Origin of the sequence: Bacillus sp. Marseille-Q3570, assembly GCF_946151055.1 — a bacterium.
Taxonomy (GTDB): domain Bacteria; phylum Bacillota; class Bacilli; order Bacillales; family Fictibacillaceae; genus Pseudalkalibacillus.
In genome coordinates this window covers 57,672-115,342 of sequence record NZ_CAMGYZ010000010.1, presented here as the reverse complement: position 1 = coordinate 115,342, position 57,671 = coordinate 57,672, and the positions used below count along the sequence as shown (strand labels likewise).

Annotated in this window: 55 protein-coding genes, 1 pseudogene and 1 riboswitch (2 of these 57 cut by a window edge); of the genes and pseudogenes, 5 read left to right on the top strand and 51 right to left on the bottom strand. The window is 43.7% G+C overall.

Going from position 1 to position 57,671, the window contains the following annotated elements; genetic code table 11:
- From N8M93_RS16020 to larE, 25 genes are all read right to left on the bottom strand, one after another.
- Positions 1–296, bottom strand: partial view of an aldehyde dehydrogenase family protein gene (locus N8M93_RS16020; protein ID WP_261133511.1) — the start only. 1,135 nt of this gene lie to the left of the window's left edge; the window shows 296 of its 1,431 coding nt (coding positions 1–296); it begins with the start codon at positions 294–296; its stop codon lies beyond the left edge, outside the window.
- 59 nt (positions 297–355) lie between these two features.
- A complete protein-coding gene (locus N8M93_RS16015) occupies positions 356–1,354 on the bottom strand; it encodes a LacI family DNA-binding transcriptional regulator (protein ID WP_261133510.1) in 999 nt (332 codons plus the stop codon).
- A gap of 765 nt (positions 1,355–2,119) precedes the next feature.
- Entirely contained in the window at positions 2,120–5,176 is a 3,057-nt protein-coding gene (locus N8M93_RS16010; RefSeq protein ID WP_261133508.1) for an efflux RND transporter permease subunit, read from the bottom strand.
- 227 nt (positions 5,177–5,403) lie between these two features.
- Entirely contained in the window at positions 5,404–6,006 is a 603-nt protein-coding gene (locus N8M93_RS16005; RefSeq protein ID WP_261133506.1) for a bifunctional 4-hydroxy-2-oxoglutarate aldolase/2-dehydro-3-deoxy-phosphogluconate aldolase, read from the bottom strand.
- Positions 6,007–6,015: 9 nt separating this feature from the next.
- A complete protein-coding gene (locus N8M93_RS16000; RefSeq protein ID WP_314728296.1) occupies positions 6,016–6,999 on the bottom strand; it encodes a sugar kinase in 984 nt (327 codons plus the stop codon).
- Positions 6,993–8,141 carry a galactonate dehydratase gene (gene dgoD, locus N8M93_RS15995; RefSeq protein WP_261133504.1) on the bottom strand — a complete coding sequence of 383 codons (1,149 nt, stop codon included), beginning with the start codon at positions 8,139–8,141 and terminating at the stop codon, positions 6,993–6,995. The genes N8M93_RS16000 and dgoD overlap by 7 nt, the downstream gene beginning before the upstream one ends.
- Positions 8,142–8,189: 48 nt before the next feature.
- Positions 8,190–9,098 (bottom strand): dihydrodipicolinate synthase family protein, encoded by a 909-nt coding sequence (locus N8M93_RS15990; protein WP_261133503.1) that lies wholly within the window; start codon positions 9,096–9,098, stop codon positions 8,190–8,192.
- A gap of 42 nt (positions 9,099–9,140) precedes the next feature.
- Positions 9,141–10,073 (bottom strand): fumarylacetoacetate hydrolase family protein, encoded by a 933-nt coding sequence (locus N8M93_RS15985; RefSeq protein ID WP_261133501.1) that lies wholly within the window; start codon positions 10,071–10,073, stop codon positions 9,141–9,143.
- A gap of 64 nt (positions 10,074–10,137) precedes the next feature.
- A complete protein-coding gene (gene gucD, locus N8M93_RS15980; RefSeq protein WP_261133499.1) occupies positions 10,138–11,598 on the bottom strand; it encodes an alpha-ketoglutaric semialdehyde dehydrogenase GucD in 1,461 nt (486 codons plus the stop codon).
- 106 nt (positions 11,599–11,704) lie between these two features.
- Complete coding sequence (locus tag N8M93_RS15975) at positions 11,705–12,853, bottom strand: UxaA family hydrolase (RefSeq protein ID WP_261133578.1); 1,149 nt, start codon at positions 12,851–12,853, stop codon at positions 11,705–11,707.
- Positions 12,843–13,160, bottom strand: coding sequence for a UxaA family hydrolase (locus N8M93_RS15970; protein ID WP_261133497.1), 318 nt, complete (start codon positions 13,158–13,160; stop codon positions 12,843–12,845). Before N8M93_RS15970 ends, N8M93_RS15975 begins: the two co-directional genes overlap by 11 nt.
- A gap of 24 nt (positions 13,161–13,184) precedes the next feature.
- A complete protein-coding gene (locus N8M93_RS15965; RefSeq protein ID WP_261133495.1) occupies positions 13,185–14,087 on the bottom strand; it encodes a fumarylacetoacetate hydrolase family protein in 903 nt (300 codons plus the stop codon).
- A gap of 80 nt (positions 14,088–14,167) precedes the next feature.
- Complete coding sequence (locus N8M93_RS15960; RefSeq protein WP_261133494.1) at positions 14,168–14,932, bottom strand: IclR family transcriptional regulator; 765 nt, start codon at positions 14,930–14,932, stop codon at positions 14,168–14,170.
- 56 nt (positions 14,933–14,988) lie between these two features.
- Entirely contained in the window at positions 14,989–15,939 is a 951-nt protein-coding gene (locus tag N8M93_RS15955) for a U32 family peptidase (RefSeq protein WP_261133492.1), read from the bottom strand.
- 4 nt (positions 15,940–15,943) lie between these two features.
- Positions 15,944–18,142, bottom strand: coding sequence for a dihydroxy-acid dehydratase (locus N8M93_RS15950; protein WP_261133491.1), 2,199 nt, complete (start codon positions 18,140–18,142; stop codon positions 15,944–15,946).
- 38 nt (positions 18,143–18,180) lie between these two features.
- Positions 18,181–19,428, bottom strand: coding sequence for a nickel-dependent lactate racemase (locus tag N8M93_RS15945; protein WP_261133489.1), 1,248 nt, complete (start codon positions 19,426–19,428; stop codon positions 18,181–18,183).
- A gap of 19 nt (positions 19,429–19,447) precedes the next feature.
- Positions 19,448–20,482 carry a TRAP transporter substrate-binding protein gene (locus N8M93_RS15940; RefSeq protein ID WP_261133487.1) on the bottom strand — a complete coding sequence of 345 codons (1,035 nt, stop codon included), beginning with the start codon at positions 20,480–20,482 and terminating at the stop codon, positions 19,448–19,450.
- A gap of 20 nt (positions 20,483–20,502) precedes the next feature.
- A complete protein-coding gene (locus N8M93_RS15935) occupies positions 20,503–21,531 on the bottom strand; it encodes a C-terminal binding protein (protein ID WP_261133485.1) in 1,029 nt (342 codons plus the stop codon).
- Between the two features lie 39 nt (positions 21,532–21,570).
- Entirely contained in the window at positions 21,571–22,848 is a 1,278-nt protein-coding gene (locus N8M93_RS15930; protein WP_261133482.1) for a TRAP transporter large permease, read from the bottom strand.
- Between the two features lie 15 nt (positions 22,849–22,863).
- On the bottom strand, positions 22,864–23,403 hold the full coding sequence (locus N8M93_RS15925; protein WP_261133576.1) for a TRAP transporter small permease: 540 nt from the start codon (positions 23,401–23,403) through the stop codon (positions 22,864–22,866).
- Between the two features lie 21 nt (positions 23,404–23,424).
- Positions 23,425–24,447, bottom strand: a complete 1,023-nt coding sequence (locus N8M93_RS15920; RefSeq protein WP_261133480.1) for a TRAP transporter substrate-binding protein — start codon at positions 24,445–24,447, stop codon at positions 23,425–23,427.
- A 291-nt stretch (positions 24,448–24,738) separates the two neighbouring features.
- Positions 24,739–25,986, bottom strand: coding sequence for a nickel pincer cofactor biosynthesis protein LarC (gene larC, locus N8M93_RS15915; protein WP_261133478.1), 1,248 nt, complete (start codon positions 25,984–25,986; stop codon positions 24,739–24,741).
- Entirely contained in the window at positions 25,967–26,665 is a 699-nt protein-coding gene (larB, locus tag N8M93_RS15910) for a nickel pincer cofactor biosynthesis protein LarB (RefSeq protein ID WP_261133477.1), read from the bottom strand. The genes larC and larB overlap by 20 nt, the downstream gene beginning before the upstream one ends.
- A gap of 41 nt (positions 26,666–26,706) precedes the next feature.
- Positions 26,707–27,324 carry an urease accessory protein UreH gene (locus N8M93_RS15905; RefSeq protein ID WP_261133475.1) on the bottom strand — a complete coding sequence of 206 codons (618 nt, stop codon included), beginning with the start codon at positions 27,322–27,324 and terminating at the stop codon, positions 26,707–26,709.
- Positions 27,324–28,139 carry an ATP-dependent sacrificial sulfur transferase LarE gene (gene larE / locus N8M93_RS15900; RefSeq protein ID WP_261133473.1) on the bottom strand — a complete coding sequence of 272 codons (816 nt, stop codon included), beginning with the start codon at positions 28,137–28,139 and terminating at the stop codon, positions 27,324–27,326. The genes N8M93_RS15905 and larE overlap by 1 nt, the downstream gene beginning before the upstream one ends.
- A gap of 325 nt (positions 28,140–28,464) precedes the next feature.
- A riboswitch (purine riboswitch) is annotated at positions 28,465–28,566 on the top strand.
- An 82-nt stretch (positions 28,567–28,648) separates the two neighbouring features.
- Between larE and ade the strand changes: the two genes are divergently transcribed.
- The gene (ade, locus tag N8M93_RS15895) at positions 28,649–30,388 is read left to right on the top strand and encodes an adenine deaminase (RefSeq protein ID WP_261133472.1); all 1,740 of its coding nucleotides are present in this window, start codon (positions 28,649–28,651) and stop codon (positions 30,386–30,388) included.
- 164 nt (positions 30,389–30,552) lie between these two features.
- Here the strand turns inward: ade and N8M93_RS15890 are convergent, their stop codons facing one another.
- The 15 genes and pseudogenes from N8M93_RS15890 to N8M93_RS15820 form a co-directional block, all read right to left on the bottom strand.
- Entirely contained in the window at positions 30,553–30,714 is a 162-nt protein-coding gene (locus N8M93_RS15890) for a hypothetical protein (protein WP_261133470.1), read from the bottom strand.
- Positions 30,711–32,528, bottom strand: coding sequence for a DUF4185 domain-containing protein (locus tag N8M93_RS15885; protein WP_261133468.1), 1,818 nt, complete (start codon positions 32,526–32,528; stop codon positions 30,711–30,713). The genes N8M93_RS15890 and N8M93_RS15885 overlap by 4 nt, the downstream gene beginning before the upstream one ends.
- Before the next feature lie 167 nt (positions 32,529–32,695).
- On the bottom strand, positions 32,696–33,952 hold the full coding sequence (locus N8M93_RS15880) for an ABC transporter substrate-binding protein (protein ID WP_261133466.1): 1,257 nt from the start codon (positions 33,950–33,952) through the stop codon (positions 32,696–32,698).
- A gap of 65 nt (positions 33,953–34,017) precedes the next feature.
- A complete protein-coding gene (locus N8M93_RS15875; RefSeq protein WP_261133465.1) occupies positions 34,018–35,118 on the bottom strand; it encodes a glycoside hydrolase family 172 protein in 1,101 nt (366 codons plus the stop codon).
- Positions 35,119–35,164: 46 nt separating this feature from the next.
- Positions 35,165–35,971 (bottom strand): carbohydrate ABC transporter permease, encoded by an 807-nt coding sequence (locus N8M93_RS15870; RefSeq protein WP_261133464.1) that lies wholly within the window; start codon positions 35,969–35,971, stop codon positions 35,165–35,167.
- A 15-nt stretch (positions 35,972–35,986) separates the two neighbouring features.
- Entirely contained in the window at positions 35,987–36,874 is an 888-nt protein-coding gene (locus tag N8M93_RS15865; protein ID WP_261133463.1) for a carbohydrate ABC transporter permease, read from the bottom strand.
- A gap of 34 nt (positions 36,875–36,908) precedes the next feature.
- On the bottom strand, positions 36,909–37,844 hold the full coding sequence (rbsK, locus tag N8M93_RS15860) for a ribokinase (RefSeq protein ID WP_261133461.1): 936 nt from the start codon (positions 37,842–37,844) through the stop codon (positions 36,909–36,911).
- A gap of 16 nt (positions 37,845–37,860) precedes the next feature.
- Positions 37,861–38,460, bottom strand: coding sequence for an SIS domain-containing protein (locus N8M93_RS15855; RefSeq protein ID WP_261133460.1), 600 nt, complete (start codon positions 38,458–38,460; stop codon positions 37,861–37,863).
- Between the two features lie 14 nt (positions 38,461–38,474).
- Positions 38,475–39,485, bottom strand: a complete 1,011-nt coding sequence (locus N8M93_RS15850) for a LacI family DNA-binding transcriptional regulator (protein ID WP_261133458.1) — start codon at positions 39,483–39,485, stop codon at positions 38,475–38,477.
- A gap of 379 nt (positions 39,486–39,864) precedes the next feature.
- Positions 39,865–40,437, bottom strand: coding sequence for a PepSY domain-containing protein (locus N8M93_RS15845; RefSeq protein WP_261133456.1), 573 nt, complete (start codon positions 40,435–40,437; stop codon positions 39,865–39,867).
- Positions 40,438–40,781: 344 nt separating this feature from the next.
- Positions 40,782–41,582, bottom strand: coding sequence for a peptidoglycan-binding protein (locus N8M93_RS15840; protein ID WP_261133453.1), 801 nt, complete (start codon positions 41,580–41,582; stop codon positions 40,782–40,784).
- Positions 41,583–41,873: 291 nt separating this feature from the next.
- Positions 41,874–42,560, bottom strand: coding sequence for a PepSY domain-containing protein (locus tag N8M93_RS15835; RefSeq protein WP_261133452.1), 687 nt, complete (start codon positions 42,558–42,560; stop codon positions 41,874–41,876).
- Between the two features lie 26 nt (positions 42,561–42,586).
- On the bottom strand, positions 42,587–43,930 hold the full coding sequence (locus tag N8M93_RS15830) for a HAMP domain-containing histidine kinase (RefSeq protein ID WP_261133449.1): 1,344 nt from the start codon (positions 43,928–43,930) through the stop codon (positions 42,587–42,589).
- A 1-nt stretch (position 43,931) separates the two neighbouring features.
- Positions 43,932–44,624 (bottom strand): response regulator transcription factor, encoded by a 693-nt coding sequence (locus tag N8M93_RS15825; RefSeq protein WP_261133447.1) that lies wholly within the window; start codon positions 44,622–44,624, stop codon positions 43,932–43,934.
- Between the two features lie 533 nt (positions 44,625–45,157).
- Positions 45,158–46,209 (bottom strand): annotated as a pseudogene (locus tag N8M93_RS15820) (NAD(P)/FAD-dependent oxidoreductase).
- 197 nt (positions 46,210–46,406) lie between these two features.
- Here N8M93_RS15820 and N8M93_RS15815 point away from each other — a divergent pair.
- From N8M93_RS15815 to N8M93_RS15800, 4 genes are all read left to right on the top strand, one after another.
- Positions 46,407–47,252, top strand: a complete 846-nt coding sequence (locus tag N8M93_RS15815) for an ABC transporter ATP-binding protein (RefSeq protein WP_261133445.1) — start codon at positions 46,407–46,409, stop codon at positions 47,250–47,252.
- Positions 47,203–48,132: an iron-hydroxamate ABC transporter substrate-binding protein gene (locus tag N8M93_RS15810; RefSeq protein WP_261133444.1), complete on the top strand. Its 930-nt coding sequence runs from the start codon at positions 47,203–47,205 to the stop codon at positions 48,130–48,132. Before N8M93_RS15815 ends, N8M93_RS15810 begins: the two co-directional genes overlap by 50 nt.
- A 96-nt stretch (positions 48,133–48,228) precedes the next feature.
- Positions 48,229–49,236 (top strand): iron ABC transporter permease, encoded by a 1,008-nt coding sequence (locus tag N8M93_RS15805; RefSeq protein WP_261133443.1) that lies wholly within the window; start codon positions 48,229–48,231, stop codon positions 49,234–49,236.
- On the top strand, positions 49,233–50,240 hold the full coding sequence (locus tag N8M93_RS15800; RefSeq protein ID WP_261133442.1) for an iron ABC transporter permease: 1,008 nt from the start codon (positions 49,233–49,235) through the stop codon (positions 50,238–50,240). The genes N8M93_RS15805 and N8M93_RS15800 overlap by 4 nt, the downstream gene beginning before the upstream one ends.
- Before the next feature lie 32 nt (positions 50,241–50,272).
- On the opposite strand, the gene N8M93_RS15795 is transcribed toward N8M93_RS15800, so the two are convergent.
- From N8M93_RS15795 to N8M93_RS15745, 11 genes are all read right to left on the bottom strand, one after another.
- Positions 50,273–50,548, bottom strand: coding sequence for a hypothetical protein (locus tag N8M93_RS15795; RefSeq protein ID WP_261133441.1), 276 nt, complete (start codon positions 50,546–50,548; stop codon positions 50,273–50,275).
- Between the two features lie 13 nt (positions 50,549–50,561).
- Positions 50,562–50,951 carry a hypothetical protein gene (locus tag N8M93_RS15790; RefSeq protein ID WP_261133437.1) on the bottom strand — a complete coding sequence of 130 codons (390 nt, stop codon included), beginning with the start codon at positions 50,949–50,951 and terminating at the stop codon, positions 50,562–50,564.
- A gap of 10 nt (positions 50,952–50,961) precedes the next feature.
- Positions 50,962–51,465 carry a shikimate kinase gene (locus N8M93_RS15785; protein WP_314728295.1) on the bottom strand — a complete coding sequence of 168 codons (504 nt, stop codon included), beginning with the start codon at positions 51,463–51,465 and terminating at the stop codon, positions 50,962–50,964.
- A gap of 14 nt (positions 51,466–51,479) precedes the next feature.
- Entirely contained in the window at positions 51,480–51,614 is a 135-nt protein-coding gene (locus N8M93_RS15780) for a hypothetical protein (RefSeq protein WP_261133436.1), read from the bottom strand.
- 313 nt (positions 51,615–51,927) lie between these two features.
- Positions 51,928–52,701 (bottom strand): 2-keto-4-pentenoate hydratase, encoded by a 774-nt coding sequence (locus N8M93_RS15775; protein WP_261133435.1) that lies wholly within the window; start codon positions 52,699–52,701, stop codon positions 51,928–51,930.
- Positions 52,702–52,812: 111 nt separating this feature from the next.
- Positions 52,813–54,087 carry a TRAP transporter large permease gene (locus tag N8M93_RS15770; RefSeq protein WP_261133434.1) on the bottom strand — a complete coding sequence of 425 codons (1,275 nt, stop codon included), beginning with the start codon at positions 54,085–54,087 and terminating at the stop codon, positions 52,813–52,815.
- On the bottom strand, positions 54,084–54,542 hold the full coding sequence (locus N8M93_RS15765) for a TRAP transporter small permease (protein WP_261133432.1): 459 nt from the start codon (positions 54,540–54,542) through the stop codon (positions 54,084–54,086). The genes N8M93_RS15770 and N8M93_RS15765 overlap by 4 nt, the downstream gene beginning before the upstream one ends.
- A 94-nt stretch (positions 54,543–54,636) precedes the next feature.
- The gene (locus N8M93_RS15760; RefSeq protein WP_261133431.1) at positions 54,637–55,626 is read right to left on the bottom strand and encodes a TRAP transporter substrate-binding protein; all 990 of its coding nucleotides are present in this window, start codon (positions 55,624–55,626) and stop codon (positions 54,637–54,639) included.
- A 16-nt stretch (positions 55,627–55,642) separates the two neighbouring features.
- Entirely contained in the window at positions 55,643–56,440 is a 798-nt protein-coding gene (locus tag N8M93_RS15755; protein ID WP_261133429.1) for a carbon-nitrogen family hydrolase, read from the bottom strand.
- An 11-nt stretch (positions 56,441–56,451) separates the two neighbouring features.
- Positions 56,452–57,153, bottom strand: a complete 702-nt coding sequence (locus N8M93_RS15750) for a DUF2848 domain-containing protein (protein ID WP_261133427.1) — start codon at positions 57,151–57,153, stop codon at positions 56,452–56,454.
- 43 nt (positions 57,154–57,196) lie between these two features.
- On the bottom strand, positions 57,197–57,671 hold the 3' portion of the coding sequence (locus N8M93_RS15745; protein ID WP_261133425.1) for a GntR family transcriptional regulator. It continues 194 nt past the right edge of the window; the window shows 475 of its 669 coding nt (coding positions 195–669); its start codon lies off the right edge, out of view; its stop codon occupies positions 57,197–57,199.

Genomic DNA, 57,671 nt, shown 5'->3' with positions numbered 1-57,671 from the left:
ATTTCTCCTCTTGCGGCAGTAATCGGCTTACAGGCTTCTAACGCAATAACTCTGGAAAAATCTTCTTTATTCTCCTCCAGTAAATCAGCAGCTTTATAAAGTATTTCAGCACGTTCATTCGCTGTTAGCGCTTTCATTTCTTCGAAAGCTTCATACGCATGATCGATAGCTTTCTGCATTTCCTGCTCTGTTGCATCTGCCACCCGGGCGATTTCATCTTCTGTATGCGGCTGTATGACTGCATACGTATTCGTAGATACAACTTCTTTACCATCAATAAATAAGCCTTTTTTCATAAATTTCCCCTCCACTCTTTTATGAATACGTATTCAAAATATCTGAAAAAAGAGAGAGACTAGGTAAGTTCCTTTGTTGTCTCTCTGATATACAATTCTGGTTGAATCGTAATATTGATTTCTTCCTCAATCTTTTCTAATTCCATTAAATCTAATAAGTTTTCAATCGCCAATTGGCCAAGGTTTTCTGAACTTCCAGGTCCAACTGTTGTCAAATTGAAACTTTTATGGGAGCTCCATTCGATATTATCCATTCCGATCATGCTGATATCTTCCGGGACGGAATACCCTTTTTCATGAAGGTAGTCGAGAATGAAAATAGCAATCGAATCCGTAGCAGCAAAAATGGCAGTTGGACGACGTTTTCTAGCTAGCATTGATTCCAATGCCCGTTGGATTTCTCCAGCTGTTGTGTCTGTCACTTGGATAAAATGATCGGGCACTTCAATTCCTCGTACAGCAAGAGCATCATGATACCCTTTGTTCCTACCGTGGAAAGTCGACGTTTTCAAACCTCCTCCAATCCAGGCGATATCTCTATGTCCAAGTTCCAATAGGTGTTCAGTCGCCATCTTTCCGGCAGCGATGTTATCAATCTCGACAAAATGCCCGCCTTTACGATGTTTACGATTGAACATCATAGATGGGATTTCAAGCTTCTGCAATTCTTCGAAAATCGGATCGTCGTAGAAAATCGAAGAAAGGATGATCCCGTCAACCTGGTGGCTGAGCACATCTTTATAAACAGACATGTTATCTCCATAATTCTCGAAGTGAACATTCGTATGATAACCATGTCGCTTAGCATAGTTGACGATTGAAGTAGTCGTTTCCACGAAAAATGGGTTGTGTAATGGACCAGAAATCAATGCGATCGACTTTGTCTTCTTATTAACGAGGGAGCGAGCAATGGAATTCGGACGATAGTTCAATTCCTCCATAGCTTTAATAACGCTCTCACGTGCCACCTTGCTGACTTTCGATGGATCATTCATAACTCTTGATACTGTAGACTGGGAAACTCCAGCGTGTTTTGCAACATCTTTTGATGAGACCATAGCCTTTTCTCCTATGAATACGTATTCACAACTTCTTGTCTAACACCTTAATAAAAAAATAACTTCATGTCAACAATTTTCTGAAAATTAGTTTTGGTAGTCCATGTTAGAAAACTTGCAAAGCCAAGCCTCTGGCGCAGGCTGAGCCTTAGTTGGGCTTATACAGAAGAGTCTGTGACAAATGAACTTTGTTCAATAGAAAACCAGAACAATTGGTTAACCTGTTCCGTTACCTATCACAAACATTAATAACGCAGACTAAAATGTGCCCCGAATTGCATAGCAATTTGCGGCACTATTTTTGTTGATAAATAAGGATTATTGCTCAAATAGAACGTTAAATTATATGACAGCATTGTTGAAGAAGGAATACAGATGGGGCTTAACGGACAGGAGAGCCGTTATTTGTGACAAAAAAGCCAATTTCAGTTTGCTAACGGACACCAGAGACGTTATTCGTAAAAAAGTCTATTGTTTTTGATGATTTTGGAGCCAATAAGGTCTCCTATGTCCGTTAGATTATATAAACACATGTATTTCATAAAAATAAGGCCCCCTGTGTCCGTTAGGTTTTAAAATAAGTCATTCTTTCTCAATCGGGGGACTTTAGTTTAATAAGCCGGGAATAAAATATAGACGCACATCGATCCGTTGAGGGGTGAAGGTACGGCTTATTTAAATCAAATACTATACGAAACCTAGTACGTTTATTAACAAAAAACCACACCGGCCATTCCGACCGATGTGGTTCCACTTTTAACAACCTCAGCTTGCTTGTTCTACAGCTTCTTCCTTTTTCTTATGCTTCTTTTTCCTTCTGAAGATTCGTTTGAACCCTCTGCCGATGTCGCTGTATAACATATAAACAGCTGGAATCAAGACGAGCGTAATCATCGTCGCAAACAACAAGCCAGAAATGACGACGATTGCAAGCGGCGCCTGATAATTACCAGAGGCCCCGGTAGCAAAAGCTAACGGCATCATTGCCCCAGCTGTCGTCAAGGTCGTCATGAAGATTGGACGCATACGATTTTTACCAGCCTCAATAAGTGCTTCAGCCGCATTATAGCCTGCATTCCGCAACTGTTTCGTACGATCGATCAGCAAAATCGCATTGTTCAACACAATTCCAATGAGCATGATGATTCCCATGCCCGACATCGTACTCAGCTCGCTTTGTGTAATGAACAAGCCGAGGATGACACCTACTACGGTCATTGGAATCACTGACATGACGACAAGCGGATGCGAAAGATTGTTGAACTGGATCGCCATGACCACATACACTAGGAAAATCGCAATAGCCAGGATCATAAGCATCTCTTGAATCAATTCCTGCTGCTGCTCTAAATCTCCCGCAGTGGCTACTGTATAACCTGATGAGGAATCATAAGAGTCGATCACTTTTTGCACGTCTCGGTTGATGGCACCAAGGTCACGCCCTTCAATATCCGCCTGGATCGTTACGAAGCGTTCGCCATCCAGATGTGAAATCTGATTAGGAACCTCTGCTGATTCAAGCTCCACATAGTTAGATAGTTTCTTCATTCCTGCAGCCGTAGGGATCTCCAAATCAAGAAGATCTGCCTGGGTAGTCAGCTTCTCATTGATTCCTAATTTGATCGGCACAATTTCGCCTTCAGTATTCATTTCGCCGATTGGCATTACCATCGATAATTGCTCGATGGATTGTTTGATCTGTTGTGAGGTCAAACCATCGTCTTCAATGACATCCTGCTTCAACACGATTCTTTGTTCCAGAGATTGACGTTCATTTGTACTTGTGACGCCGACGATTCCATCAATCTTGCTCAATTCAGCCGTCAAATCGTCTGTTATCAAACGTAAATCCTCAAAATTCTCCCCTTTGACATTGATCTGTACAGGAGAACCACCGCCAGCTGACATGACATCAGCGACATTTTTAACCGGATGGCTATCCGACAATTCGCGAAGGGAGTTCAATATATCTTCATTTACATCAGCCTGCTCTCGGGTAACAGCATCATCTTTCGTCATGTTGATTAATAGGAAAAAGAAGTTTCCACTATCGATGACGTAATGACTATCCACATCCTGAATCGAGGATAAACGCTCGCTCAACTCCTCGACCACTTCCCTGCGATCATCCAATGAAACCCCAGGTTCCAAATTGATCATGACTTCCGAATAACGATTATACATATCCGGCATGATCGTCATCGGGATTTTCGTCACTAAAAATAATGAGCTTACAAGTATCAAGAAAAACAATCCAATCATACCGAATCGGTTCCGTTTTTTCTTAGACATCCATGCAACTGTGCTTCCATATTTTCTAATGAGAAGATTTTCTTTTTGATGCTCTTTCTTCTTTTTCAATCGTAAAAAATTCTCAGAAAGCGTCGGAATCAGCGTGAAGGCAATGATCACTGAACTTATCAGCGTAACAGCGATGACCACAGAAAGAATGATCATGAATTTACCGACTTCTCCACCCATCAAGCCGATCGGCAAAAACACGACAATGGTCGTCAGCATCGATGCAAAAACAGCTGTAGCAACCTCTCTTGTTCCTTCCAATACAGCCTGCACATTTTCAAAACCTTGTTCCTTTTTCCTGTAAATCGATTCCAGGATGACAATAGATGAATCAACCATCATCCCGATCCCGAGTCCAAGAGCGATCAGGCTGAGCATGTTGAAGCTGTAATTCAACAGCCACATCGATAAAAATGTAAGTAATACCGATGTCGGAATCGAAAGACCGATGATGATCGTCGCTCTGATATTTCGTAAAAAGAGCAAAAGGATCACTAAAGCGACAATCGCCCCAATGATGATGTTGTCCGTAACGCCGCTGATCGCGTCTTCTACATAATCTGCCTGTGCCACGACTTCGTCAAGGTTGAATCCCTGCACCTCGTTATCTTCGCGGATCTTAGAAACTTCTGCTCGGACAGCTTCAGCCATCTCGATTTGCGTGACATCTGCTACGCGTCCAACTTGGACAAAAATAAACTCGTCGGATCCATCCTTCCAAACAGAAGATGTGTTTTCCGAAGCTTGAAGTTTGATATCAGCAAAGGTATCCAGTGTTTCAATGCCGTCAGCTGTTGGGATATGTAGGTTCTTCAAGTCATCTACATTTGTGAAAGCCGTATCCCACCGTAAAGTCGGCCGGTTTTCATCATCACTCAATTCTCCGAGTGAAGATTCAGCGTTCTCGCTTTGGATCAAGCCCATGATTTGTGAAGGATCCAACTGGTATTCTAGTAACTTAGCACGGTCGAGTTCAACGAGTACTTCTTTTTCTTCAAGTCCCATGAAATCCACTTCACGGACCTCAGGTAATTCCTCAAGACGCGGCTTGAGTGTTTCTTTCGCAAACTTCGTCATCTCTTCCATTGAACCATTTGATAGAGACATATAAAATTCAAACGGCTGGTTTGTCGAAAACTTCATCGCATGTACGTCTTCTACACCTGGCAACTCCGGCTGCATGGCATTGAGTGTAGATTCGACCTCTCGGAAGACATCGTCTCCACGCCCGCTTTCAAAAGCAAGTTCGAAGCTGACTCTCCCGATGTTGGTCGTCGAATTGATTTCCTCGACTCCCTCAATACCCGAAAGCCTTTGTTCAATCGGGTTTGTAATCAAGCGTTCCACTTCAAAGGCATTCATTTCTCCAGCCATGACATCTACAAATGCTCCATCAAAGTCAACCGGAGGCATCAGTTCTTTATCCAGCTTCATGGTTGCAAAGCTGCCTGTAATAAGTACAAAAACAAATAATAATCCAACAATGATCTTACGTTTCAAAAATAACTGAAGCAACCTCATTTGTTCTCCCCCAAACCCATACATTTTTCATATTTTTCCATTAATAAGGTCTATTGTAATACTTTTGTATTACGCAAACAACAATAAGTAGTATATTTAAGGGGAAATTAAGTTATTCTTTAAATATTTCAAAAAGGGATTGTCGTTACCCTATGAAAATAAAAAAAGCCTGCTGGGTGAACAGCAGCGCTTTTAAGTCATTTTTATCATTGGCTCTCGGATATATCTCATATATGGATTGATTTCAATTTCTTGATGAATGCCTCAACATCTTTATCTCCAAGCTTCGTCAATGCTGATCCGATTCCCAATACAGCAGCTCCACTTTTCAGGAACGCATCAGCATTATGCTCATTCACCCCGCCTGTCGCCATATAGGATAGGTTTGAGAAAGGTCCGCGCAATTGTTTGATATAGTCAGGACCCAAAGTAGATGCCGGAAAAATTTTGATCATATCTGCCCCTGCGGAGTCGGCATGATATATTTCAGTCGGTGTCATCGCGCCAGGAATGCTATACAAACCTTTCTCTTTAGCAGCATGTATGACCTGTCGATCAACATGGGGTGAGATGATGAACTCGGCCCCTGACTCCTGTGCAGCCTTGACCGCATCAACGGTAGTGACCGTTCCTGCGCCAAGGACGATCTCATCTCCATACTCCTTCTTCAACGAATGGATGGAGTCCAGTGCTCCTGGGCTGTCCAGAGTAACTTCCATGATATTCAATCCTTGTTTGAGCAGAAGGTCGACCATACCCCTCAATTCAACCTGAGGCACATTCCGAAAAATGACGACAACTTTGTCTTTCTTCAATTTATCAATTAACATGATGGATTCCTACCTTTGAACATCTCTCGTATTTTTCGTGAAACTTAACAGCTCTTTCCTGGAAGGCAGCCCTTCACAATCACCTTTCACCATGGTCACCATAGAACCGATCAAATTTGCCCTCTTAATGGAATCATAGAGGGTGAGTCCATCGAGTAATCCAGAGATGAAGCCGGTTGCGAATCCATCTCCCGCACCAACAGGATCTTTCACCTGGTCATTCGGATAGCCGTTGACTTCAGAGGATTCCTCCTTCGTATGATAGGAAGCACCTTCAGCACCTTTTTTCAGGACTACCGCCTCCACCTGATCCAACAGTTCTTCAATGATCCCTTTTACATTCCTTTTGGGGAATAAATCATGCAACTCCTCTGTTCCAGGAAGGAAATAATCCGATTGTCTGATCAGCTCTTTCATGATCGGAATATAATCAACCTCGCCCCATACTTTCTTCCGTAGGTTCGGGTCGAAAATGATCTTCACTCCGTTTTCCTTCGCTACCTTGACTGCATGAAGGATGGTTTGATGGCAACTCGTACTGAGAGCAGGTGTGATTCCAGTTATATGAAGGTATTTCGCCTTCTTGATCAATCCTTCCTCAAGATCCCCAGGTTTCATGTTACTGGCTGCAGACTGTTTACGATAATAATGGACAAGGGTCTGATTGAAGCTCCCTTTTTCTTTGAAATAGATTCCGGTCGAGGCGCTCGAATCGAACTTCACCTGGCTTACATCGACTCCTTCGCCTCGGACATATGCATGAATATAGCGGCCGAATGGGTCATCTCCAAGTCTGCTGACCCAGGATACAGAATGACCAAGTTTGCTTAATCCAATCGCTACATTCGATTCTGCTCCTCCAATCCTTTTATGGAATGCGCCGGAATATTGGATGGTCCCATCATCAAATGGTTCGAATAATACCATCGTTTCACCGATCGTTATGAGATCCAAAGCTTCCACCTGCCTCTCATTCTGTTTGTCCATCACCATTCTGCGATACTTCCATCCTTATGACGCCAAACAGGATTTTTCCAATCATGACCGCTTTGAGATCTTTTCCGAACATATTCTTCATTGATTTCAATACCTAACCCATGACCATCCGGTATTTTGACATGACCATCCATGTAATCGAATACTGTGCGATCAGCCATATAATCAAGAAGATCATTTTCCTTGTTGTAATGGATCCCGAGGCTTTGTTCTTGTATGAATGCATTATGGCATGTGGCATCGACCTGTAGACAAGAAGCCAATGCAATCGGACCTAAAGGGCAGTGCGGGGCAAGGGCGACGTCGAACGCTTCAGCCATCCCTGCGATCTTTTTCGTCTCGGTGATCCCGCCTGCATGGGACAAGTCGGGCTGTATGATATCGACGGACCCCTCAGCCAGGAGAGATTTGAAATCCCACCTGGAAAACATCCTTTCCCCCGTTGCGATGGGAATCGAAGTATGTTTAGCCACTTCTTTCAATGCTTCATTATTTTCAGGGAGGACAGGCTCTTCAATGAACATCGGTCGATATGGCTCTAACTCCTTCACAAGAACCTTTGCCATCGGTTTATGGACTCGTCCATGGAAGTCTATCCCGATCCCGACATCACCTCCGACGGCCTCTCTCACTGCAGCAACCCTCGCCACAGCTTCATCGATTTTCGTGTATGAATCGATGTATTGGAGTTCTTCTGTCCCATTCATTTTGATGGCTGTAAAGCCTGAGGATACTGCTCTCCACGCCGCATCACCTACATCAGAAGGCCTGTCGCCTCCGATCCATGTATACACACGGATCGAATCCCTGCACAGCCCTCCCATCAATTGATGGACAGGCGCATGATGATATTTCCCTTTAATGTCCCATAAAGCCTGGTCGATCCCTGACAGCGCACTCATCAGGATCGGCCCGCCTCGATAAAAGCCTGATCGGTATAACAGGTTCCAATGATCTTCAATCCGAAGCGGATCCTTGCCGATCAATCCATCCATCAGTTCTTCCACAGCTGTTTTGACTGTCCTGGCCCTTCCCTCTACGATCGGTTCGCCCCATCCTACGAGGTCTTCATCGGTTACTATTTTCAGGAACAACCAACGTGGTGGTACCTGGAATAGTTCATAGTCTACTATTTTCATATGGATTCCCCCCATTTCATCCATTTGATAAATTGATAAGGCTATCTATTACTTTACTGAAAAAAGTTCGATCCCCTGAAGGACTTCGATCAATTCCGTTTTCTTGCTTTCCGTTAAGGATCTTGCAGGGGGAAGGACATGTGCAGGGATTTCCATTCCGCTTAGTTTCATCGCTTCCTTGATCACATTTGCGAAAGGTGTGTCCAGGTTGTAGATTTGCGGAATCGTTAGTAATCGTTGATGATATTCGACCATTTGTTGAAAATCCTGGTTTTTGAAAGCTTCCAATAATCCGAGGGCTAAATGCGGCACAAAATTTCCGCTTGCACAGATCCCCCCATCCCCTCCTGCTGTCAACGTTGGAAGCAAGTGATCATCATACCCGCAAAACACCGAAAAATCCTGGTGTTCCTTCTTCACCTGCAACAAGACTTCCCTTATATGGGCAACCGACTCTACAGTGTCCTTGATCCCTGCTATCGTTGGAACCTTCTCAACCAGCTTCTTGATGAAATTCGGATTCAAGTCTTGCCCGGTGAATGCCGGAAAATTATAGAGAAGCAAAGGAAGCCCGATCGTATTACCGATCGATTCATAATGATAGAGAAGGTGTTCTTCACTCAAAGGGGTATAATACGGGTTGATGACAATGATCCCATCCGCACCGATGGTTTCGCTGTGACTACTTAACCGAATCGCTTCACGTGTATTCGTGCTCCCCGTACCGATGATCACAGGCACGCGTCCATCTACTAGCTCAATCGCAATCTCTGCAACCTTTTTCCGCTCATCCATGCTTAATTGGGTGAACTCCCCTAAAGTACCGAGGAACAACAATCCGTTGACACCTTCATCGATCAGCTGGTCGATGACAACTTTCGTCCCCTCTGTATCAATCTGATTTTTTTCATCGACGATTGTCGGTACAGGTGGAATCAATCCGTGAAATCGCGCCATTCTACTACACTCCTGTCCAATTTAAACGATTTTTTGAAACGGTTATAGGGGTATTTTTGGGAGCTTGTCCGCTGTTCGGTTTTCAACCTTTTTCTGATAAAAAGCATTTTGCAATTTTCCTAGTTTCTCAATTTCCACAATCACTTCGTCCTCCTCTTCCAACCAGGATTGGTTGTCTTCAGGATGCCCCATGATGACGCCTTCAGGTGTCCCTGTCATGATGATGTCCCCGGGCTTCAATGTCATATGCTGTGAAAGGTATGCGATGATTTCCTCACAATTGAAGATCATGTCCGCTGTAGTTGATTGCTGGCGGACTTCTCCATTGACGATTGTCTTGATTGCAAGATCATTCGGGTCTTCGATCTCTTCATCACTATGCAGCACAGGGCCGATTGGACAGAACCCGTCACACGTCTTTCCGATCAACCATTGACCTGTCTTGAACTGGAGATCCCTCGCAGAGATATCGTTCCCCGTGCAATAGCCATACACATAGGAGCGTGCCTCTTCTTTACTGATGTCCTTCGCTTCCTTTTTCATGACGATGACAAGTTCGGCTTCATAGTCGACCTTCTCAGCCTGTTCCGGAAGCTGGATGGCTGATCGATGACCGGTAAGTGCATTCGCGAATTTACTGAAGACAATCGGCGTAGTCGGAATAGGCATCTTGGATTCCTCTGCATGTTTCCGGTAATTCAATCCAATACATAGGATTTTTTCAGGCTGATCGACACATGGCCCGAAGTCAACCTCCTCATCATTATGAAAAAACGAGCGATCAGAGACCGATGCTTTATCGATGACGAGCCTGATCGCCTCCTTTTCAATTTCGCCTGCTTCTATCAGTCCCCGTACATCAGTCGGCACTTCGATGGAGAAATAATTACCAGCCTCCTCGATATCCAGGATCCCTTTTGATGTCAGGAGACCTAATTTAAGAGCTGGGCCATTATAAAATGTGACAGATTTCATTATCCTTTCTCCTTTCTCAATATATGAAAAGGGTCGACTGTAAGACGACCCTTCAGATCAATGGTTATCGTTTGATGAATACGGTTTTGGTGGATGTAAAGAACTCTTTTGCTGCTTGTCCTTGTTCACGGGAATGAGAGCTCGACTCCTTCATCCCGCCGAATGGCGCTTGCAGTTCGACCCCGGCTGTTTCTGCATTGACACGGACCAGCCCCGCCTCGATTTCATCAACAAAGTCAAGGATATGACTGATATTTTCTGTATAGATCGAAGCACTCAAGCCAAACTTGACATCATTCGCCAGTTCAAACGCCTCCTCTAAAGTATCCGCCTTGATCAAAGCAAGGACTGGACCAAAGATCTCTTCCTGGCCGATGGTCATCCTGGAATCGACATCCTCGAATACGGTCGGTTCTACAAAATAACCATTTTCCAATCCGTCTGGCCGCTTTCCGCCGAATACCAGTTTTGCACCTTCTTCTTTCCCTTTTTGAATGTAGGAGAGGACGGTGTTCAGCTGAGACTCGCTTACACTGGGGCCCATCCATGTCCCTTCTTCACTTCCATCCCCGATTTTCAATTTTTCCACTTCTTCCAGCAGTTTTTCTTTGAATTCATCGTACACCTCGGATTGGACGATCACTCTGCTCGTCGCTGTGCATTTCTGCCCTGTAGAACGTAACCCACCACTGATCGTCCCTTCCACAGCAAGCTCCAGATTGGCGTCATTCGCAATAATGACAGGGTTTTTTCCACCCATTTCAAGCTGGAATTTCGCTCCTCTTGCCACAGCGCCTTCTGCAACCCTTTTCCCTGTTACATTCGACCCTGTGAACGTCAGCCCATTCACATCAGGGTGATCGATGATCCGCTGTCCCACGACAGATCCTCTGCCATTTACAACATTGACGACTCCATTAGGCAAACCGGCTTCATGGAAGCATTCCATCACCTTTGTCGTCGTGACCGCCGTTTCCTGTGCTGGTTTGAGAACAACTGTATTTCCATAGATCAAGGCAGGTGCTGTTTTCCAAATCGGAATCGCTGCCGGGAAGTTCCAGGGAGTAATGATTCCGACCACTCCAAGTGGAACGCGCGTGGTGTACATCAGCGCATCGGGATCGGTAGAAGGAATGACATCTCCGACGCTTCTCAACCCCTCACCTGCATAATAACGGAGAATCGCTACCCCCCTAGCGGTCTCCCCTTTGGCTTCAGGGAAGGTCTTCCCCATTTCCTTCGTCATCGTTTCAGCGATTTCATCGATCCTGCTTTCAAGGATGTTCGCTGCCCGATACAAATACTCTCCTCGTTGGGCACCCGTCAGCTTTTTCCATCCTCTGCCGGCCTGTTTGGTAGCCTCGACAGCCTTATCGACATCCTCCTCACAAGAAAGCTGGTACGTCCCGACAATCTCTGACGTATTTGCAGGATTATAGCTCTTTTCTGATTTGTTCGTTTTCGTGCTGATCCATTCACCATCCACATAGTTCAGATAATCCTTTACAATTGTTTCTGTTGCCATTCCAACCATCCTTCCTTTTCATCGATTCAATAGACTCTGCTCGAGTTCCTTGTCGAAATGTACAAATTTCACTCTAAAACTGATCCCCATATGACGAAGTCAATCATCAAAAGGTAGGTCCGATTCTCCAGATTCCGAAGTCATGCTGCTTCAGGATTTCCGATTTCGTCCTCTTGCCAGCACATGTCAGTGTGATTTCATCCATGATCCTCTGTCCGACCTCATCCACTGTTTCTTTTCCTTCTATGATGGTACCGGCATTCAAATCGACATTTTCAGCCATGCGTTCGTACATCGTCGTATTTGTCGATATCTTGATGACCGGGGCAATCGGAGAGCCGGTGGGTGTCCCGCGCCCGCTTGTAAACAGGACGATCTGTGCCCCACCTGCCACCATCCCAGTCAATTGTTCGATATCATGGCCCGGGGTATCCATCCAGACCAGGCCTTTTTTCGTTGGCTGTTCTGCATAATTGACCAGTTCTTGCAAGGCGCGGGTTCCTGCTTTCGTCGCGGCACCAAGCGATTTTTCTTCCAATGTGGATAAACCGCCTTTGACATTTCCAGGACTCGGGTTTCCTGTCCGGATATCTACCCCCATTCCGATTGCCCTGTTTTCCATCGCCTCGATAACTTCATAGACACGTTTTGAGACTTGATCATCCACCGCCCTCTCTGCAATCAGGTGTTCTGCCCCGATCAATTCAGTCGTTTCTGCAAGAATCGCTGTACCACCGCGATCGACGATCATATCACTTACGTTTCCGACCGCCGGATTTGCTGATAGCCCTGAACATGCATCTGATCCTCCACATTCGGTTCCTATGATCAATTCACTGAAATCAAAAGGCACTTTCGGTTCCATGGATGCTTCTTGTACCATTCTTACAGCGACCTTAGCCCCTTCGGCTATCGCAGAAAGTGTCCCGCCATGATCCTGGATCGAGACGACTTCGACCGGTTTTCCGCTTTCCCTGATATCATCCGCCACGCTTCTTGCTTGATGTGTTTCACATCCCAACCCCAGAACGACAACACCATACACATTTGGATTTTTCCCGATCCCGGCATAAGTACGGAAGGTTTGTTCATAATCCGCCCCGACTTGTGCACAGCCGTGCTGGTGGATGAATGTGACGGTCCCATCCACTAGTTCGGTAATGCGTTGGGCAGCCTGTGTCGCACAAGTGATCGTGGGTAAAATAAGGACATGATTCCGTATTCCGATACGGCCGTCTTGGCGCCTATAGCCCATGAGTTGCCTGTTTTCGGTCAATCTTATCACCTCTTCCTCTCTTTCCTTCTACATTATGGATATGGACATGTTCACCGATCTGGATGTCACTGGAGGCGACACCGATCACTTCGCCATATTTCCTTACGTCTTCACCTTGTTGAATCGTTTTGACAGCGAATTTATGCCCGAATTCGATGTCCTCCTTTAAAGTGATCGATAAAGCCTCTCCCTGGTTCCCTATGGCAACTGTCGCTCCTGCCTTCAAAGGTGCTAGCACCACTGCAACATTATCAATCGGTTTCATCATTAATGCTTGCCCGCTCATCAGTACATTCCTCCCCGAACAAGTTTAAGACACGATGGATTGATGTTCGACCTGGCTTTTGACCGGATTCCTCAATAAGCCGATGCCGGGGATTTCAATCTCAACCAGATCCCCATCATTCAAGGTGAACTCATTTGGCGGAACGATACATGTACCAGTCAACAGTACTGTCCCAGGAAACACAACATTGTCTTTCACCAGATATTCAGTCAATTCGGTCAATTTACGTTTCAACTGACTGACCTTTGCTGAATCTTCAAACACCAGATTTTCATTACGGTAGATCCGACAGATGATCATGAAGTCATATGGATCATGGACCGTCTCTGCCAATCGGATTGAAGGGCCGATCGAGCAGGAATTTTTCCAGATTTTCGCCTGTGGTAAATACAGTGGATTCTCCCCTTCGATATCCCGGCAGCTCATGTCATTTCCGACGGTATAGGCAAGGATGGACCCATCCGAATCGAGGACAAGGCCCAGCTCTGGCTCCGGGATCTGCCACTCGGAATCGCTGCGCAAATAGACCGGTTCGTCCGTTCCAATTGTCCGATCGACAGTCGATTTGAAAAAAATTTCAGGTCGATCTGCATCATAAACTTTATCGTAAAACGTATCTGCATCCAGCTTCCCGCCTGTCGCTTCATAATTTCTCGCTTCCTTTGAACGCATATACGTAACCCCTGATGCCCATACTTCCTTTGCCTCGATCGGAACCAACAGGCTGAGCTCCGTCATATTACGGACAAGAGGGTCCTCTTCAGATAGGACGGTATTGATCAGGTCAAGGGGTCTTTTTTGTCGTCTCTTCGACTCCTCGACAAGATCCAGAAAACTTCCATATGGCAATCTGTAAACCTTATCATCATCTGTTACGGCCCCTAATGCCGGTGTATCTTGCTCATTTACAAAGCGGATGATTCTCATAGTAGACCTCCAATTTTGTTTTATATTATAAAACAATGTTCTTTAATATAGGCATGGTGAAGGGCATACTTCCCTTCCGCCTAAATGAATATCTGTTGGCAACCCATTTTCCGGGATACTTCTTCGCCGACCTGTTTCAATCGGCTGACAACAGTGTCCAATTCGGATTCGGCCCTCGGTGCAGGCATTGAAACACTTATGGCAGCTATGACTTCCCGATTATGATCCCATACAGGGACTGCGACACAAAACACGCCCGGTTCGTTCTCTTCATTGTCGATTGCGTATCCCTGTTCCTTCACTCTATGAAGCTCTTTCCTGAAATCTTCCTCATTCGTGAGCGTATTCGGTGTTCGCTTGAAATATTGATAATCCTTTAACAACTCATTCAATTCGAATTCCTTTTTGAAAGCGATCAATACTTTCCCCACTCCGCTGCAGTGGAGGGAAATCCGTTTCCCGATCCTGGAGTACACGATCGTCGCTGATGTTCCAGCGACTTTATCGATATAGACACCTTCCTTGCCGCTCAACACGACTAAATGAAGGGTATGGCCGGTTTCAGCAGAAAGATCCTGCAGATATTTCTTAGCGATCGTCCTGATATCCAGACTGTTGATCACCAGATTTCCTCTTTCGAACAGTTTCAAGCCTAGTTTGTATTTCCCCGTTTCCAGATCTTGTTCAATGTAATGATTGACTTGAAGCGTTTTCAATAATGAATGGACTGTACTCTTATTCAAGTTCAATTGGCTGCTGATTTCCGTGATCTTCAACTCTGTTGTCTGCTCATCAAACAGATTGAGGATTTTCAGCGCCCTCTCGACAGATTGGATGATTGGCATTCGATTCATTCCTTTTAACAAGTTATATAGTTCTATCATACCACGTACAATGCCGATTAAAGCACTGCTTTATCCAATTCTCTTGGAATAGCCAATCCTTCTGTCATTCCCTTTTTCGATGTAATCAATTCAGGGTGGTACCGCGCAATCAGGTCCAATCCCAATTTTGCCCTGCGTACACGTTCTTTTGATAGTTTGATAGAGGTTTCTTCAAGGTGGGTCCCTGATGGATAGATGTTCGGTGCATTCCTTAAACCGAATTTTATATAGACAGGGGCAGCCACCCTGATGATCTCTGGAATTTCATAATGTCTGATGAAGCCTCCGATATCATCGGGCACTTCCACGTAAATATCCAGCGGGATATCGACTGCCTGGCGGATCGCTGCCAAACGGGCCAATGTCAGATCGGTCGGAACATTATAAGTCCCTGCCCCGTTGCTCTCCATCAAGCGGATCGAAACCGGATTGGAGTGGGCCATCTGGACGGAAATCTTGACGAGCAAGTCTTCTGGAAGCTCACCTTTTTTCTTGAACTCGTTGACCAGCCATAACAGCCCTTCATCTGCTACAAGGATGCTTCGGATTCCAGCTTTGCAGGCACGTTTGATATCTTCGATGGCATATACGAGCTGGTCCATCCCTTCAACACGGAGACCTGTTACCTGTCCTGCACTTGCCCTCTGCATAGCGGTGATGTCCCATGAACCCCGTGGACCGACGAATAGACTGACTTCAAGCTTTTCTTTCCGGCCGATTTCGGCCATTTCTTCAAGTTCGTCATCCGTCAATAACATGATCCCGCTTCCCTGTGAAATCCTGTGGATTTCAACACCAAATTCTTCACAAGCTTCCGTCACCGCTTTAAATGATCGTGGTCCTTCGACACTCGGAATTTCCACCCGATATTGGGCTCCATCCGGAAAACGTTTGGTGGAAGCAGGGAGATGATTACAATCAGTACTTGGAAATCCTAATTCCTCTATGATTCGTCTTGTTTCCTTCACCCTGTCACAACCTCTCTTCCATTCGTTCTGGCCATTTCACATCGGTTTCATAATCCAGTTCGGCCTCTTGCCAAATCGGAATAGGCACGACCCCATGGGCAGCATCCGTATAGCCATGGATACGGTTACTTGATGCGACAAAACGTTGTCTCTTCCGCATCTTCATAAGCCTTTCCTCCGCTAAAGATTCACGTCCGTCCTTTATGCTGTCGAATTCCTGGATCACTTCCCCTTCTTGGAACGCCTCTTGATCAAGGAAATGGATTTTGTTCTCGCGGAGGCCTAGATACAACAGATCACCAGTTTGCAAATAAAGGATGCCTCCCCGATCGATCGCTTCCGGTGTCATATGACCGATAGCAGCCCCGAAAGTCGCACCTGAGTAACGCCCATCGCTGATAACGGTCACGAGCCGCTTTAATTTACGGCTTGCGTTGATATGCTGCATAGGTGTAAACATTTCCGGCATTCCGAAAGCGATCGGTCCTTGGCCTGAGATGACGACCGCAATTTTCAAGATTTGATGTTCGATCATCGCATCGAACAGGGCCTCGTATCCGGCGTCTTTCATTTCATCAAACCATTCAGGGCTGTTATGTTTCACCATTTGTTGAAGACTTTCATAGGAAAAGGTCTGTTCCCGTTTAAGTCTGTCGACCAAGCCGGAGTCCAACAGGTGTTTGTTCGCTTCATCTTCGTTTTCGAAGTAAAGGACAAAAGCTGCCTTCTTATCAAAACGATCTAATTGTGGCGTTGCCATTCCGCTGATTTTGACAACCGCGGTTTCAAAGAAATTCCCTTTCAGGACATCTACACCGCTGAATCGTCTTCGAGGTTGGGAAAGGATGATCGGGTTTTCCGAAACGGTGGCAGCAGGCAGACCTTTCTTATTCTCCAGCCGCTCCCGCCATGTCGTCCCTGTCACTGTGGGAGCATCGACATCCATCGGGACACCGTTTTCAAGAAGTTCATAGAACAATGTTTCCATACCTCTGCTATCTCCGGCACAACACTGCATTGCAAGCGAGAAAATATCCCGATCTTCAGTAAGGCTATAATTGAACAGGTCCGGAATCGGGTGTTCATGATGGATCTCATCCAGGTCTTCCAAGCTGAATTTATAGCCGCCATATAACATCCCTGCGACCATGTGCATCATCAGGTTCGTCGATCCGCCCGAAGCGCTGTGTATCCTTATGGCATTCTTGATATTGGCTGCCATGATGTTCGCAGCTCCGTAAACTGGATCGTTAATGATCCCCTGCAAGTCATCCAGTGACTCATTCACTTGTTCCTTTGTCGGAGGAGCAGTAAGGAGTTCTAAGGTTGGATGGACAAGCCCCATGCCTGCCACAAGGTGTCTGGAACTGTTTCCTGTTCCATTGAAGGCGCAAACCCCGCCTTGTCCATCGCAAGTTGCGACAGCTAGCCTTTTTTCATAATCTTTTTGCCTTTCACTGGTGATGATCCCTCTCTCAACAGCCCGGCTCAATACCCCCTGGAACGCTGTATTTGACGTACACTGCAGGATATAGGCCATCGCGTCCCTGATATCATTGGCGATATCGGCTTCCCCGTCCTGTTCCGCCTGAACCGCCAATTCCGTCAGTTCCATGTATAGATCTTCCGGGATTGTCCCTCCTTGTAATACATGGGCTGGAGCGAATGTCGCGAAGAAAGGAGCTTCACCTCTATACTGTCGGATGCGATCCATCTGGGCGACTGCACTGACAACACCAAGTGGTTGTTTATCGCATCCCTGGATGATGAATGCCCCATGATAGCTATGGGCTTCCAATTGATTAACGACCATCTGTGCGACAGCATTACGGCTTTGGAGTGAATAACTCATTCCTTGATTGCTTTGAGCTGTACCATCACACATGACGGGAGTGGAGAAATAGAATGGTACGCCTCCATTCTCCCAGATCCGCAGTGCCGCAAAAGAAGAAGTTTGATAGTCCATGATGTGTGCAGGGTGGTCCGGTGATCCGCCGATGATAGCTATTCTCGGCGCATTTTCCTCCAGGCGGTTATAGATTTCTCCAAGACTCCAATCTACTTTTCCATCATGGTTGGTTCCTGCGATCTGTTTTGCACGGTCCAATATACCGGCAACCGTGATCGGTTCATTGGCCTTCCCTTGGACATTGTCACGATAAGGGTTGACGCTGTTTTCGATAGTAGGGTATTGAATAGCCATAGTTCCCCTCCTGTTGGTATATTCATACGTTCATAACGTTAAAGGTTCATAGGTAAAGGATCTGACAGAAGAGTTAATTGATCGTTCTGTTCCGCCTCTCCTATCAGACTTTCTGAAATCCAGATTTCCTTCAGGTCAAGCGTGTTTTGAATCCTTACAAGCCTGACTTTGGAAAGATCGAAAGCATTGCACGTCTTGATCCCCGCTTTGATTGCAAGTTCCTCTGTCTCAAGGAACATCGGAAACTTGACGGTTTCCACTACTGTACTTGTCAGGGCGTTCGCATACCCTTTTTCCAAAATGGTCTGTTCAAATGCTTTTTTTGTAGTGATATCAGCGAGCCCTATCCCATTGGCATTCCCACCAGTCTTCTCCGTCAACCGTAGGACGACCACACGTTTCGCGTTTGCACCTCCGGTTGCGTAAGGAGTGGCGAACCGCCCGCTGATATTCGGGTCCATTCCATCACCTGAAATGTCTTTACCAATCTCTTCAATGACCAGGACATCGATCGGATCGATCAGGATCTTCGGCATCAGACGTTTTGCTTCCAATAATAATCCAGGTTCCCTTTCAATCAAAGACTCTGCCGGGATGACTTCGATCCGGGCAGGTCGGTCATAAGCATTTTCAATCGTTCCTAAGCCGAAAATGATCGGCGTTTTCTCCAGGGCGACTTTCGCCATTTCTGGTACATGCTCGCCCATATACTTGAATCCGAAAGAATGGGCTGCTTCTGCTCCTTTTTGTTTCCCAAGGCCGATCGTGATCATTTTCAAAAGGCCGCTCTCCACATCTCCGCGGAATGCAGTATGAGGCTTGATCCGGTTGATCACGATGACCTTGTCTGCTTGATAAGCGGACCGATCCGTAAAGATCGGAAGGCCATTCGGAAGTTGGCCGATCTGTTCCACTTCCATGCTCGAATGGATCGGAGCGCCGACGAATCCTTCCGTAACACCCAGGTCTTCCAGCACTTTCTTCTGTCCTTCGGGGGTAGCCCCGCCATGGCTCCCCATGGCAGGAATAAGGAACGGTTTTCCTCCTGATGCGCGAACAGCCCTGACCATTTCCCTCGTCAAAATCGGGATATCCGCTACTCCTCTGCTGCCGACAGCGATCGCGACCCTGTCCCCTGAATCAATCCTTTCAAGGACACCTAATTGATGCAATCTTTCATGGACTTCCCTGACGACATCTTCAATTTCTGGAGCCTCAAACGTTTGTCTTATCTTGACCATACGAGGAATCGGGATCGGTTGAAGCAGTTGATTGATCACTTCCAAAGGATGACGCCTCCTTGATTTATTGACGTAGTTCCTCCAATTGATCGGTCATTTGTTTGAAGAGATCTTCCCCGAATTTTTCAGCGAATTTATCGATGACCGGTTGGATCTGTTCTTGCACTTTTTCTTTTTCTTCATTGCTGAATTCATTCACTTCCATACCCTGGTCCTTCAAATTCTGAAGGGATTCCTCGTTCGCTTTGCGGTTGATTTCCCTGTTGTATTTGCCTGCTTCGACTGCAGCATCTTCCATGATTTTCTTTTCTTCATCTGATAACTTGTCCCAGAAGGTTTTACTCATCAAAAACACGAATGGCGTATACACATGATTGGTTACAGATAGATAATCCTGAACTTCATAGAACTTATTCGATTCGATTGTCGCAAGTGGATTTTCCTGTCCATCGACCGTTTTGCTTTCTAAAGCGGTGAACACTTCTGAAAACGCCATTGGTGTAGGGTTGGCACCCATTTTTTGAAATGCTTCCAAATGGACCTCATTTTGCATTGTCCGTATTTTCAATCCTGCAAAGTCTTCTGCGGTTTCAATTGGATGTTTACTGTTCGTGATATTCCTGAATCCGTTCTCCCAATACGCCAAGCCTACGAGGTTATGTTCAGGGAGTTTTTCCAGGATAGCTTGTCCAACTTCCCCATCTAATACGGCATCCGCTTCTTCTTCAGAGTTGAACAGGAATGGAAAATCGAATAGCCCGAATTCTTTTACCATACCGACAAGCGGCGATGTTGAAGGGATCGTCACTTCTTGAGTACCAGACTTCAAAGCTTCGGTCATCTGTAAGTCATCCCCTAATTGTGAAGCAAAATAGGTCTGAACTTTGATTTTACCGTCGGTCTTTTCCTCGACGATTTCCTTGAATTTCAACAGGGCTTGCCCTTCAGGATGATCTTCGTTCAACCCGATCCCTGCTTTGATCGTCCGTTCCTGGATTCCGCTTTCTCCTCCAGAAGTGGTTTGTCCGGCACTACAAGCACCGAGAACCAGAATACTTGCACTTACTAAACCTGCGATCGTCCTTTTCCATTTTTTCATTGTACTTCCCCCTTAAAAAGTTAGTTGACATTCGTCAGATATTGGTCGTCCCGTCCTGCTTCCTTAAGTTGAAGGAGCTCTTGTACATCCTTGTTGACGAGGTATTTCGGATACTGTTTATGCAGCAGTACTTCCTTGACACCAAGCGCAGCTTTTTGCCTCATCTCCTTTTCGGCCTCTTCTGAATACCAGGCGACGTGCGGAGTCAATATCACATTGTCCATCGTCAATAGTGGATGGTGCCGTGGAATCGGCTCTTGTTCGACGACATCCAATGCAGCACCAGCAATACGCTTATCTTCAAGCGCTTTGACTAAAGCGTGTTCATCGATGACAGGACCTCTTGATGTATTGATGATGAACACATGCTTTTTCATCACCCGGAATTGAGGTTCACCGATCATCCCTTTTGTGTTGTCTGTCAAAGGGGCATGTACGGAGACGATGTCAGACCTACGGCATAGTTGATCCAGACTGACGAGGGTGACATCTTTTTCCCTGGCCGTATCTTCCGTACAATAGGGATCATAGGCAACAACAGTAAAGCCGAACGGTTTCACCTTCTCCGCAAGCGCCTGTGGTATTTTTCCGAACCCTACCAATCCAAGTGTCCTGCCTCTAAGACGGTGGATCGGACGGGTCACTTTGAAATCCCACTTATCGGATTTGACTGTATGATCAGCCAATGTGATTTTTCTTGCCCAACTCAATAACAAAGCAAAGGCATGGTCGGATACTTCATCCATACAATAATCAGGTACATTTGCGACACAAATCCTGTTTTCAGTAGCGGTTTCTACATCGATCGTGTTCACGCCCACACCATAACGGGTGATCACCTTGCATTTTTCCAACCCATCAAGTACGTGTTTAGACAAAGGGGCATACTGGTTGATCAGAGCATCAGCGTCACGGCATGCTTCAATCACTTCCTCTTCGGTCCGGCATTGGGCACCGATGAGCTCAAACCTTACATCTTCCAATATAGATCGTTCATATTCCAGGTCTTCGTATTCCCAATCGGTCACGACCACTTTCCATTTTTCCACTGTATCCTCTCCTTCTTACCGATTGCTTCCCTTCATTGTCTACATCAACCACTCAAGCGGTACCATAACGAGTGAAGGGAATAGGATCAGCAAGAACAGGACGATGACATGGACGAGCAAGAATGGCCAGATACCCTTTGCCAGCTCGACGATCGAGATCTTACTGATTCCGCATCCAACATACAGGACGGTTCCTACCGGTGGTGTAATCAAGCCGATACATAAGTTGATGACCATCACGATGCCGAAATACACTGGGTCGATCCCCGCCATCTTGATGACTGGGATCAATACTGGCGTGAAGATCAGAATGGCCGGTGTCAAATCCATGACAAGTCCGATGGCAAGGATCAATACTGTGATGACAAGCATCAGCAACATCGGTCTTTCAATAAGCGGTCCTAGCATGGTAGCCATATCTGCTGGCACCTGTGCCACCGTAATCAACCAGGCGGACACCATGGCCGCTGCAGCGACGAACATGACTACACTTGTTGTTTTCGCAGATGTAACAAGGACTTCATATAGATCTGCGATTTTCAACTCACGATAGACGAAGAATCCGACAAAAATTGCATAAAAAACTGCGACCACCGATGCTTCTGTAGGTGTGAAGATCCCTCCGCGTATTCCACCGATAATGATGATCGGGAGCAAAAGTGCCCAGCTTGTCTGTCTGGTCAATTTCCAGACCTCTTTCATTGATTTACGTGGAGGTAATTCAGTCTTGTCCCTTCTGGATATCAACGTCCAAACGATGGCAAGTCCCAGCGCCATCATGATTCCGGGTACGATCCCACCCATGAATAGACGTGTGATCGAAACACCGCTTACGACTCCGAAGATGATCATCGGAATACTTGGTGGGATGACAGGTGCGATGATACCTGCCGAAGCGATCAATCCGGTCGACCGTGCCTTGTCATAACCCTTTGAAAGCATCATTGGTATCAGGATCGCTCCAAGAGCTGCCGTGTCTGCTACAGCTGAACCAGATAGGCCGGCGAACAACACACTCGCCAAGATTGCTACATAGCCTAAGCCTCCTCGGATATGTCCAACCAAAGACATGGCGAATGATACAACCCTTTTTGAAATACCGCCTGCGTTCATCAACTCACCGGCCAAGATGAAAAATGGAATAGCCATCAATGCGAAGTTATTGGCCCCATTGATCAAATTTTGAGCAATGATCTGACTGTCGAACATCCCTAACAGGATCATCAATGCTATGCCGCTGAGAAGCAGTGAAAATGCAATCGGTACACCAAGAGCCAGTGCGCCGAATAATGAACCGAGGAATACACCAAGTGCCATTTCTCCCTCCCCTTTCTACATGTTCTGAACTTTGACTGATGGGTCTTCTGGAACATCATTTTTATGATCAGGAACCATTGATAGATTGCCAGACTTACTAGATCGTTTAAACGCAGCTAATAGATTCCTTACGACAATCAATGCCATGCTTACACTCGTAATGACACCGACGCCATAGACGAATCCAAGCGGGAGTTTGGTCGCTGGTGCGAGACTTCCCATGTTGAGCAACGTCATACGCAGACTTCCATTGAACAACAGCCACAATACATAGAGGACGAGCATGTTACTGAGAACAAAGACGATTTTCTTCAATGGCTTAGGTAATAGGTTTGTAATAAGATCCATCCCGAGATGCATGTTATCTTTGAAAGCCGCGATCGCTCCCAGGAAAACGAGCCAGACAAAGAGAAAGCGTGACATCTCCTCCGACCAGGTGATCCCCGAGTTGAACGCGTATCTTAAGACAACGTTTCCAAAAACGAGCACAGCCATGAACGTCAAAGCCAATGCAATCAGGATGTTCAACGTTTGATTTATGATCTTGACCAGCATCTGCAAAAGACTCACCCCATTCTATTCTGCTTGTCCTCTGATACCTTCCACGATGTCTTCCGCCCAAGGGAATTTTTCATAATAGCTTTCATATAAAGGCTCTGTCGCCTTTTCCATCTCAGTTTGGAATTCTTCACTCGGTGTAATGAATTCGATCCCTTTGTCTTCAAGAAACTTCTTGTCTTCTTCATAGCTTTTCTGCATCAATTCAAATTCATAATCCGCTGATTTTTGTGCGGCATCTTCGATCACCTTTTGTTGGTCTTCGGTCAGCCCTTCCCAAACCTTGCTATTGATGATGTATAAGTTCGGGCTGAACATATGCCGGGATTCAAGCACATAATCCTGGACTTCATACCAACCAGAGGCCCGGAGCGTAGCAATCGGGTTATCCTGGCCATCGACGACATTCTGTTCCAGAGCGGTGAACACTTCTGAAATCGGCATCGGACTGACTGTAGCACCAAGCGCTTTCCCGAGATCGATGTAATGTTCGATGTTCGGCATCCTGAGCCGCAAATCCTTAAAATCATCTATCGATGCTAATTCCTTGTTACTAGAGAACATCCTGAATCCATTCGCACTCCATGCAAGAGGATGGACGCCATGCTTTTTTTCAAGGTCTTCCAACAATTCATCACCGATCGGACCATTCAATACTTTTTTCGTATGTTCATAATCCTTGAACAAAAAAGGCCATTCTGTCACGCCGAGTTTTTCAATCGATGACTGCATGATCATTCCTGGAATGCCCATTTCAATCGTCCCGTTACGGACCCCATCATAAAATTCCTGTTCGGCACCTAGCTGGCTGTTGTCATAGATTTCTACCTTCAAGGTACCTTCCGATCCTTCCTCTACCAGGGGCTTGAACTTTTCCCTCAACGCAACGTTTTGCGGGTGATCAGAAGCAAAATAATTCGCTACTTTCAGTGTTTGTGTTTTGCCTCCGCCCGCTTCTCCAAGCCCCGTTGCATTGCAGCCTGCCAGTAACAGCGAGGCCGACAGTAAGACCAAACAAAGGAACGTCCAACATTTCTTCATGCGATTGCCTCCTCATATTTGTTTTATAATATAAAACCTCGTTCTGTAATAAGGGGATGAAATATATGTAAGCGCAACCAATTTCGAACTGAATTGTTTTACATTATAAAACCATGTTTTATATACTTGTGAAACTAATGTTATGAAACTGTTTTTAAGTTGTCAATATATTATTAAAAATATTCTCACAATTCTTAAAAATAGGACAATGGTTATGAATTTCTTTACCAAAAGGATAGGAGGTCCACTCTTTTTGGACCTCCGTATCTTCCGGTAAGAAGGATTATTTTACTAGAGATGGTGAACCGTTGAAAAAAGGAACTGGGCTTTCTCTTTCACTGTAAAATAAATTTCCTCGAAAGGTTTTCCGTATTTCTTAGCCGCTTCACGGATTTCCTCATATTCGGGGGAAACCTGATAGACTTTATGATTCTTAACGCCTATTTTTACGGATATGTTCCCAAAACGGGTCTCCACTATTTCGAACCGGCGTTCCAGGACGATCCTGCTCCACGTAGATTTCCTTACCCCGAACGTCGAGGTTTCACATAATAAGATTTCCTCCAGCCTTACCGAATCGGTTGGACGAGCTAAAACTGTAAGCAGTGTGCCCGGTCGATTCTTCTTCATTTGCACAGGTGTATAATAGGCATCCAGTGCTCTTGATTCAAACAATTTCTCCATCACATATCCAAACGCCTCGCCGGTCATATCGTCGATCTGGCACTCGAGGACTACTATCTCCTCCCGATCACGTTCAACCGATTGGTCTTCAAATAAGATGGCCCGTAATACATTCGGATGGTCAAAGTCCTTCTTGCCTGCCCCATATCCGATCCTTTCCATGGTGACTGCAGGAATGTGGCCGAATTCTGACACAAGCGCTTTCAAAAAACCCGCTCCAGTTGGTGTTGTCAACTCGGCTTCCACAGGGAAATCAGCAAGGGTAATCCCTTTAAGGATTTCAGTGGTAGCAGGAGCAGGAATGGGATAAAGTCCATGGGCCATCTGTACCTTCCCATACCCCGTCGGGACTGGTGAAGCGACGATCCGTCCGACATTCAGATTTTCCAGAGCAAGGCATACACCGATCACATCGATGATCGAGTCCATCGCCCCTACTTCGTGGAAATGGACATCAACCGGATCCATTCCATGTATTTTTCCTTCTGCCTGGGCGATCACTTCAAATACAGATTTGCTTCTCTCCTTTACACGGACAGGCAGGTCACTTTGTTCGATCATCTTCAGGATGGACGCTGCCTTCCGATGTTCATGTTGGTGGCGATTATGTACATGGCCGTGATGATGTTCGTGTGAATGATGATGACCGGCTGCCGGGTTGGACAGTTCCAGAACCAACTCCTTGGAGGCGATACCTTTCTTGTCGACCTGTTTCACTCCCAGGTTGAACTCATCGATCGGCAGTTTTTGCAGTTCCTCAGTTATATATTGGATATCCGCTCCTAGGTCGATCAGTGCGGTCAATGTCATGTCACCAGAAATCCCCGATTGGCAATCAAGATAAAGACAATTCATTGTCTACCCCCTCAGTGGCAAGCTGCAAAATGAGCGACGCCTGGTAGGCAGCCCCGAAACCATTATCGATATTGACCACACTCATACCAGACGCACAAGATGTCAACATCCCCAGTAATGGTGTCAAACCTTCCAAATGTGCACCGTAACCGACAGATGTCGGGACCGCGATGACTGGACGACGCACGAATCCGCCCACCACACTTGGCAAGGCCCCCTCCATCCCTGCAACCACGATAAGGACACTGGCTTTTGTAATCGCATCCCTGTAAGCAAGCAGGCGATCGATTCCAGCGACTCCTACATCATAAAGCCGTTTCACTTTACACCCCATCCATTCTGCTGTCACTGCAGCTTCTTCTGCAACAGGCAGATCCGAAGTCCCGGCACACAAAACCATGACTTCCCCTCTGTATTGTCGGTTGGAAACACCATAGCGCAAGATCCTCGAAACCTCATCATATTCCGCTTTAGGGAATCGGGTATATAATCCCTCCGCTTTTTCCGCTGATAATCTCGTCACCATCACCTTTCCATGATGGGCAATCAACCTCTCCATGATTTTAGAAATCTGATCTTCCGTCTTTCCTTCACCGTAAATGACCTCCGGGAAACCAGTACGTTTCTCACGATCGATATCCACTTTACTGAACCCTAAATCTTCAAATTTTTTCTCCATTCTATCACCCGCTGTTATTCGTTAATTGTAATAAGTCTTGATTAACCGGCAATGGCGTAAATGTACCATACTCCATATGTAATACTGATCACTGAAGCTGCCGTATGCAAGAAATGATTCATCTTATATTTTCCCGACGAAATACGATAAGGGATGCTTAATATCACAGTGAACACGAGCATCCCGAGGATTGTACCGATACCGAACAAACCGATGTAAACCAACGAATCAGAAAATGTCGTCACCATGGAAACCAGCAGAAGAGTCATGGCGGCACTCCCCGCCAAGCCATGGATTTGTCCGATGAACATCGATTTGAGGATTAAATGGTTTTCAGAACCTTTATCTTTTCTGACCTTGTAAGATTTACTTGCTGAAAATGACGAGAATCCAAGGTAAATCAACATCAAACCGACAATGATTTCAAACGTCATCTCCCAGGATCCTGGAATCCTCGTATCCATTACTGATAAAAGTAAAAATACGACTAACAACGTCAACGTGTGTCCAATTCCCCAGAACAAACCGAGAAAGCTGGACTTCAAAGTGGACTTATGTTTTCCCACCATGGTAGACACTGCGATGACATGGTCAGGCTCCAAAGCATGCTTGAAACCGAGCAAGAACCCGATTCCTAATAAAGTTGCGACATCTTCCACTATGCAAGCCCCACTTCTGTTCCAAGAACCTTATTCATACTGCCGCTTTTATACCCTGTCAAGTCCATTGTCACATATGCGTAACCAATCTCTTTCAATTTTTCTTCCACTTCTTGATGATGGTCCAACAGTTGACCCATTGATTCTGGTTCAACCTCGATCCGGGCTATATCGCCATGAGTGCGGACACGAACCTGCCTGATCCCCAATCCGCGGATCACTTTTTCCGACTCATCAACCATCCTCAATTTATCGATCGTGATCTTTTCCCCATAGGCGATCCGTGAAGAAAGACACGCGAATGATGGCTTGTCCCATGTCGGAAGCCCCATTTGCTGGGACAGCTCGCGGATTTCGCTTTTATAAAGGCCTGCCTCCTGAAGAGGCCCCCTCACATTATATTCTTTCGCCGCTTTCGTCCCCGGACGATGTTCGCCCAGATCATCTGCGATAAGACCGAAAGCGATATTCCGGTAGTTCTTCGCCTTCATGATCGGAACAAGATGTTCGAACAAACTTTTCTTACAGAAGTAGCACCGATTCGGTGTATTTTCCGAATACCCTGGAATCTCCAGCTCTGAAGTTTCAATCACTTCATGTCTCGCTCCTAACATAGCCGCCAGTTCCTTCGCTTCTTCCAATTCCTCAAACGGGTAGGTTTCACTATCTGCTGTCACAGCAAGCACCTTTTCTTCGCCAAGTGTGTCAATGGATGTTTTCAGTAAAAAAGTGCTGTCTACCCCACCTGAAAACGCAATGACAACCGTTTCCATTTCTCGTAATAAGTCCTGAAGTCTTTGATACTTTTCTAGCATCCTATTCATCCTCTGTTGACTAGATTTTGATTACGCTTAAACATATCCCGCTTATTAGTTTGAAATTATACCTAATATTTTGATAATTTCAAATAGTTTCATCGATACTACTGGCTCTTATAGGTACTGTTCTAACCTTTTCCCTTTTTCCATTGACACTTTGACAACTAGACCATAGAATATGACTAATCCTTTTATGGTGATTATCAAGCATATTTGCGCCCCTCTTCAGGTGAAACCCTATTCCGAGGTACTTTTGAAGCAATATGAGAATCAGAAAAAACGGAAAACTGAATTCCCGCAGAAATATACAGCAATAAAATAAATATATAATTATTAAATTACTCGTATAATGTTGGAGATAGGGTCCAAAAGTTTCTACCAAACTACCGTAAATGGTTTGACTACGAGAATGAATTTCGGGGAGTTCGTATGCTTTCAACCCGATGATCCTTCTTTATGCCAAACCCTGGGAGTCTAGGGTTTTTTATTTTTCGGGAGGGATGAATATGAATCTGGATAAAACGCTATTAAAGAAACGGATAGCAGTAGCAAGCAGGCGAATTCCCGCTGATACAGTCATAAAAAACGCACGGATCATCGATGTGTTCAACCTTGAAATCATTGAAGGGGATATTGCGATTGCTGATGGTATGTTCGTCGGAGTCGGAGAATTCGATGGCAAACAAATCATTGATGCCGAAAACCGTTATGTTTGTCCTTCCTTTATTGATGCCCACGTCCATATCGAATCGTCCATGGTGACACCTGCTGAATTTTCGAAAGTCGTCCTTCCTCATGGCGTCACCACGATCATAACCGATCCTCATGAAATCGCAAACGTATCAGGCGAGGATGGAATCAACTTCATGTTGGAAAACTCTGAAGACCTGCCATTAGACGTCTTTTTCATGCTTCCTTCCTGTGTACCAGCGACTTCCGTCGAAAATTCCGGGGCAAAGCTGTCGGCTTCTGATCTTGAACCTTTTTACAGACATAAAAGGGTGCTCGGCTTAGCTGAAGTAATGGATTATCCATCCTTACTGGCAGCAGATGATCAGTTGGTCGACAAAATCGTGATGACATCTGCACACACCGGGCATATCGATGGCCATCTAGCTGGATTGGATACCGACGCCATCAACATATACAAAGCTGCTGGTGTGAGAACCGACCATGAATGTAATACAGTCGAGGATGCACGGGAACGTTTAAGACGGGGCATGTATCTTTTGATTCGGGAAGGGTCTGTAGCGAAAGACTTGGAATCGCTGATACCGGTAGTCAACCACCACAATGCACGGCGCTGCCTATTCTGCACAGATGACAAACACCTTGATGATCTCATTCTAGAAGGGAGCATCGATCATAACGTCCGTTCAGCGATCCGGTATGGGTTGGATCCTCTGATTGCTATCCAGATGGCCTCACTGAACGCCGCGGAATGCTATGGATTTAGGCAGAAAGGCGCCATCGCACCAGGTTATGAGGCTGATTTTCTACTGTTGGATGAGCTGGATTCCATCGATATAAAAGAAGTCTATAAATCTGGAAAACTCGTGGCACGGGATGGTGAATATGTTGGGAGTCTAGTAAAAAAGGAAGATCCAGGACAAAATCTACTGGATACAGTGAAAGTTCCTGGTCTCGAAAAAAAAGATCTGCAAATTACGATCGGGAAGAATGGATTGGCGAATATCATCGGAATCATCCCGAACCAATTGACGACCATTCACCTGCAAGAATCAGTCGTAGCTGATAACGGTGTATTTGTCCCTTCTAGTAAGAAGGATCAGCAAAAATTAGTCGTCGTTGAAAGACATAAAAATACCGGGAATATTGGATTAGGAATCGTAAAAGGATTCGGCTTCAAAAATGGAGCGATTGCAACAACCATCGCCCACGATTCGCATAATATCGTCGCTATGGGAACGAATGATGAAGATCTCCTGATGGCAGTCCAATCACTGGATGAGATGAATGGTGGACTGGTCATCATTAGAAACAGTGAAGTTCTCGCTTCTCTTTCCCTTCCGATTGCTGGTTTGATGTCTGATCAAGGTTTCCGTTCAATAGCTACCGGGCTTCTTCAATTGAAGCAAGGACTTGCAGACCTAGGGTTCAATGGAGAATTCAATCCATTTTTGACCCTTTCGTTTCTGACCTTACCCGTCATACCAGCTTTGAAATTGACTGACCTAGGTCTATTCGATGTCAAAGCTTTTCAGCACATCGATGTAAGTCTTTAACATACATCGGCAAAGCGAAGTATTAGAGGACATAGGGAACCTGATTGTTTCAAAAACCCCATGTTGCTAAAAAATAGAGGACACCACAGACGTTATTTACTGAAATGCTTGATAAAACAATTACGCAAATAACGGAATGGTTGTCCTCTTATCTTTGATTTAGATCATTCAATCGTCAATTCGTTTGATAAGACGGTATAATCGTCACTAGAAATGAATTTTTCTAGAGAATCGACTGTAAACACCTTCACTTTGTATTTTTTGAGATCACCCTTCACATTGAAATAGGCGCTCAATTCCTCAGCATCCAGTATATCCTTTTTCAAAGCCACAAAATCAGCTTGTTTTCATTTTTCAACAACTGGAAGATGACGGTTTCTTTACCTTCATGGTCTCGCGTATCCAGTGTACGGCTGACAGACGCATTCACCAACATCCCGCCTTCCTCCGACAATTCTCCATTGTTGATTGTGAAAGGCTTCGTGTTAGGAGGTTCTTTATCATCCGCATAATACACTGCCAATTCCCCTATTGAAGTGAATGTGACTCCACCTCCCGGAACCCCGATGATACGGACACCATCCCCCCATGTATCTTCAAACGTGAATGTGTAAGTCTTATTCGGCCCTGCTGAATTGTCATAAGGATACTCCGGTGTTACCGACAAATCGGAAACATCAACCCATTCATGATTCTGACGGACTTGTACTTTCAAGTTTTCTTTGAACCACCCTCCATCGGGGAACATCTTACCAGTCGTGTAATCGACTTTGTTCAGGTTGTAGTTCTTTTTCCAAGTGTACCCCCACCAGTCCTTCGTCTTCCTTTCATTGTTCCAACTGTCTTCTGACTCCAGCCTGATTCCATTATTGAAATAATCGACATTTCCGAAATGGGCGACTTTATTGATCGGTGTAGTACCTTCACCCGTAATCGCCAGATTCGAATATGAATCTTTCGGATTTGAAGGAGTAGATTGGGAAGTTGGTTCGATAACAAGCTTTCTCAATGAAAAGTTATAGTTAGTGATTCCACCCATGAATGTATTTGACTGGACATACATGGTTTTCCCGTCTGCACTTATGAATTTTGAAGGAATAGTAGTCGCATAACCACCATTTTTCGTATCTGTCCATGGATAACCGCCATAATCTTTTGATAAAAACCGTTTCCAAGGACCCCATGGTGTAGGTGATTCGTAAAATTCAAACGTATACTCTGTCCAGGATGTGTATAGATAACGGTCCAAGGGCTCGTTATAGACGATGCTGCCCTGGGAGACTACGGTCATATCCTTAGGATCATTCGTAAAAAAGGTATCCTGATAGATTCGCCGGTCATCTTGCAATACAGGTTGTCTTTCTTCAATATTCCCGGACCATTGTGGTGTTCCGTTTGAATCCTTACCTGTATAGAATTCCCATTGTGACCGATCCTGGATTTGATCTTTGTGGACTCTCCCCAAGTAAAGTTTGGTAGGATCTTGAACACGGTCATTGAAGGAATCCCTCCAATTGTGATCCAATCCATATGCATAGATATATTCGTCTTTGGCGTTTTCATTATCCTGACCATAGTCCAGAAACATGATCGTAGTGAACGTATAATCATCAAACATCGGTTCAGTTTCATCCCATGTCCAGGTTTTACCTTTATCCGTCGATTTTACGATCGTCGCCGATGGTACATCATTAAAATCCTTATTCAAATCCTGGACTGCTAAATATAGATCACCATCAACACACACCATCCCAGTAGGCTTCCGATTATAATGCTCTGGATCATTCCAGATCTGCCCTACCTCATCACTGCGGGCGATCGTCGTACCTTCAAGGTTAGGTGGAACACCTGTTATTTTGTTGACAGCGATATCAGCAAATGGCCCATCCAAACTGAATCCTTTTCCATCACCGTTGGCTGAATATAGATTACCGTCATCAGCCCAGCAGGAAGCCCATAAATCACCGTCACTGGCAGTATTGTAAGAGTCTGCTTCTTCAACATATGCAGTTGAGAAGAACGTGCTTTTTTCAGGTTCATCAGCTTTTGCTATTTTCTTGGTAGGGGTGAGGCTGGCAAATATCGATATGGTCAGCAACAAGGATAGACCGATTGGGACGAATTTCTTTAAACCATTCATTTACACTCAAACCTTTCCTCGGATATAAAATTTGAATGCTGATTCTGATGGTGTAGGGAGTTATAGATTTCATTCCGTTCATTGAAAATCAAAAAACAAAGTGCCGGATACCCGTATTATTGCGATAACACAGAGGCAGCCCGACACCACTTCAGTTACTAAACCTCCTAGTTTCCAAGTGATTCATTGATTACGTCATGTGCCTTTTTGGCTGCATCTTCGCCGCTGACGTTTCCAAACATCACTTCTTGTAATGCGGTACCGATCGTATCTACTGTTTTTGCATTGAAGCTTGGTTCAGGGATAGCTGTTTCATAGATTTCATCTGTAAACATTTTTGGAATTCCGTTGTTATAAGTTTCTTCACCCTGCTCAATCACAGACTTTCTAGGTGAGTATGCGAATTTGATATCTGTACACCATTCCAAAGCCCTCTCTGGGTCATCCGCGAACGCCCACATGACAAACTTGGCTGCTTCTTCAACATGCTCACTTTTCGAATTTACTGCAAATTTATAGCCACCTGCAGCAGTCGAATGGTTTCCGCCTTCAGGAATTGGAATCGGGGCTACTCCAATTGGCACATCTGGAAATTCCCGTTCTAAAGCAGGGACATCCCAAGTGCCGACGATTTGCATTGCTGCGGTCTCGTTACCGACGTGACCGATTTCCCATGGACCATTCTGAAGCTTTGATGGTGAAGAACCATTTTGGAAAAAGCTCCCCCAATAATCCAGTGCTTTTACGACTTCTGGAGAGTCGAAGTTCGACTCATCACCATCATCTGTCAAAACACTGCCACCTTGCTGCCATAAGAATGGATACCATACAAAATTCAAGTAGGTTGCTTTATCAGTCGGTAAAATGAGACCCGCAACATCATCTGTCGTCAACTTCTCAGCCGTATCGGAAAGTTCATCCCATGTTTTCGGAACCTCTAAACCTGCATCTGCAAGCATATCTTCGTTATAGAATAATGCGAGCAGCTCCAACTCATAGGGTAACGCTAAAATTTTGTCCTCATATGTCACTGCTTCTAAGGATGCTGGAAGGAAGTCTTCCTTTGCTCCTTCAGGAAAATACTCATCAAGATCTGCAAGGATCCCTGCCTCGGCAAATTTCAAAAAGTCCCCGGGATTTACCATGAAGATATCTGGCCCTTCTCCATTTGCAAAAGCGACAGGCAGCTTAGTAGTACCATAATCACTTTGATTGAACGACTTGAATTCGATTTTGACTCGATCCTGGGAGGCATTATAATCCTTTACCAGCTTTTCAAAAAAATCCTTTTGTGAATCGGAATGGAAATCCCAAAAACTAAGCGTGATAACATCATCTGAACTTGTGGAACTACTGCTACAACCAGCCTGGAAAACCAGGACTAAAGCCAAAAGGCATACACAGAAAGCTTTCACATGTTTCACTGGACCTTCCCCCTACGTTTTTATTTTTGCTGACCACAGCTAACCAACTTAAACGCTTACATTTTTCAATAATCAAAACACTTTTTCTTATCTTCCTCATTGAATGGCAGCACATCAGGCAATGGCAGCCTTTCCTCAACAGGCTTAATATCAGACTGCGGTGTATGCGGCTCTGATTGATACCAATAGGCAGTACTTGAATAATCATCGCTTCTATGATTGTTATGACCATGTTCTATAGTGACTTTAATAGATTTCTCAAATGTAATCGGATCTTGGATGTGGTATCTGTATGCCGAAATCTTACCTGACCAATTGTGATCACCCCCTAGAATTATCCCATGATAAGGTGTTGTGACTTCCTGTTGTGGGCACCATGCCGTATTGAAATAATCTTCCATACCGGTACCATACAATGTCGGAGGCCACTTTTCCCCGTCTATGAAAATCATGTCATCACCTTCTCCGTACCAATTCCATTCTTGTGTAAAACGAAGATTATGGATGTTAAGATTGCAACCTACGTAATGACCTTTACCTTCCGTATCTAAAATCGTGTAGTTTCCATCACCTGATGTATTTTTTCCGCCGAAACAATAAAGCGTGTTTGACATGGAATGATCGTCGACGCCTTTCGTCAATTCCCTATTCCAATGCGCATGGAATCGTAATGTGCTGTCAATCGGTTGATCGTAAAGCTCGTAATCGATATAGAAATAGAATTTGATAGGTTCATCCGCTTCACTTTCAATTTCGATTCTTGCATGATCTGAAAATGGCATTGGAAAATAACAATTTAAAGCTCGTCCATCTTCAGGGCTCATTGCTAATGGAGCTGAAGCGTAGTTTTTAGTGATCCCATGCCCCATGCCGAAGAAATCCCCTATCGGAGCTTGCACACTAGGATTATCCTCATTATCCCAATACATCCGGATCACGACTTTTCTATGGAGATACGCTTCTAAAGAGTCGTTTAAAGGAGCCATCGTCATCCAGATATGCGTGATACATCCAGAACCCGTAATGTCAGAAATCGTTTGTTTTTCCCCGGGCTGAAAAACGAAGTAATCTTTATTTCCCCCTGTCCGATCATAGCTTGAATCCCTTTTCCTCTTGTTATTTCTTTCTCTGTATAAATCTCTTAGTGACGTTCCTAAAAATGTCATGTTAATTCTCCTTTCCATTCATTCTGTATATTCGTTACCTATCTCTTTACTTGATTCCAGTCATTTTGATACCCTCGACCAGATGCTTTTGCATGAAAAAGAACAGCAAGAACGTAGGGATCGCACCTAGCAAGGCAGCGGCGAGCACGATGCTCCACGAGGTTTCATACCCGCCGCCGACAATGTTCGCCAATGCGACCTGTACAACCATCAGATCTTCATCCTGAGTTATGATCAATGGCCATAAATAATTATTCCAATTGAATGTGAAAAAACCAATTGTCAGTGGAACGATGATCGATTTGGATAAAGGAAGCACCAAGCGGAAGAATGCTCCCGCTATCGATAACCCTTCCATATAAGCTGCCTCTTCAAGCTCTTTCGGAAATTCACGGTAAAATTGCCGGAAAAGGAAAATACCATAGGCGTTGAAAATCATCGGAATGATCAAACCAGCATAAGAGTTTCCCATCCCCAACGATTTCGTAACCATGTAAAGCGGAATCATTATGATGGTGAAGGGAATCATCAACGTACTGATGATCCATGCAAATATTTGCTTTTTAAAAGGAAACTCCAAGCGAGCCAAAGCATAGCCGGCCATAGAATGAAACAACAAAGCAACTATCGTTACAACCGAAGAAACGATAAATGAATTCCAGATTGCCTGAAGTATGTTCGTCTCGAATACTGCTTTAAAATTATCCAATGTTAGATTCGACAGATTCAAGCTTGTACTGAAAACATCTTGCGGCTGTTTAAATGAACTGATGACGAGAAAATAGATCGGGGCCACCATCAGAATCCCAATGACCAAAATGATTGTAACCAACAACAGATTTGATCTTTTCACGTTCCCTTCACCCCCTTAATCCTGTTTTGAGTATAACTTCAGTTGGAATAGTGACAGCGTGAAAATGATAACGAACAATACAACAGCTAAAGCAGAAGCGTAACCCATATCCAGTAGTTCAAAGGCTTGTTTGTATATGTACAACACACTGACTTCTGTTGCCCCTGCTGGTCCTCCTTTGGTCATGACCATGATCTGATCAAATACTTGAAAGGAGCCGATCGTCGTGACAATCAATATGAAAATGCTCGTTTCCCTTATCAATGGAAAAGTAATATGTAAGAAGGATCTCCATCCTGTCGCTCCATCAATCCGAGCTGCTTCATAATAATCATTAGGGATCTCTTTGATCGCAGCTAGAAAGATCATCATGTTATACCCTAAGTTGATCCATAAAATAACAACAATGATCGATATCAGGGCTTGATCAGTAGACCCGAGAAATTCTTGACGAGGTATACCAATCAAGCTGAACAATTGGTTGAGAAATCCATTCCTGGGATCGTATAAAAACATCCAAATGACTGCGGATATGACTGATGTTATTGCGTAAGGAAGCAAAAACAGCGTCCTGGCAAACCCTTCTATCTTTCCTTTCAGGTAACTGATCATCACCGCAAAAAATAGTGCTAAACAATAAAGGGCGGGTACATAGATGATTGTAAATATGAACGTCCTGTAAACCGACTTCCACCATGCTTTATCTTCCATAAGCTTTGTATAATTATCAAAACCTGTATAAACTTTCGGAGATAAAGCATTCCAATCATGTAGGCTTACATAAAAGGCATACACCATGGGTACGAAGATGAAGACGGTGAGGCCTATCAAATTCGGTAACAGAAAACCGTAAGCCGTTAATGATTCCTTTGAGAAACCTTTTTTGATCCCCTTTTTTTCCATTTACACTCCTCCTCGCCATTTTCGAGGGATAAGCTCAATTCAACTTGTTGCTTGTTTCATAGTTTTGCATGAATTTTTCCACTTCATATAAATAAGGAACTGATGGTATTGCTCCTTCTTTCGTAACGGTCAATGCACCGGCTGCATTAGCGAACTGCACAGCCTCCATCAAAGACTTTCCAGATACAAGCCCCACTGCCAATGCTCCATTGAAAGCATCTCCTGCTGCTACAGTGTCTTTGATCGCAACAGGGAATCCAGAAACATGCTCGCAACCATTTCGATCTATTATGTATGCCCCTTTCTCTCCCAATGTTATTACGACATTTTCAACCCCTCGATTGACCAAATTGCGACCTGCGTGCTTCACATCTTCTAAAGTATTGATTTTTACACCTGTAAGAATCTCAGCTTCTGTTTCATTCGGTGTCAAATAGGTCACTTTCTGGAGTAAATCGTCTTCCAGTGTTCTTGCGGGGGCTGGATTGAATATCACAGGAACCTCGAATTGTTTTGCGAAAGAGATTGCTTTTTCAGTCACCTTCAGATCCATTTCAAGCTGGACTAGAACGATATCTGCTTCTTTTATCAGATCTTGTACATGGCTGAGATCAGATGGTTTATACTTCAGGTTGGCACTAGGAACAATGATGATCCGGTTGTTTCCATCCTCCTCTAACGTGACAAAACCAACGCCGGTAGAGCTTCCATCATTTCGTAAAATGAATTTGGTATTGATCTGGTTGTTTTGCAATTCATTCAAGATATCATCACCAAAGCGGTCGTTTCCCAACATACCAACCATCGTCACTTCCCCTCCGAGTCTGGCTGCTGATACAGCCTGATTCGCTCCTTTCCCGCCAGGAAACCTTGAAAAATCATTTCCGATAATCGTCTCCCCTTTTTGCGGAGCACGCGGGGTTCTTACGACCAAATCCATCATGAAACTTCCAATCACTAATATTTTCACACGATCTACATCCTTCTTAAGACTTTTTAGGTTTTGATAACTGTTGCCCTAAGCTTCCGCCAGGGTGATATAAATGGAAATCTTCCTTCGTGAAATTCTTCATAGTCGATAATGCAATGGCAAGTGCATCCCCAATAACGAGTGTAACCGTAGAGCTAGTAGTGGGTGCCAATCCAAGAAGGTCTGCTTCCTGTTCATATTGATAGGTAAGTGCCACATCACTCGATTGAGCAAGGGTTGAACTTCGTTTTGATGTAATTGAAATACATTTTGTGCCGATTTTTTTGAGAGAAGGAAGAAGACTGAGTACTTCTTTCGTCTCCCCGCTATTGGAAATAAGAATGACGACGTCTGTTTCGCTTATCATTCCAAGATCACCGTGGACACCTTCTGTACTATGGACAAAAAACGATGGTGTACCAGTACTTGAGAGTGAGGCTGCAATTTTCTTACCGACATGCCCTGATTTCCCAACTCCTGTAATGACCACTTTACCCTTGCATTCAGCAATCATTTTAAGGGCATCTTCATAACTGGGATCTAACTGTTCTAATAGTGATTTGATCGCCGAAGCTTCTTCTTCAATCACCCTTCTAAAATGCAGTAGCGAATCCATTGATCATTTCCTCCTCATTCGAGTATTAGATTTTTTCCATTGAGAGTAGGTTCGAATATTTCATGTACCGGACCCCTAGCAGTTTTCATTAATCGGTCAATCAGAATTTCACCTGTCCGTACGCCCATTTCATAAGGGGTTTGATTCATATAAGTGATTCCAGGTGGCTTTAGTAATTTCGCAGCCTCCACTTCTCCGTAGGAGGCAACGACCATATCCGAAGGTACTTCATATCCTTTTTCCATCAATTTGAGCAGTACTCCGAATGTCATTGTATTATTAAAAGAAAGGATTGCTGTCGGTTTAGAATGTTGTTCCATGAAACGGTCGACCGCTTCTTTCCCATCCGTTTCTATGAATCCTCCATTGAAAATCAGTTCTGGGTCCTCATCCATTCCCTTTTCTCGCATTGCGTTTTGATAACCCTGATAACGCTCGCTACCTGTACTTACATTTAACGAACCATTCACAACCCCTATACGGGTATGTCCTAAATCCAATAAATATTTAGTCAGCTCGTATGCTGCCTTAATATTGTCTTCAATGACAAAATCGAAATCTTGATCTTTCTTATTAAGTTTGCGGTCGATCAATACAATCGGGATGCCGCTATTTTTAATCTTTTGTATTATTTCTTCATTATCACCTGAGGTCGCAAGCACTATCGCATCCACTCTCTTTTCGAACAGAACCTGCAGCATTTCCCTTTCCTTTGCAGGGTCTTCATCCCCGCTTCCAAATATCAAATTGTAGCCGAAAGGATGGATCGTATCTTCTATTCCTTTAGATATTTTCATGAAATATGGGTTCGTAATGTCCGGTATGACTACACCTATCGTGTTTGTCTTTTCTTTTTTCAAACTTCTGGCAACCGCATTCGGCAAGTAATTCATCTTCATTGCTGTGGATAGGATTTTCTCTCTGATCTCCTCACTCGCATACCCGCTATTATTTAAAACCCTCGAGACAGTTGCGATTGAAACACCTGTCTCTTTAGCAATATCCTTTATTGTCACATTTGCCATATGTATCCCTCCGTTCATGTGTAAACGTTTACAGTCATTGTGTAAAAATTGTGTAAACGTTTACAGATTGTTTAAAAAAATGAGATGCTGGCTATTGTTCTCTGTAAACGTTTACACATCATCTGCTTCATATAATAATACACAATTTTTTAAATTGCAAGACTATTTTTGAAATTTTTTAATGAATGATTACAAAAGACTGTCAACAAGACGTGGGTATTTAATCTATTATTCCTTATATGGTTACCTTGCTTGATCTCCCCTGTCCTGCTTTCGTCTTGATTATTTTATGATCAAGAAAAAACGCAAGGTGATTCCTTGTATGAAATCAACCTGCGTTTCAACTGTGTACAAAGAACAGTAGTCGTAAATTGTTCTCTTAGTCATCATCATGATCGATATCTGTTTCAAGCACTTTCCCGTCAGTTGCTGAAATCTCTATTTCTGCTTCTCCATTATCGGCCATGTTGATATTAATTTCATATACATATCGGCCATCATCTTCATCCAGTTCTACTTCTGTGACGTTTCCAGCCGCTTCTTTTAACGCAATTTTGATAGCTTCTTCCTTACCAATCAAATTTTCCTTTTTAGCTGAACTCACATCATTTCGATCGTCATCGTCATCCTGTTCAACATTTAGAACGTTACCATTGGAAGCATCGATATGCAACTCAAGATCATCCTTACCTTCCACATCGACCTTGTAGACTTGCTTTCCGTGCTCTTCTTCTAATTCAACCTCATCCACTTTGCCTTCTACTTCTTTCAAAGCGATTTCCTTCGCTTCAGATACGGAAATCATTTCACTTTGGGAGCTTTTTTCACCATCATTTGCAAGCACTACTTTCTTCGTTTCCTGCAAAGCGTCATCATCCATCGCTTTCACCGCTCCAACTCCACCAATTGCCAACGTCCCTGCCAATGTAAACATGATGATTTTTTTCTTCATTTCTCATTCCTCCTGTATTTGTTGTACAGTTACATAATATCCACCCGGGATTAGAACAAAAGGAAGAGAACATTAGAAAACGATGAGAATTCAATTAATCCTATTATTAAGGGCAAATCGGTGCCAGGCACCGATGGGAACTCCTTCTCCCCCAACACTTTTGAAAGTGTGCCAGGCACCGGTGCAAACCCCTTCTCCCACAACGCTTTTGAAAGTGTACCTGGCACCGGTGTGAACCTCTTCTGCCACAACGCTTTTGGAAGTGTACCTAGCACCGATATAAAAAGCCGATTCAACGTATCCCTTGAAAGCGGGTGTGTTGAATCGGCCTTTGTTTCTGATTTCTATTCAATAACTTCTACTCGTACGTCTTTACGTCCCCATTGGATCGCTTCGTCACGGTCTGCGATGAATACATCAATTGCATGATCATTCACGCCTCCGCCAATATCTGCTGCAATCGCAACGCCGTATCCTTCAACTTTTACCATTGATCCAAGTGGAATCACACTTGGGTCAACCGCAATCACTTTCGCATCAGGATACTTTTTCAAGTCGAGACCCATTTTCGTGACACCTGAACATCCGTCACAATCCGCTGTATAAGCCGTACTTTCTACCGTCATCGTTTTCCCTGCAGCAGAACCTCGCTTCGCTTTACTATCCAATGCTGATCTTGTATTCGGACCTGCAATACCATCAACTACTAGGCCTTGTTGCTTCTGAAAACTCTTGACTGCACTCACTGTGCCCTTACCATAAATCCCATCAAGGCTTGAACTGTAATGTCCGGTTTGCTTCAGCTGGTACTGAATATGTATAACTTGTTTTCCAATGTTACCATATCGTAAAACCTTCACCGCATGGTTCGTTTGCGGTCCAGCAATTCCATCGACTTTCAGGTTACGCTTCCGCTGAAAATCTTTGACTGCCTCTTCCGTTATATCACCGTAATATCCGGTCGATGTATGGTACGGAAAGACACCTTTCGTCATTAAATAATCCTGCAATTCAGCAACATCAGATCCTGATGAGCCGTTTACTAAGGTACGGTCTCCTAATGCAGCTTGTGTAAATGAAGGAGCTGCAAGCAACAACGCACCAACAACAAAAACCATGAACATGGCTCTAAGTTTCGTATTCATATTTTCATAAACCTCCCCAATCCTTTAATTCTTTGCACATAAAAGGATTCGAGAGGAAATGACATTATTCGTGTATTAAAAGTGGATTCACAACGTTTGACCCGCTTAAATCCATTATTTTGAAATAATGTATTCTATATGGTCTACATGAAAAAGGTGGTTATTTTACATAATCTATACTAATTCCATGATATGTTAAAAATTATCCCAATGTAGCAGTAAAGAAACCAGTGAATCTAGACAAAAAGGTGAAAAACCCCGTAGTTGTTATACTCGACCTTTTCCTTAACGTCAATCCTCATACGTAATCGTCGTTTCACCTGTATAACCGTCAACGAGTACTGTTGCATCTTCATCATCATTGATCTCTATTTCAATCTCATAAGTGGGTACACCGTTCAGTCTGATGATATCAACATCGTCGATTTCGCCTGGGACAACAACAAGGGCTTTCTCTTTCGCTTCTTCCTCAGAAATCAACGTCTTCTCTTTTTCATTCGGTTCCTCGGTTTTTTCCTCTGACCGATCGAGAATTTCGCCAGATTTCGCGTCCACCGTAACCACCGTCACCCCTGACTTCGTTTTCATCTTGATTTTATAAATAGGCGGATTTTTTTTCTTTGCGTACTGCACATCCTCAACATCACCATCGACATCTTTCAATGCTATTTCTTTCGCTTTTTCCTCATTGATATGTTTTTCTTTCATTTCAAGGACTTCTATGCCTTCAATACGCCGCTCATCCGCATTGATAACAATTTTATAGACCCCTGTTTCTCGGTCAAGGATTGCTTCATATGTTGCTCCGCTCCGTGTAATTTCTTTCATTTCACCCGTATATTTACTTGTGATGAATCCTTCAATTTCATTATCTGCTAAAGGCTGGTCGTTCTTATTGGCCAAAATATGTTGTGCTCCGATGATGATGCCTACTACACACACCGCAACACCCAAAATGAGGAAAATGTTCCGTTTCAAGGTTCCGCCTCCTTTCTTTTATAAAATCAATGCGCTTCTTTCAACAGGATCCTGACACTCGTTCCGACACCTTCTTCACTTTCAAGTTCAATCATTCCTTCATGAGCAGCGATGATTTCTTTTGCAATTGAAAGACCCAGACCGCTTCCGCCTGTCTTCCGGCTCCTCGCTTTATCGACTCGGAAAAATCGATCGAACACCTTCGCCACATCCTCTTTTGGAATACCGATGCCGTAATCTTTTACTGTAATCGAAGGTCGACCAGTTTCATACTCGACTACTACATCAATGTCACGTTCACTGAACTTTTTCGCATTATCAAAAAGAATGAACAACACCTGTTTCAGTTTCTGTTTATCGCCGGCAGCGAACACCACATTCTGTTCATGAATCACCCGTACATCTCGATCATAAGCCTGCATGAACGATTTTGCCCCGCCTTTACAAAGTTCAACTAGATCAACCTTCTGCCAATCGATTTCCCAATCATCATCATTCCGTGCCAACAGCAGTAATTGCTCTGTCAGATTACGCATCCGGATCGATTCTGAATGGATTGCTTCAACCGATTCATCAAATACTTCAGGCTTTTTCGTCCCCCATCTTTTCAAAAGACTCGCATAGCTCTCGATGATCGTGAGCGGTGTCCTCAATTCATGCGACGCGTTGGAAACGAAGCTTTGTTGTTTTTCCGAGTTCGCTTGCAAGATATCGACCATGCTGTTGAAGGTCGTTCCCATCTTATATAGTTCATCTTTAGACTGATTCTCCACCTCAATATGTTTGAAGGTTCTCTTGCGTTGAATCTCCTCCATCGTGCTCGTCAATTTTTCAATTGGTCGTAAAATCAACTCACTCAATACTCGAGCTGAAAGAAAAGCCGGAAGGATGGCAAGCACCGTTGCAAGCAGCAAGATCGTCCGAAGGATATCCAAATTCGCTTGTACGCCTGCCATACTTTCTGTGACTTCAAGTGTAACAACCTCTCCATTCGTCCAGATGATTGGAATTGCGACAACCGAATAGGATTCTCCAGCAATTTCACGCACTTCCGCAGTTTGTGCATCCTGGAATATCGCTTCACTTTTTCCGAGTTCATTGGTTTTTGCTTGAGCCAAAATCGGATGCGAATCCTGATTGATGATCCGGATCATACCGTCATTCGGGATGAACGCGGGTAATAATGTACGGGGCGAGATTTCTTCCTCTTTAAGTGCTGATGCGATCGTTTCCGTCTGGTGGGTCAGCCGGTCGAGCTCCCCTTCAGTCGTCACTTTGTTGTATAAGTAATAGATCGTGCCGTTGATCAACAATAAAATGATGAAAAGGAATATGGTTGAAAAAAGATGTATCTTCTTGCGGATGTTCATCTCATTGCTCCTTCATGACGTAACCGACACCCCTGATCGTATGGATCAAAGGGGTTTCTTCATGATCGATCTTTCTACGCAAATAACGGATATAGACATCGACCACGTTCGTGTCGCCATAATAGTCAAATCCCCAAACGGCTGATAAGATCTGATCCCTATTCAGGACTTGCTGTTTGTTTTGGAGAAGATACACGAGCAGATCGAATTCCCTGGGTGTCAGTTCAATGTTCTTACTTCCACGTTTGACCTCTCTCGTCTTTTCGTTGACCGAGAGATTTCCAAGAATTATTTTCCCCTCTATTTCTTTGCCCTGCCCGGATCCTCTCTTCACTCGTAAGCACGCTCTCACTCTTGCAAGCAGTTCCTCGATTTGAAAAGGTTTCGTGATATAATCGTTTGCGCCCTGGTCAAGTCCTGCCACTTTATCCGGTACTGAGTCCCTCGCCGTCAGCAAAATCACCGGGGTCTCTTCATTTTTCGTACGGATCCTTCTCAATACTTCTATACCGTTCAATTCAGGCAGCATCACGTCCAACAAAACAAGATCCCACTGGGCACCCCGGAATTTTTCAAGGCCAGCTGAACCATCATACGCGGTGTCAACATCATAGCCCTCGTACTCCAACTCAAGTTTGATGACACGGGCAATCTTTTCTTCATCTTCTACGATCAATATTTTCTGATTGTCCATCGTTTCCCACCTATATATTTTTTACACGATTCTCCTATTTCCAATAACTTAGCTTCATTATATGTCCCCAACATTAAAAAATGGTGAGAAAACACTTACAACATGATGAAATCCAATTAAAGTAAACTTGGCAAAACTAAGCCTAATACGTAGGTTCAGCCATTTGTTACGCTTATACTGAAGAGGTTGGCCAAAATGAACATTATTCAATAGAAAATCCGAAGAATTTGTCCGGATTTTCTTTATAGAACAATAAATGAACCTTCCGCTTCGTCAACATCCTTCGCTTTCCGCGGGCACGGCCTCAGCCTCCTCAGAAAGCACAGACCGCTTTCTTCCGGGGGCTTCGACTCGTGCTGTCCCCACCAGGAGTCTACGGGTGTTGTCTACGCATAGCGTCTTTCATTTTATACATTTTATTTTATTGTTCATCTTTTCAGTTGGCAGTTATAGTTTGGTCCTAGCCTTTTTAAATGCAAAAAAGACCCCTTGAAGAGGCCTGGACGTAACATGGAACAAACATCAAAATGATATTATGAACGCATCATCTCTTTAACCAATTTCCGATTCCGCTTTTTAAAGACATCATTATGAGAAGAAACCATAGCAGTTCCCTCAGCATCAGGTTGGATGAATTGCTTCGCTTTGTTCACTGCATTCGCCGCATCCTGGAAGGTACCCGCAATCAAGTTCAATTTTCCCTCATGTTTCAAGATGTCCCCTGTGCATAAAGACCATCGATGGACGATTCACTGACCGCATTCCCATCAATGAAGAAATCATCTGCAAGCTTTATGTCGATGTCACTATTCTTAATCAATGTCGAATCTTGTTCATAACCATGGTTGATGATCACTTCGTCTATTGCAAGATGAATTGTAGTACCTGTTTCAAGATTCGTCAGTTCGACGCGATCAATGACAGAAGAGTCAGGTCCAGCAAGAAGTTTGGTGATCGATGTATTGTAAAAACATTCGATCGAGCTGTTCGTAAGTTGCGTAATTTGGGATTCATGCCCGTTCAACGCTTCTCTTCTGTACGAGATATATACCTTTTTGGCAACGGTCTCCAACTCATTTGCCCAGTCGATCGCTGAATTCCCACCACCGGAAATGATCACCGTTTTATCTTTGAACCGTTTTAATGATTTCACTGTATAATTCAAATTGGATACTTCAAACCGTTCCGCTCCTTCAATCTGAAGCTTTTGAGGATTCAAAATCCCGCTTCCGACTGCAACGATGACGGTTTTGGAAAAATGCTTCTTGCCGGACGAAGCATGCAAAACAAAAATCCCTTCCTCATCCTGTGTAATCGCCTCTACTTTTTCACCCAAAACCACCGTTGGATTGAAGGTCAAACCTTGCTCTACAAGCTGCTCAATCAGTTTAGCACCTGTAATTGGAGTCAATCCACCAACATCCCATATCATTTTTTCAGGATAGACATGGATCTTCCCACCTAATTTCGGTTGGAATTCAATCAGCTTCGTCTTCATCTCCCTAAGTCCACTATAAAATGCTGAGTACAGCCCAGCAGGTCCCCCACCAATTATCGTCACATCATATCGTTCTTGCTGACCCATCTCCGAACACCCCTTATAACCAACACTTCGATTGATTATCATTCTCATTTAAACATACACTAAATATATTGATTGTTCAATATTGTCATGACAAAAAAAGGTTGACATTAGAAATATATAACTTTATAGTTATGTTGTCAGCGATATTGAGAATCATTATCAATGATATTGAATATCAATCATATGGAGGTAGAGTGATGGCCCGCCTACATACAAAAGACTTGAATATTGGATATGACGAGCGAGCGATTGTCAAAAATCTCAGTGTCGAGATTCCAGATAAGAAAATCACTACGATCATTGGACCCAACGGTTGTGGTAAATCGACCTTATTGAAAGCGATCACACGTATCATTTCACATCAATCCGGAAACGTGGTTTTGGATGGTGAAAACATTACCAAACAAAACACAAAAGAACTTGCGAAAAAAATGGCGATACTACCACAAACACCTGAAAACGCAAGCGGCTTGACTGTGAGTGAACTTGTCTCCTATGGACGTTACCCCTATCAAAAAGGATTCGGCCGTCTTACGAAAAGAGATTACGAGATGATAGATTGGGCACTTGAAGTCACTGGAACGATCGATTTCAAATATCGTCCTGTAGATGCCCTTTCTGGCGGACAACGACAGCGTGTCTGGATCGCAATGGCTCTTGCCCAAGAGACAGATATCATCTTTCTCGATGAACCGACTACCTATCTTGATATGGCTCATCAACTGGAGATTCTGGAATTATTGCAGAACCTCAATATCCAGGAAAAGCGTACGATCATCATGGTCCTTCATGACTTGAACCAGGCAGCCCGGTTTGCGGACTATATCATTGCGATGAAAGATGGTGAAATCGTAAAAGCTGGCGACTACGAAACGGTGATCACGCGTGATGTGCTCAAAAAAGTATTTCAAATCGATGCTGAAATCGGCAGAGATCCCCGGACAAACAAACCGATGTGCATAACATACAATCTACTAAAAGGAGAAAACAAAAATGAAAAAAGTATTGATACCGCTTGCACTCTTGTTGCTTCTCATGGTTAGTGCATGCAATAACGCAGCTTCAGAACAAGGTGATGATGATTCAAAAGATAAAGATGATGAGAAATCCGGCACGATAACCTATGAATCTGAAAACGGTCCTGTTGAAGTGCCCGCTGATCCGCAACGTGTCATCGTCCTTTCATCCTTCGCAGGAAATGTCATGGCGCTTGATGTCCCTCTTGTCGGAGTCGACGCATGGTCCAAAATGAACCCACGCTATGAAAAAGATTTGAAGGATGTTGAAGAAGTTACGGATGAAGACCTGGAAAAAATCATTGAGCTGGATCCTGATTTGATCATCGGTCTATCCAACATCAAAAATGTCGATAAACTACAGGAAATTGCTCCGACCGTCACTTATACCTACGGAAAAGTAGATTACCTGACGCAACACATCGAGATTGGAAAACTACTAAATAAAGAAGAAGAAGCAAAAGCATGGGTAGGGGACTTTGAAAAACGGGCCGAAGCAGCTGGTAAGGAAATCAAAGCGGAAATCGGTGAAGACGCTACCGTATCTGTCATCGAAAGCTTCGATAAACAGCTTTATGTATTCGGAGATAACTGGGGTCGGGGAACAGAAATCCTTTATCAAGAAATGGACTTGAAAATGCCTGAAAAAGTTAAAGAAAATGCACTTGAACCAGGCTATTATACGCTATCCCCTGAGGTATTACCTGAGTTTGCTGGAGATTATATCGTGTTCAGTAAAAACGCAGATGCCGATAATTCGTTCCAAGAAACCGAAACGTATAAAAATATACCTGCCGTCAAGAATGATCGAGTCTTTGAAGTGAATGCCAAGGAATTTTACTTTAATGATCCAATCACCCTTGATTATCAACTCGACTATTTTAAAGAAGCGTTTCTTGGCAAGTGATTTTTGAAACCACCAGGGTGACCTATCAGGCTGAATGCCCATCAGGTCACTCTTTTTCAATCTTCTATCCCTAAATGAAAGAAAGATGCGATACATATGAATGAACAGCCAAAAACAATCACTTTCATATCTAAATTCATACTTGTGCTTATCCTATTCATCGGTGCATTCATTACCTCCATGGTTTTCGGTGCGGCAGATACGACCATCAAGGATGTTTGGTCGGCACTGACATTCCAAAATACAAATGAAGCAGCATTAATGATCAATGAAATAAGGCTGCCACGTGAAATTGGAGCGATTTTAGTTGGGGCTGCACTTTCTGTATCTGGGGCGATCATGCAAGGTTTGACACGGAACCCGCTTGCAGACCCTGGCTTACTTGGATTGACCGCTGGCGCGAATGCTGCCCTTGCTGTCACCATGGTGTTCATACCGACAGCTAATTATTTCGGAATCATGATCGCTTGTTTCGTCGGTGCAGCGGTCGGTGCCACCATGGTCTTCGGTATCGGATCTCTGAAAAAAGGCGGCTTTTCCCCTTTTCGAATCGTTTTGGCCGGGGCTGCTGTTTCAGCATTCCTTTTTGCAGTGGCTGAGGGTGTAGGGATCTATTTTAAAATTTCTAAAGATGTTTCGATGTGGACCGCCGGTGGATTGGTCGGAACATCCTGGAGCCAGTTACAGGTCATCGTACCTTTCATTGTCGTCGGTGTCCTTATTTCCCTAACGCTTTCAAGACAATTGACAATCCTCAGTTTGAATGAAGAAGTAGCAGTCGGACTTGGACAGAAAATCACACAGATTAAAGCGATCCTTTTTGTCGTGATCATCTTATTAGCCGGAGCCTCTGTCGCCCTTGTCGGAAACATGGCCTTCATCGGATTGATGATTCCTCATATCGTCCGTGCTATCGTCGGGACGGATTATCGTTCCATCCTGCCGATGTCTGCGGTACTAGGGGCAACGTTCATGCTGTTGGCAGATACTCTCGGGCGGACGATCAATGCTCCGTTCGAAACACCGGTAGCTGCAATTGTCGCGATCATGGGCCTCCCCTTCTTTCTTGTCATAGTTCGTAAAGGAGGGAAAGCATTCTCATGATCCATCCAGCATTGATCCGAAAACAACGATTAACGATTTTGGCACTGAGCATACTGATTCTGATCACATTCATCATCAGTGTCAGCACAGGGTACGCTGCCTTGTCCTATGACCGGCTGCTCCCTACAATTCTAGGACAAGGAACGTTTAAAGAAGAATTCATTTTATTCGATATTCGCTTACCCCGAATTTTAATTACGTTACTGGCTGGAATAGCTCTTGCTGTATCCGGATCGATTTTACAAGGGATCACCCGTAATGACCTGGCTGACCCTGGTATCATCGGTATCAATTCAGGGGCAGGTGTGGCGATCGCCATCTTCTTTTTGTTCTTTCCGATTGAAGCAGGTTCTTTCGTCTACATGCTACCACTTGTTGCGTTCATTGGCGCCGTTTTGACTGGTTTCTTGCTCTATCTATGTTCTTACGATAAAAAGACCGGCCTCCAACCAGTGCGGTTAGTATTGATCGGTGTCGGTTTTTCAATGGCGATGTCTGGAATCATGATCGTACTTATTTCATCTTCTGAACGTCAAAAAGTTGATTTTATCGCAAAATGGTTAGCTGGAAACATTTGGGGGACGGATTGGCCGTTCATATGGGCGATCCTTCCATGGCTGGTAATCCTCATCCCTTTTACACTGTATAAAGCGAACCGATTGAACCTCCTTGGTGTTAGTGAACCAGTAGCAATAGGTGTCGGCGTTTCCATAGAAAAAGAGCGGATCGTCCTGCTTTTGACAGCGATCGCCCTTGCTGCAGCAGCCGTTTCGGTTACTGGTGGTATTGCATTTGTGGGATTGATGGCACCACATATCGCGAAAGCGTTGGTGGGTCCTCGTCATCAAATGTTCATACCCGTTGCCGTTCTGATCGGCGGTTGGCTGCTACTGCTTGCAGATACGATCGGTCGAAACTTAGTCGAATCGAGCGGCATACCCGCTGGAATCATGGTTGCATTGATCGGAGCACCGTATTTCATGTATTTGTTATTGAAAAAATAAGAGAGGCTGTCTTAAGGGCAGCCTCTTCAGATTCATTTTAACAGGTTCGTATTGATGAGAAGGACGGCAACACCAATAAGCGCTGCAATCGTATAGCTGACATAGCCGACTCTTTTAATCTTCTTGTCTATGTTCGCCTTCCTCTGAAGTTCTTTTAAATAGTCCATGACAAACCACAGACTGAACATGATCCCGACCATCATCAGATATTTTCCTGTTTGGATGAAATGTGCAATCCCTATGAAAGCGAGAACCGCAATGCTGATATTCCCGAGAATGGTATATGTTAAAAGTTTAGTATTGTTCATGTCATGATCATTCCTATCCATTCTTAGTTGCGTTATCCGATCTCTTGATTTTTCGCCAACGATTCAATATCTCAATGCTGCTAATACCCAATACAACCCAAAGTGCGTAGTTATCGAATGCGATCCCAACTGACGATTCTCCACCCAGTAAGGTTAAAACAGCGATCAATCCCAGAAGGAAAAACATCATACCGATTTGCCATTTGAGGACGCTTCGATCGTCCTGATGTATCGTTACGCCTAAAATCAATCCGGTCAGAATGAGTCCCAGAATGCCGAATAAAACCACATACTTTGGGATAGAGCTTAAAAAAGGCAAGTCGGGAAAATAATCTAAAACGAGCAGGATACTGAAAAAGACCATTATACCGATTTGGATTTTGATCCACTTTGTATTTTGCATTCTCTCTCCCCTATCCAGTCAAATATGGTTCAATATCCTTGTTATTCTTCAAAATAACCACTTTTCCATCATATGTACTTAAAAGCTCGAGGATTTCCTGTCTGTTTTGATTTTGGTAGGCTGCGTTCCAGAAGAACATCTTCCGGAAGATTTGGAATGTCGGTTTATAATTCGCTTTTTCAATGCCGATCTTCTGTAAAATGAACCTTTTGATGATTCTATAGACACGTTTTGAATAAGGAATATCCAATAGAATAATGAGATCCGCATTCTTTAGACTAGATTCAATCCAGGTATGATGCGCACCTTCCAGAATCCATTGTTCTGTGCTGATGATTTTGCCTAACCGTTCATCCCTTTCCTGAACGGTTCTTCTGACATCACCAGAAGCCGTCCTTCTCCATACAACATTATCCAGTTCATAGTGCGGGATTCGCAATCGGTTTGATAGGATTTTGGCGAGGGTCGTTTTCCCGCTTCCGACAGAGCCGATGATATGAATTCTTTTCATCATAAGCATACCCGCTTTTAGTTCCAGAACTTTATGAGCATCAAGATACCTCGAAGCAGCCATTTTATCGGATAAATGATAAGTTCCGGTATAGCGAATAATAAATCCGGTACCCAGCTGTCCTTCTTTATATCCTTAACACGTTCCCGCATGTCCCGCTCCCCTTTTTACATACTCCATCATTTGGTTTTTTTACGTTCAAGCAGCTGTTTGGTTTCAAAAGTGGAATATTTTTCATAGAAAAATCACCATTTCAGAATGATTGGTGCGCAAATTTCTACTGGAAACAATCTGTTCACTTCTAGCGATAAACTGTTCACTCTCCGCTTTCCTAGCACATAAAGAAAACTTGGCTGAGCCATAGCTGCACTTATACTTTCTTACAGAACGACGAAAAGGACTGTCCCAAAAGTGCCAGACACTTTTATAGGACAGCCCCTACTCACGCGAATGTACCTCTTACTCTTAATCTACTACTTCAAATTCAACCTCACCGAAATGATCGAAGACGGCACGGTATTTTCCAACTTCAAGTGGAAATGGGCTGAAGAAGGTGCCTGAAGATATGATCATTCCTTTTTTCAAGCTTTTGCCTTGTGAAGCTAACATTTCTTTCAGCCAGACAACAGCATTCAATGGGTTATCCAGCACATAAGCAGACGGTCCTTCTGCCACTATTTCGTCATTGTGATAAACCTTGACAGACAGGTTGTCCAACGGGATTGCAGGTGTCACTTTCAACGGTTCACCCACAACCACTTTACCGGTGACTGCATTATCAGCGATCAACTCACCGATCGAGATTTTCGGAAACCAATCTTCAATACGGCAATCCGGTATTTCAAAACCAGGTGCAATTAGAGAATTTTCAAGGATTTCTGCTGAATCCGCTGATGGCGGAATGTCCTCTCTGATCATGAACATCAGCTCGGCTTCGACAAGCGGGTCGAAGAACTCTTTTTTGCTCAACACACCATCTTTCAACACCGTTTGATCCGTTAATGTCCCATAGACAGGCGCATCGGTATGGAAAACCTTTTGCAGGCCTTTATTCGTCAAACTGATCTTGTACCCTTTAACGGGATCAGCCTTGTCACCACTCAAACGCTGGATGAATTCCTCTTGAACCTCATATAACGCTTCTTCAGTTGAAAAGCCTTCTGTATCGATGGAAGAAAGCTGCTTTTTCTCCTCATGGGCTTTTAGCAATGATGTAACGATTTCCTCTGTTTTAGTCATGTTGATTGATACACCCTTTCTATTCTATAAGAGTAATCGTAATGAACACACAAATATTAAAGAAAAACACCACTAATTGTGGTGCTGATATTTTTTTACACATTACCTTATTTATTTAAATAGCTCAACCGGAAATAAGATTACTTCCGGGATATAAGTGATAATCAAAAGTATGATGATCAGAATTGCAATTTGCGGGAATAAATATTTAAACATTTTCGGTACACCTATTTTTGCAATTGAAGACGTCACAAATAAACATACCCCTAATGGAGGAGTGACCATACCGATTGTAAGGTTGACGGCTAAAATAATACCGAAATGCACTGGATCAATACCGCTAGCTAGGACTAATGGTAAGAACAATGGTGTGAAAATGGAGACAGCACTGATTGTATCAATAAATGTTCCTGCAATTAGTAAGACTAGATTAATAATAAGTAACATTAAGATCGGGTTTTCAGAAACATCTCCCATCATCTCAATTAATTGATTCGGGATTTGGTTGAACGATAAGAACCATATGAAGAGTGAAGCACTTCCGATCAAGAACACAATTGCCGCAGTTGTTTTAGCTGTTGAAAGCATAATAGGCCATAGGTCTTTTATTTTAATCTCTCTATAAATAAACAACCCGATAACCAAGGCATAGACGACAGCTATTACACCAGACTCAGTTGGGGTAAATACTCCTGAAACAATACCCCCAATGATAATAACCGGCATAATCAAAGCAAGAATTGCATCCTTTGCACCAACTACTACTTCTTTTAAGGTGGCTCTTCGATCACTTGAACGATATCCCTCTTTTTTCCCTACATAGTAACTGTACCCCATAAGTCCAATTCCCATTAATACTCCTGGAATAACTCCAGCTATAAATAAATCCCCTATTGAAACACTAGCGATTACTCCATATAAAATCAAGACTATACTTGGGGGGATGATAGGTCCAATTGTTGCAGATGTTGCAACTAAACTGGATGAAAATCTAACATCATATCCCTCTTTATTCATGGCTGGGATCATCATTCCGCCAATAGCAGCTGCTGCAGCGATCGCCGTTCCGGTCAATGCGGAAAAGAATACGCTTGCAAGAACAACGACCATAGCTAAACCACCTGGAAGTGGACCAACAAGTGTTTTGGAAAAATTGATCAAGCGCTTCGAAATACCGCCCTTAGACATGATTTCGCCAGCTAAAATAAACAATGGTACAGCTACTAGAGTGAAGTTATTTACCCCGCTGAAGACTTTTCTCGGAACATTTGTAAGCAGGCCAGGATCTGCTAGGAAAATTCCAAGAATAGAAATGAACCCTAGTGCGAAAGCAATTGGGATTCGTATAAGTATTAATAGAAACAATAGTACAACTAGCCAAATCATGTAAACACCTTCTTAACATGATAATAGATCATAAATAAAGCACTAAGCGGTACAGCAAGATATACATAAGCTTTCTTTATAGGTAAAATCCCAAGAATCTGCCCAGATGCAAAATTGTCCATCACCAGAAGGTAACCGAAGTAAAGAAGGACCACGATTACGATCCCTACAACTATGAATTCGATAATCTCCAAAATTTTAGATAAAAGTATTGGAGCATTTTCCAGCATATCCACTGTCAGGTGATCCCGATTTTTTATAGCAAGCGCGGCACCAAACAAGACACTATAGACAAAACCGATCATTAACGCTTCCTGTGACCAGCTTAGAGGCTGTTTCAAAACGTAACGAAATATGACTTGTAAAAAAGTGATCACTACAGTAGCTGACAAACAGATTGTTATGATGATTTCTAGCAGTTTCCCTAGAAAGGCATCAATTTTACTGAAAACCATACAGCCTCCCCCTTTCTTAAATGAATAGGGGATGACTCACAAGAACCTGACTTGGGGTGCCGGGTACATTGTTCAAGAGTCATCCCCTACAGTATTATTGTTTAATTTTGTTGACCAAGTCTTCCGGCACTTGTGAACTAACAGCGTTTTTTACGTCCTTAGTCGCTTCACGGAATGCATCACGGTCTGGTTCAGTAAAGGTTACTCCATTTTCTTCAAGCTTATTTTGGATTTCCTGTTCTTTTTTAGCTAATGTTTCTCTATGGTATTTTGTAGTTTCTGAAACCGCCTCTTCCACAAGCTTTTGTTGGTCTTCATCAAGCTTACCCCAAGCATTATTGCTCATAACTACAACAGCAGGGGAATAGGTGTGTGCTGTTAATGCTACATATTTTTGAACCTCATAAAATTTCATAGAATCGATGGTAGGCAATGGGTTTTCTTGCCCGTCTACAACACCTTGATCAAGTGCAGAATATAATTCATTGAAGTCAACAGGAGTCGGACTTGCTCCAAAGGCTTTCATATGAGATTCCCAAACAGGAGCTGGTTGAACACGTACTTTTAATCCTTTTACATCATCAGGTGTATCAATTTCCTTTTTATTGTTCGTTAGATGTCTGAAACCCACTTCCCAATAGCCAAGACCTTTCATATTGTGCTCGTCAACTTTCCCTAACAGTTCTTTTCCAATCTCTCCATCTAGAGTGTTGTAAACATGCTCTTCATCATCAAATAAATATGGAATACCGAAAACATTCATTTCAGGAACTGTATTTGCAAAAGAACTATCTGCTGCAACAGTAGTCATATCGACTGAACCATCCATGACCTGCTCAATTACGTCTGCTTCACTTCCAAGAGTTGCATTCCCATGGATTTCTACTTTTACTGACCCGCCAGTCTTTTCTTCCACTAATTCTTTGAATTTTTCAGCTGCAATATGATATTGATGTGATTCAGAGCCTGAGTGGGCAAGCTTAAGCGTTACTGTATCACCTTCACTCCCACTTCCAGAACATGCTGTCGAGACGACAAGTAACAAAGCAAACAAGCCTACGGTCCATAAATTTTTAAGTTTCATGACACTTTTCCTCCCCTTATAACTCTTTTTTATATAATTGAGGTACCCTGCTTGTGAAAATAGGTACATCAGTTCTAACCTTTTTAACTTTCTCTAAATCAAGAACAATGGAGAGAGATTCTTCCTCTTCAACTTTGCCTTCTACCAAGACATCTCCCCAAGGGTCAGTTACCATTGAGGTCCCGCTGAACTCGACTCCATCGTGGGATCCGATCCGATTACAGGAAAGTACATACATCTGGTTTTCAATTGCTCTTGCTTTTTGAAGGGTTACCCAGTGGTTTCGTCGTGCAAGCGGCCATTCCGCAACTATGAATAAGATTTGGGCTCCTTCAAGAGCTACCGAACGGATAAGTTCTGGAAACCTTAAATCATAACAAATGATGACGCCCATCTTAACACCATCTAGTTCAAAGATTTCGGCTGCCCTTTCTCCTCCGGTTAAGAAGTTGGGTTCATCCAGCATCGGAACAAGATGGACCTTATCGTACTGATAAACCTGCTCACCCTTACGGTTAAAAACAAAAGAGGAATTATAAATTTTCCCATTCACTTGATTCGCGACCGAACCACCGATTATATTAATCTCATGTTTTTCCGCCAATTCCTTCAAAAAACTACGAGTAGGTTCCCCATCCTGATCAGCTAATCCATCCAATTGATCCAAGGTATACGCAGTCGTCCACATTTCTGGAAGGACAACCGTGTCTGGAGCATTTTCTTTCACTTCTTTCTCAATCCAAGCCTTGACTTTTTGTCTGTTTTTTTCCGGGTCTCCTGGGAAAATATCCATCTGGTATAGAGAAAACTTCATCCTTCTCCCCCCTAATCAATTAAATTATTGATCTCATATTCTGCCGTAATTTGATCACCATTTAAGGGATCTGAAAATACCATTCTAAACTTATCCCCATATTTGAATCCATCCAGTAATGGGACAGTACCAGAGAATACGATGCTTTTCTTGAGCGGAACATTTTTTTGAATTAAGAATTCTTTTATTTCTTCGTAAGGAATGATTGCGTCAATTGTATCTTTTTGATAGTCGACCCATTCACCATTCAAGTATATCTGTGAAGATAACTCTAACTGATCCCAATGGTCTTTTACCTTTTCAAACGACCATGCTTTGGCCGCGAAGGGTTTGTCACACACTTGTTTCGACTTATTGATGTCTACGGTCTCAAGTGCACGGTCCGTGTGATCACTGCCAACTGTGACATAGACCTCATTTAAAGAATTACCGAATATCAATACGATTTCAGCTTCACCACTCGTTTTATCGCCGATTACTTCAATGTTCTGCCCATGACTTAGACTGCTTGTGCTGACTGGATAAAGTGAAGGTACTTCTTCAGGTTCTGGGACTCCAATTTCAGCGAGTTCCTTTACATGCTCCCACGTTTTTTCTTTATTTCTCCCTGCATAACCGATACAATATGCTTTATTGATTTCAAGTTTCTTCATTTCATCCCCTATTTCCACTATAAAAGGGTTACGTTTTTTCTTCTCGTCTGTATGTTTCATAATTCCCCCACCTGTTAACGCTTACATTTTTACAATGATAAGCTTAGTTATTTTCAACAGATCTTACTGTTTCCCAAGTCTTTTCTAAGTGCCCGATCATCAATTCTTTTGCTTTTGATGCATCACGGGCTTCTAAAGCATCGATGATTTCTTTATGTTCCCTTATGACTTCCCCCATACGGCCTTCCTTCATCAAAGCAGTGTGACCGATCAACCGTGTAAGGTTGTAAACCTCTTTTAAAATTTGTTCTAAAAGGTTTTGGTTCGCAAACTCCAATATTTTCCTATGGAAAAATTGATCTAGTTCAATATATTTAATACGATTATTCTCTTTCATAGCTTCTTCTTGGTTATTAACGATTTCTTTAAGTAATTTGATTTGTTCGATAGAAACTACTGACGCTAAATTCCTTAACCCTTCAGCCTCAATAGATCGGCGCAGAAAGATGATTTGATCTTTTTCGCTTTCTGTTATTTCCCTTACCTTGAAGCCTTTCCTGGGTATGTGGACTAAAAGC

Coding starts and splice junctions, on each gene's coding strand:
- N8M93_RS16015 (WP_261133510.1), bottom strand. CDS start 1,354: ATGGTCTCATCAAAAGATGTTGCAAAACACGCTGGAGTTTCCCAGTCT.
- N8M93_RS16010 (WP_261133508.1), bottom strand. CDS start 5,176: ATGAGGTTGCTTCAGTTATTTTTGAAACGTAAGATCATTGTTGGATTA.
- N8M93_RS16005 (WP_261133506.1), bottom strand. CDS start 6,006: ATGTTAATTGATAAATTGAAGAAAGACAAAGTTGTCGTCATTTTTCGG.
- N8M93_RS16000 (WP_314728296.1), bottom strand. CDS start 6,999: ATGGTGATGGACAAACAGAATGAGAGGCAGGTGGAAGCTTTGGATCTC.
- dgoD (WP_261133504.1), bottom strand. CDS start 8,141: ATGAAAATAGTAGACTATGAACTATTCCAGGTACCACCACGTTGGTTG.
- N8M93_RS15990 (WP_261133503.1), bottom strand. CDS start 9,098: ATGGCGCGATTTCACGGATTGATTCCACCTGTACCGACAATCGTCGAT.
- N8M93_RS15985 (WP_261133501.1), bottom strand. CDS start 10,073: ATGAAATCTGTCACATTTTATAATGGCCCAGCTCTTAAATTAGGTCTC.
- gucD (WP_261133499.1), bottom strand. CDS start 11,598: ATGGCAACAGAAACAATTGTAAAGGATTATCTGAACTATGTGGATGGT.
- N8M93_RS15975 (WP_261133578.1), bottom strand. CDS start 12,853: ATGGGCTATAGGCGCCAAGACGGCCGTATCGGAATACGGAATCATGTC.
- N8M93_RS15970 (WP_261133497.1), bottom strand. CDS start 13,160: ATGAGCGGGCAAGCATTAATGATGAAACCGATTGATAATGTTGCAGTG.
- N8M93_RS15965 (WP_261133495.1), bottom strand. CDS start 14,087: ATGAGAATCATCCGCTTTGTAAATGAGCAAGATACACCGGCATTAGGG.
- N8M93_RS15960 (WP_261133494.1), bottom strand. CDS start 14,932: ATGCCAATCATCCAATCTGTCGAGAGGGCGCTGAAAATCCTCAATCTG.
- N8M93_RS15950 (WP_261133491.1), bottom strand. CDS start 18,142: ATGGCTATTCAATACCCTACTATCGAAAACAGCGTCAACCCTTATCGT.
- N8M93_RS15940 (WP_261133487.1), bottom strand. CDS start 20,482: ATGAAAAAATGGAAAAGGACGATCGCAGGTTTAGTAAGTGCAAGTATT.
- N8M93_RS15930 (WP_261133482.1), bottom strand. CDS start 22,848: ATGGCACTTGGTGTATTCCTCGGTTCATTATTCGGCGCACTGGCTCTT.
- N8M93_RS15925 (WP_261133576.1), bottom strand. CDS start 23,403: ATGCTGGTCAAGATCATAAATCAAACGTTGAACATCCTGATTGCATTG.
- N8M93_RS15920 (WP_261133480.1), bottom strand. CDS start 24,447: ATGAAGAAATGTTGGACGTTCCTTTGTTTGGTCTTACTGTCGGCCTCG.
- larC (WP_261133478.1), bottom strand. CDS start 25,986: ATGAATTGTCTTTATCTTGATTGCCAATCGGGGATTTCTGGTGACATG.
- larB (WP_261133477.1), bottom strand. CDS start 26,665: ATGGAGAAAAAATTTGAAGATTTAGGGTTCAGTAAAGTGGATATCGAT.
- larE (WP_261133473.1), bottom strand. CDS start 28,139: ATGCTAGAAAAGTATCAAAGACTTCAGGACTTATTACGAGAAATGGAA.
- ade (WP_261133472.1), top strand. CDS start 28,649: ATGAATCTGGATAAAACGCTATTAAAGAAACGGATAGCAGTAGCAAGC.
- N8M93_RS15885 (WP_261133468.1), bottom strand. CDS start 32,528: ATGAATGGTTTAAAGAAATTCGTCCCAATCGGTCTATCCTTGTTGCTG.
- N8M93_RS15875 (WP_261133465.1), bottom strand. CDS start 35,118: ATGACATTTTTAGGAACGTCACTAAGAGATTTATACAGAGAAAGAAAT.
- N8M93_RS15865 (WP_261133463.1), bottom strand. CDS start 36,874: ATGGAAAAAAAGGGGATCAAAAAAGGTTTCTCAAAGGAATCATTAACG.
- N8M93_RS15855 (WP_261133460.1), bottom strand. CDS start 38,460: ATGGATTCGCTACTGCATTTTAGAAGGGTGATTGAAGAAGAAGCTTCG.
- N8M93_RS15850 (WP_261133458.1), bottom strand. CDS start 39,485: ATGGCAAATGTGACAATAAAGGATATTGCTAAAGAGACAGGTGTTTCA.
- N8M93_RS15845 (WP_261133456.1), bottom strand. CDS start 40,437: ATGAAGAAAAAAATCATCATGTTTACATTGGCAGGGACGTTGGCAATT.
- N8M93_RS15840 (WP_261133453.1), bottom strand. CDS start 41,582: ATGAATACGAAACTTAGAGCCATGTTCATGGTTTTTGTTGTTGGTGCG.
- N8M93_RS15830 (WP_261133449.1), bottom strand. CDS start 43,930: ATGAACATCCGCAAGAAGATACATCTTTTTTCAACCATATTCCTTTTC.
- N8M93_RS15825 (WP_261133447.1), bottom strand. CDS start 44,624: ATGGACAATCAGAAAATATTGATCGTAGAAGATGAAGAAAAGATTGCC.
- N8M93_RS15815 (WP_261133445.1), top strand. CDS start 46,407: ATGGCCCGCCTACATACAAAAGACTTGAATATTGGATATGACGAGCGA.
- N8M93_RS15810 (WP_261133444.1), top strand. CDS start 47,203: ATGAAAAAAGTATTGATACCGCTTGCACTCTTGTTGCTTCTCATGGTT.
- N8M93_RS15805 (WP_261133443.1), top strand. CDS start 48,229: ATGAATGAACAGCCAAAAACAATCACTTTCATATCTAAATTCATACTT.
- N8M93_RS15800 (WP_261133442.1), top strand. CDS start 49,233: ATGATCCATCCAGCATTGATCCGAAAACAACGATTAACGATTTTGGCA.
- N8M93_RS15795 (WP_261133441.1), bottom strand. CDS start 50,548: ATGAACAATACTAAACTTTTAACATATACCATTCTCGGGAATATCAGC.
- N8M93_RS15790 (WP_261133437.1), bottom strand. CDS start 50,951: ATGCAAAATACAAAGTGGATCAAAATCCAAATCGGTATAATGGTCTTT.
- N8M93_RS15785 (WP_314728295.1), bottom strand. CDS start 51,465: ATGATGAAAAGAATTCATATCATCGGCTCTGTCGGAAGCGGGAAAACG.
- N8M93_RS15780 (WP_261133436.1), bottom strand. CDS start 51,614: ATGCGGGAACGTGTTAAGGATATAAAGAAGGACAGCTGGGTACCGGAT.
- N8M93_RS15775 (WP_261133435.1), bottom strand. CDS start 52,701: ATGACTAAAACAGAGGAAATCGTTACATCATTGCTAAAAGCCCATGAG.
- N8M93_RS15770 (WP_261133434.1), bottom strand. CDS start 54,087: ATGATTTGGCTAGTTGTACTATTGTTTCTATTAATACTTATACGAATC.
- N8M93_RS15765 (WP_261133432.1), bottom strand. CDS start 54,542: ATGGTTTTCAGTAAAATTGATGCCTTTCTAGGGAAACTGCTAGAAATC.
- N8M93_RS15760 (WP_261133431.1), bottom strand. CDS start 55,626: ATGAAACTTAAAAATTTATGGACCGTAGGCTTGTTTGCTTTGTTACTT.
- N8M93_RS15755 (WP_261133429.1), bottom strand. CDS start 56,440: ATGAAGTTTTCTCTATACCAGATGGATATTTTCCCAGGAGACCCGGAA.
- N8M93_RS15750 (WP_261133427.1), bottom strand. CDS start 57,153: ATGAAACATACAGACGAGAAGAAAAAACGTAACCCTTTTATAGTGGAA.